Source organism: Salinicoccus carnicancri Crm, assembly GCF_000330705.1.
Taxonomy (GTDB): Bacteria; Bacillota; Bacilli; order Staphylococcales; family Salinicoccaceae; genus Salinicoccus; species Salinicoccus carnicancri.
Genome location: NZ_ANAM01000008.1, coordinates 288048 through 345718 on the forward strand (window position 1 = coordinate 288048; position 57671 = coordinate 345718).

At 47.4% G+C, this 57671-nt stretch carries 56 protein-coding genes, 8 tRNA genes and 1 riboswitch (2 of these 65 cut by a window edge); of the genes, 17 read left to right on the plus strand and 47 right to left on the minus strand.

What is annotated here, in order from left to right:
• Positions 1-278: the final stretch of an acetoin utilization protein AcuC gene (locus tag C792_RS0109075; RefSeq protein WP_026090306.1), read on the plus strand. It extends 871 nt beyond the left edge of the window; 278 of the gene's 1149 nt are visible here — the last part of the coding sequence; its start codon lies off the left edge, out of view; its stop codon occupies positions 276-278.
• 37 nt (positions 279-315) lie between these two features.
• Here C792_RS0109075 and ccpA read toward each other — a convergent pair whose 3' ends face one another.
• The 10 genes from ccpA to C792_RS0109125 all read right to left on the minus strand — a co-directional run bounded on the left by ccpA (position 316) and on the right by C792_RS0109125 (position 10296).
• Positions 316-1305: a catabolite control protein A gene (ccpA, locus tag C792_RS0109080; protein WP_017549160.1), complete on the minus strand. Its 990-nt coding sequence runs from the start codon at positions 1303-1305 to the stop codon at positions 316-318.
• Positions 1306-1380: 75 nt separating this feature from the next.
• Positions 1381-2391: a bifunctional 3-deoxy-7-phosphoheptulonate synthase/chorismate mutase gene (locus tag C792_RS0109085; RefSeq protein WP_017549161.1), complete on the minus strand. Its 1011-nt coding sequence runs from the start codon at positions 2389-2391 to the stop codon at positions 1381-1383.
• A 68-nt stretch (positions 2392-2459) separates the two neighbouring features.
• The gene (locus C792_RS0109090; protein ID WP_017549162.1) at positions 2460-2921 is read right to left on the minus strand and encodes a YtxH domain-containing protein; all 462 of its coding nucleotides are present in this window, start codon (positions 2919-2921) and stop codon (positions 2460-2462) included.
• A 14-nt stretch (positions 2922-2935) separates the two neighbouring features.
• A complete protein-coding gene (locus C792_RS0109095) occupies positions 2936-3496 on the minus strand; it encodes a DUF948 domain-containing protein (protein WP_017549163.1) in 561 nt (186 codons plus the stop codon).
• A gap of 87 nt (positions 3497-3583) precedes the next feature.
• On the minus strand, positions 3584-4882 hold the full coding sequence (gene murC / locus C792_RS0109100; protein WP_017549164.1) for a UDP-N-acetylmuramate--L-alanine ligase: 1299 nt from the start codon (positions 4880-4882) through the stop codon (positions 3584-3586).
• A gap of 28 nt (positions 4883-4910) precedes the next feature.
• Positions 4911-6785 (minus strand): DNA translocase FtsK, encoded by a 1875-nt coding sequence (locus C792_RS0109105; RefSeq protein ID WP_017549165.1) that lies wholly within the window; start codon positions 6783-6785, stop codon positions 4911-4913.
• Between the two features lie 11 nt (positions 6786-6796).
• Positions 6797-7387, minus strand: coding sequence for a YtpR family tRNA-binding protein (ytpR, locus tag C792_RS0109110; protein ID WP_017549166.1), 591 nt, complete (start codon positions 7385-7387; stop codon positions 6797-6799).
• Positions 7368-8198: a DUF1444 family protein gene (locus tag C792_RS0109115; protein ID WP_017549167.1), complete on the minus strand. Its 831-nt coding sequence runs from the start codon at positions 8196-8198 to the stop codon at positions 7368-7370. Before C792_RS0109115 ends, ytpR begins: the two co-directional genes overlap by 20 nt.
• A 16-nt stretch (positions 8199-8214) precedes the next feature.
• Positions 8215-9210 (minus strand): PTS sugar transporter subunit IIC, encoded by a 996-nt coding sequence (locus tag C792_RS0109120; RefSeq protein WP_026090307.1) that lies wholly within the window; start codon positions 9208-9210, stop codon positions 8215-8217.
• A 6-nt stretch (positions 9211-9216) separates the two neighbouring features.
• Positions 9217-10296, minus strand: coding sequence for a M42 family metallopeptidase (locus C792_RS0109125; protein ID WP_017549169.1), 1080 nt, complete (start codon positions 10294-10296; stop codon positions 9217-9219).
• Positions 10297-10368: 72 nt separating this feature from the next.
• Between C792_RS0109125 and C792_RS0109130 the strand changes: the two genes are divergently transcribed.
• A complete protein-coding gene (locus C792_RS0109130; protein ID WP_017549170.1) occupies positions 10369-10665 on the plus strand; it encodes a hypothetical protein in 297 nt (98 codons plus the stop codon).
• Here C792_RS0109130 and C792_RS0109135 read toward each other — a convergent pair.
• The 8 genes from C792_RS0109135 to C792_RS0109170 all read right to left on the minus strand — a co-directional run bounded on the left by C792_RS0109135 (position 10652) and on the right by C792_RS0109170 (position 19117).
• On the minus strand, positions 10652-11854 hold the full coding sequence (locus tag C792_RS0109135; RefSeq protein ID WP_017549171.1) for a MalY/PatB family protein: 1203 nt from the start codon (positions 11852-11854) through the stop codon (positions 10652-10654). The genes C792_RS0109130 and C792_RS0109135 overlap by 14 nt on opposite strands.
• A gap of 94 nt (positions 11855-11948) precedes the next feature.
• A complete protein-coding gene (gene trmB / locus C792_RS0109140; protein WP_017549172.1) occupies positions 11949-12581 on the minus strand; it encodes a tRNA (guanosine(46)-N7)-methyltransferase TrmB in 633 nt (210 codons plus the stop codon).
• 37 nt (positions 12582-12618) lie between these two features.
• Positions 12619-13410 carry a phosphotransferase family protein gene (locus tag C792_RS0109145; RefSeq protein ID WP_017549173.1) on the minus strand — a complete coding sequence of 264 codons (792 nt, stop codon included), beginning with the start codon at positions 13408-13410 and terminating at the stop codon, positions 12619-12621.
• 224 nt (positions 13411-13634) lie between these two features.
• Positions 13635-14483 (minus strand): D-amino-acid transaminase, encoded by an 849-nt coding sequence (gene dat / locus C792_RS0109150; RefSeq protein ID WP_017549174.1) that lies wholly within the window; start codon positions 14481-14483, stop codon positions 13635-13637.
• Entirely contained in the window at positions 14473-15894 is a 1422-nt protein-coding gene (pepV, locus tag C792_RS0109155) for a dipeptidase PepV (RefSeq protein ID WP_017549175.1), read from the minus strand. Before pepV ends, dat begins: the two co-directional genes overlap by 11 nt.
• Positions 15895-16009: 115 nt before the next feature.
• Complete coding sequence (locus tag C792_RS14670) at positions 16010-16711, minus strand: hypothetical protein (protein WP_017549176.1); 702 nt, start codon at positions 16709-16711, stop codon at positions 16010-16012.
• 80 nt (positions 16712-16791) lie between these two features.
• Entirely contained in the window at positions 16792-17481 is a 690-nt protein-coding gene (locus C792_RS0109165; protein WP_017549177.1) for a pseudouridine synthase, read from the minus strand.
• A gap of 1 nt (position 17482) precedes the next feature.
• Entirely contained in the window at positions 17483-19117 is a 1635-nt protein-coding gene (locus C792_RS0109170) for a putative polysaccharide biosynthesis protein (protein ID WP_017549178.1), read from the minus strand.
• A 79-nt stretch (positions 19118-19196) separates the two neighbouring features.
• Between C792_RS0109170 and C792_RS0109175 the strand changes: the two genes are divergently transcribed.
• Positions 19197-20456, plus strand: coding sequence for a BaiN/RdsA family NAD(P)/FAD-dependent oxidoreductase (locus tag C792_RS0109175; RefSeq protein ID WP_017549179.1), 1260 nt, complete (start codon positions 19197-19199; stop codon positions 20454-20456).
• A 31-nt stretch (positions 20457-20487) separates the two neighbouring features.
• Here the strand turns inward: C792_RS0109175 and leuS are convergent, their stop codons facing one another.
• The 4 genes from leuS to C792_RS0109195 all read right to left on the minus strand — a co-directional run bounded on the left by leuS (position 20488) and on the right by C792_RS0109195 (position 25935).
• Entirely contained in the window at positions 20488-22899 is a 2412-nt protein-coding gene (leuS, locus tag C792_RS0109180; protein ID WP_017549180.1) for a leucine--tRNA ligase, read from the minus strand.
• A 287-nt stretch (positions 22900-23186) separates the two neighbouring features.
• Positions 23187-23645: a methylated-DNA--[protein]-cysteine S-methyltransferase gene (locus C792_RS0109185; protein ID WP_017549181.1), complete on the minus strand. Its 459-nt coding sequence runs from the start codon at positions 23643-23645 to the stop codon at positions 23187-23189.
• Between the two features lie 5 nt (positions 23646-23650).
• Positions 23651-25204 carry a hypothetical protein gene (locus tag C792_RS0109190; RefSeq protein ID WP_017549182.1) on the minus strand — a complete coding sequence of 518 codons (1554 nt, stop codon included), beginning with the start codon at positions 25202-25204 and terminating at the stop codon, positions 23651-23653.
• Between the two features lie 5 nt (positions 25205-25209).
• Positions 25210-25935, minus strand: a complete 726-nt coding sequence (locus tag C792_RS0109195) for an ABC transporter ATP-binding protein (protein WP_017549183.1) — start codon at positions 25933-25935, stop codon at positions 25210-25212.
• A 114-nt stretch (positions 25936-26049) separates the two neighbouring features.
• On the opposite strand from C792_RS0109195, the gene mnmL reads away from it, so the two are divergent.
• Complete coding sequence (mnmL, locus tag C792_RS0109200; protein ID WP_017549184.1) at positions 26050-27024, plus strand: tRNA modification radical SAM protein MnmL/YtqA; 975 nt, start codon at positions 26050-26052, stop codon at positions 27022-27024.
• Positions 26996-27556, plus strand: a complete 561-nt coding sequence (mnmM, locus tag C792_RS0109205) for a tRNA 5-(aminomethyl)-2-thiouridylate-methyltransferase MnmM (protein WP_017549185.1) — start codon at positions 26996-26998, stop codon at positions 27554-27556. The genes mnmL and mnmM overlap by 29 nt, the downstream gene beginning before the upstream one ends.
• Positions 27557-27587: 31 nt before the next feature.
• On the opposite strand, the gene C792_RS0109210 is transcribed toward mnmM, so the two are convergent.
• Complete coding sequence (locus C792_RS0109210) at positions 27588-28391, minus strand: alpha/beta hydrolase (protein ID WP_017549186.1); 804 nt, start codon at positions 28389-28391, stop codon at positions 27588-27590.
• A gap of 80 nt (positions 28392-28471) precedes the next feature.
• Here C792_RS0109210 and C792_RS0109215 point away from each other — a divergent pair, with 80 nt between their 5' ends.
• Complete coding sequence (locus C792_RS0109215; protein WP_017549187.1) at positions 28472-28984, plus strand: gamma carbonic anhydrase; 513 nt, start codon at positions 28472-28474, stop codon at positions 28982-28984.
• Positions 28985-29063: 79 nt separating this feature from the next.
• Positions 29064-30053 (plus strand): proline dehydrogenase family protein, encoded by a 990-nt coding sequence (locus C792_RS0109220; RefSeq protein ID WP_017549188.1) that lies wholly within the window; start codon positions 29064-29066, stop codon positions 30051-30053.
• A 31-nt stretch (positions 30054-30084) separates the two neighbouring features.
• Here the strand turns inward: C792_RS0109220 and C792_RS0109225 are convergent, their stop codons facing one another.
• Positions 30085-31506: an FAD/NAD(P)-binding protein gene (locus C792_RS0109225; protein ID WP_017549189.1), complete on the minus strand. Its 1422-nt coding sequence runs from the start codon at positions 31504-31506 to the stop codon at positions 30085-30087.
• Between the two features lie 98 nt (positions 31507-31604).
• Here C792_RS0109225 and C792_RS0109230 point away from each other — a divergent pair, with 98 nt between their 5' ends.
• Together C792_RS0109230 and C792_RS0109235 are read left to right on the plus strand one after the other, a co-directional pair.
• Positions 31605-31970: a fluoride efflux transporter FluC gene (locus C792_RS0109230; RefSeq protein WP_017549190.1), complete on the plus strand. Its 366-nt coding sequence runs from the start codon at positions 31605-31607 to the stop codon at positions 31968-31970.
• Entirely contained in the window at positions 31971-32330 is a 360-nt protein-coding gene (locus C792_RS0109235) for a fluoride efflux transporter FluC (RefSeq protein WP_017549191.1), read from the plus strand.
• Between the two features lie 39 nt (positions 32331-32369).
• On the opposite strand, the gene C792_RS0109240 is transcribed toward C792_RS0109235, so the two are convergent.
• Both C792_RS0109240 and C792_RS0109245 read right to left on the minus strand, forming a co-directional pair.
• On the minus strand, positions 32370-33749 hold the full coding sequence (locus tag C792_RS0109240) for an NAD-dependent succinate-semialdehyde dehydrogenase (protein ID WP_017549192.1): 1380 nt from the start codon (positions 33747-33749) through the stop codon (positions 32370-32372).
• A 91-nt stretch (positions 33750-33840) separates the two neighbouring features.
• A complete protein-coding gene (locus C792_RS0109245; RefSeq protein ID WP_017549193.1) occupies positions 33841-34749 on the minus strand; it encodes a nuclease-related domain-containing protein in 909 nt (302 codons plus the stop codon).
• Between the two features lie 95 nt (positions 34750-34844).
• On the opposite strand from C792_RS0109245, the gene C792_RS0109250 reads away from it, so the two are divergent.
• Positions 34845-35162, plus strand: coding sequence for a hypothetical protein (locus tag C792_RS0109250; protein ID WP_017549194.1), 318 nt, complete (start codon positions 34845-34847; stop codon positions 35160-35162).
• Between the two features lie 173 nt (positions 35163-35335).
• Entirely contained in the window at positions 35336-35488 is a 153-nt protein-coding gene (locus tag C792_RS14965; RefSeq protein ID WP_017549195.1) for a hypothetical protein, read from the plus strand.
• 51 nt (positions 35489-35539) lie between these two features.
• Here the strand turns inward: C792_RS14965 and metK are convergent, their stop codons facing one another.
• On the minus strand, positions 35540-36733 hold the full coding sequence (metK, locus tag C792_RS0109260) for a methionine adenosyltransferase (protein ID WP_017549196.1): 1194 nt from the start codon (positions 36731-36733) through the stop codon (positions 35540-35542).
• 88 nt (positions 36734-36821) lie between these two features.
• A riboswitch (SAM riboswitch) is annotated at positions 36822-36927 on the minus strand.
• 151 nt (positions 36928-37078) lie between these two features.
• The gene (locus C792_RS15160) at positions 37079-37273 is read right to left on the minus strand and encodes an Ltp family lipoprotein (protein WP_425413719.1); all 195 of its coding nucleotides are present in this window, start codon (positions 37271-37273) and stop codon (positions 37079-37081) included.
• Between the two features lie 527 nt (positions 37274-37800).
• On the opposite strand from C792_RS15160, the gene pckA reads away from it, so the two are divergent.
• Positions 37801-39390, plus strand: coding sequence for a phosphoenolpyruvate carboxykinase (ATP) (pckA, locus tag C792_RS0109265; RefSeq protein WP_017549197.1), 1590 nt, complete (start codon positions 37801-37803; stop codon positions 39388-39390).
• Positions 39391-39427: 37 nt separating this feature from the next.
• On the opposite strand, the gene C792_RS0109270 is transcribed toward pckA, so the two are convergent.
• Complete coding sequence (locus C792_RS0109270; protein ID WP_017549198.1) at positions 39428-39889, minus strand: NUDIX domain-containing protein; 462 nt, start codon at positions 39887-39889, stop codon at positions 39428-39430.
• 77 nt (positions 39890-39966) lie between these two features.
• Between C792_RS0109270 and yidD the strand changes: the two genes are divergently transcribed.
• Positions 39967-40209 (plus strand): membrane protein insertion efficiency factor YidD, encoded by a 243-nt coding sequence (yidD, locus tag C792_RS0109275; RefSeq protein ID WP_017549199.1) that lies wholly within the window; start codon positions 39967-39969, stop codon positions 40207-40209.
• Position 40210: 1 nt separating this feature from the next.
• Here yidD and menE read toward each other — a convergent pair whose 3' ends face one another.
• From menE to C792_RS0109300, 5 genes are read right to left on the minus strand one after another with little or no spacing between them, the layout of a single operon-like run.
• Positions 40211-41614: an o-succinylbenzoate--CoA ligase gene (gene menE, locus C792_RS0109280; protein ID WP_017549200.1), complete on the minus strand. Its 1404-nt coding sequence runs from the start codon at positions 41612-41614 to the stop codon at positions 40211-40213.
• 48 nt (positions 41615-41662) lie between these two features.
• Complete coding sequence (menB, locus tag C792_RS14900; RefSeq protein ID WP_017549201.1) at positions 41663-42481, minus strand: 1,4-dihydroxy-2-naphthoyl-CoA synthase; 819 nt, start codon at positions 42479-42481, stop codon at positions 41663-41665.
• Positions 42482-42484: 3 nt separating this feature from the next.
• Entirely contained in the window at positions 42485-43264 is a 780-nt protein-coding gene (gene menH / locus C792_RS14905; RefSeq protein WP_017549202.1) for a 2-succinyl-6-hydroxy-2,4-cyclohexadiene-1-carboxylate synthase, read from the minus strand.
• The gene (gene menD, locus C792_RS0109295) at positions 43254-44921 is read right to left on the minus strand and encodes a 2-succinyl-5-enolpyruvyl-6-hydroxy-3-cyclohexene-1-carboxylic-acid synthase (RefSeq protein WP_017549203.1); all 1668 of its coding nucleotides are present in this window, start codon (positions 44919-44921) and stop codon (positions 43254-43256) included. Before menD ends, menH begins: the two co-directional genes overlap by 11 nt.
• On the minus strand, positions 44918-46282 hold the full coding sequence (locus C792_RS0109300) for an isochorismate synthase (protein ID WP_017549204.1): 1365 nt from the start codon (positions 46280-46282) through the stop codon (positions 44918-44920). The genes menD and C792_RS0109300 overlap by 4 nt, the downstream gene beginning before the upstream one ends.
• Before the next feature lie 120 nt (positions 46283-46402).
• On the opposite strand from C792_RS0109300, the gene C792_RS0109305 reads away from it, so the two are divergent.
• Positions 46403-47320 carry a 1,4-dihydroxy-2-naphthoate polyprenyltransferase gene (locus C792_RS0109305; RefSeq protein ID WP_017549205.1) on the plus strand — a complete coding sequence of 306 codons (918 nt, stop codon included), beginning with the start codon at positions 46403-46405 and terminating at the stop codon, positions 47318-47320.
• A gap of 34 nt (positions 47321-47354) precedes the next feature.
• Here the strand turns inward: C792_RS0109305 and C792_RS0109310 are convergent, their stop codons facing one another.
• Positions 47355-47864 carry a hypothetical protein gene (locus tag C792_RS0109310; RefSeq protein ID WP_017549206.1) on the minus strand — a complete coding sequence of 170 codons (510 nt, stop codon included), beginning with the start codon at positions 47862-47864 and terminating at the stop codon, positions 47355-47357.
• Positions 47865-48017: 153 nt separating this feature from the next.
• Between C792_RS0109310 and C792_RS0109315 the strand changes: the two genes are divergently transcribed.
• Both C792_RS0109315 and C792_RS0109320 read left to right on the plus strand, forming a co-directional pair.
• On the plus strand, positions 48018-48614 hold the full coding sequence (locus C792_RS0109315) for a DUF5067 domain-containing protein (protein WP_017549207.1): 597 nt from the start codon (positions 48018-48020) through the stop codon (positions 48612-48614).
• A gap of 59 nt (positions 48615-48673) precedes the next feature.
• On the plus strand, positions 48674-49447 hold the full coding sequence (locus tag C792_RS0109320) for a class I SAM-dependent methyltransferase (RefSeq protein WP_017549208.1): 774 nt from the start codon (positions 48674-48676) through the stop codon (positions 49445-49447).
• A gap of 236 nt (positions 49448-49683) precedes the next feature.
• On the opposite strand, the gene C792_RS0109325 is transcribed toward C792_RS0109320, so the two are convergent.
• The 12 genes from C792_RS0109325 to C792_RS0109380 form a co-directional block, all read right to left on the minus strand.
• A complete protein-coding gene (locus C792_RS0109325) occupies positions 49684-50871 on the minus strand; it encodes a thiolase family protein (RefSeq protein ID WP_017549209.1) in 1188 nt (395 codons plus the stop codon).
• 31 nt (positions 50872-50902) lie between these two features.
• Positions 50903-53161, minus strand: coding sequence for a 3-hydroxyacyl-CoA dehydrogenase/crotonase FadB (gene fadB, locus C792_RS0109330; protein WP_017549210.1), 2259 nt, complete (start codon positions 53159-53161; stop codon positions 50903-50905).
• 54 nt (positions 53162-53215) lie between these two features.
• On the minus strand, positions 53216-54421 hold the full coding sequence (gene fadE / locus C792_RS0109335; RefSeq protein WP_017549211.1) for an acyl-CoA dehydrogenase FadE: 1206 nt from the start codon (positions 54419-54421) through the stop codon (positions 53216-53218).
• A gap of 55 nt (positions 54422-54476) precedes the next feature.
• Positions 54477-55982, minus strand: coding sequence for a long-chain-fatty-acid--CoA ligase FadD (gene fadD, locus C792_RS0109340; RefSeq protein WP_017549212.1), 1506 nt, complete (start codon positions 55980-55982; stop codon positions 54477-54479).
• Between the two features lie 385 nt (positions 55983-56367).
• A tRNA-Ser gene (locus tag C792_RS0109345) sits at positions 56368-56455 on the minus strand.
• Positions 56456-56498: 43 nt separating this feature from the next.
• Positions 56499-56570, minus strand: a tRNA-Glu gene (locus C792_RS0109350).
• Positions 56571-56573: 3 nt separating this feature from the next.
• Positions 56574-56648, minus strand: a tRNA-Asn gene (locus C792_RS0109355).
• Positions 56649-56654: 6 nt separating this feature from the next.
• Positions 56655-56728 (minus strand) — tRNA-Gly (locus tag C792_RS0109360).
• An 18-nt stretch (positions 56729-56746) separates the two neighbouring features.
• Positions 56747-56819 (minus strand) — tRNA-His (locus C792_RS0109365).
• Positions 56820-56826: 7 nt separating this feature from the next.
• Positions 56827-56899, minus strand: a tRNA-Phe gene (locus tag C792_RS0109370).
• Positions 56900-56920: 21 nt separating this feature from the next.
• A tRNA-Asp gene (locus tag C792_RS0109375) sits at positions 56921-56996 on the minus strand.
• Between the two features lie 17 nt (positions 56997-57013).
• Positions 57014-57087: transfer RNA gene (locus C792_RS0109380), tRNA-Met, on the minus strand.
• A 247-nt stretch (positions 57088-57334) separates the two neighbouring features.
• Between C792_RS0109380 and C792_RS14440 the strand changes: the two genes are divergently transcribed.
• Positions 57335-57671: the 5' portion of a thermonuclease family protein gene (locus tag C792_RS14440; RefSeq protein WP_017549213.1), read on the plus strand. Its footprint extends 227 nt past the window's final position; the window shows 337 of its 564 coding nt (coding positions 1-337); the start codon lies at positions 57335-57337; its stop codon lies off the right edge, out of view.

The following is a 57671-nucleotide window of genomic DNA, read 5'->3' on the forward strand; positions in this document are numbered from 1 at the left end:
AAGGCAAATGGATAGCTGTCGGAGGTGGCGGTTATAATATATGGCAGGTCGTGCCACGTATGTGGGCGCAGGTATGGCTGGCAATGACAGGAAAGGAACCGCCGCGCGGAAGGCTGCCACAAAAATACATGGATAAATACACCCCCAAATGTCCGGTTGATTTTCCATCAGAGTGGGCAGATGATACACATGACTACCAGGAGATTCCCAGACGCCGGGATATCACTGAAAAAAATGAAAGTTCACTAAACCGCGTGATACTTCACATAGAAAGTTAAAAGCAGCCGAATCCATCTGATCTGGCTGCTTTCGATACTATTTTGTTGTGGCACGGTATTCTATCTTGTAAGGCAGGATGACGTTCGCCTCATCCACCGTCTCTTCATTCATGTATTTGGTCAATAGTCTCATGCCAACGGCACCGATATCGTAGAGTGGAAGCGCTATGCTTGAAAGCGGTGGTCTCACCATATTTACGAGCCTTGTATTACTGCAGCTCAGCACCTGTATATCCTCCGGAATTCCAAGATCATGGTCCATGGCGCTGTGAAGTACGCCTATGGCTGTTTCATCACTCATGGTGATGACCACATCCGCCTTATGGGCGTTTATTTCTTCGAAAATATCCTTGCCGGACTGGTAATCGGAACCGGCATTAAGCATCAGACTGTCTTCCGCTGACTTGCCCGCATCCCGGTAGGCTGATTTGATCCCTTCCTCGATATGGTTTTCGAGCTGATCTGAATAGGATGCTTTCAGGAAGGCTATCCGCTCAGCACCTGTGTCCAGGAATTTTGTTGCTGCTTCTTTGATCGCTTCGAAGTAATCAATATTTACAGATGGGAGGTTCTTATCTTTTTCACTTGTACCGCAAATGACAACCGGCACATGGGAGTCTTTGATATCCGACAGAGTTTCTTCATTAAGCGCACCGCCAAGGAAGACCACTCCATCCACCTGTTTGCTGACCAGGCTCAGGAATGAATCCCTTTCCTTCTCCGGGTCGTTCTCCGTATTTGTGATGATCGTCTGATAATTATACATCTCGGCAATATCATCCAGACCTCTTGCAAGTGCCGCATAATAAAGGTTGGAGATGTCAGGGATGATTACACCCACCGTCGTGGTCTTCTTACTCGCCAGTCCGCGCGCAACCGCGTTGGGCCTGTAATTCAGACGTTCAATAACATCCTTCACTTTTTTACGGGTTTCTGGCTTGACATTCGGATTGCCGTTTAGAACCCTCGATACTGTCGCCATCGAGACTTTTGCTTCCCTGGCAACATCATAAATTGTAACAGTCATATTGCACCTCCGTGCTTTCACTCTTGAAAACGCTTTTTGTATAATGATAACATGAACGGTCGGATTTCGACACAATTATGGTAAATTTGTATAAAAATCATCAAACTCGGCAAAGGACATCTGCTGTTTACTGTCACTCAGGGCCACGTCGGGGTCAGGATGCACTTCAGCCATGATACCATCCGCTCCTGATGCAAGCGCGGCTTTTGCACATTCCGCCATAATTTCCTTACGCCCGGTGGAATGTGTGACATCCACCATGACGGGAAGATGGGTTGCCTGTTTCAAAAGAGGGACTGCAGAGATATCCAGAGTATTCCTGGTACTTTTTTCATACGTCCGAATCCCTCGTTCGCAAAGGATTACCCGGGGATTCCCTTCAGCAAGTATATATTCGGCAGCGTATAGAAATTCTTCCACTGTTGCACTCAACCCCCGTTTCAGAAGAACCGGTGTCTGAGATCTGCCGACAGCTTTCAGCAATTCGAAGTTGTGCATGTTCCTCGCACCTATCTGGAATATATCCAGATGCGGGCGGGCCAGTTCCACATGCACGGGGGCTGTAATCTCACTGATTACCGCAAGCCCGTATTCTTTCCTGATACGGGAGAGTATCCCAAGGCCTTCCTCACCGAGCCCCTGAAAATCATAGGGGGAAGTTCTGGGTTTGTATGCGCCTCCCCTGATGATGCCGAATCCCTTTTCCTTCAGCATGGCCGCAACTTCTGCAGTCAGTCTGTACGATTCCACCGCACATGGACCAAATATGTTTACCGTTTCCGCTCCCCCTATTTCACGACCGTTTACTTCTACAATAGTGTCTGACCTTTTAGACTCCCGTGAATAGAGCATCCGCCGTTCAGTATCATGTTCCCTCTCCTTCCCCGCTTCATTGAACAGCAACTGGGCCAGTTTTGCAACAAACTCTTCGGTTATCGCACCATCGTAATATGATGTGAGTTTTTTTATATAAGCCGCTTCGTCCACATCATCACGGGCAACTGCACCTTTTTGGATGCGGTCATCCAGAAGTTTCAACAACTCCAGGTCAATCTCAAACAGTTCATCTTCCCTGTTACCAGCCATACAAACACCTCATAAAAAATCTAACCACATGCGGACACATGTGGTTAGTAATATTCCTACCATCCTGTTTACTCATTTTTCTCTTCATACTTAGACATGTCGACTGTTCTCGCATCTTTAGTATAATTCTCGCTGACTTCTTCCTGGATGGCTTCTTTCTGGGCTCTCATATCGGATTCATCAATCGATTTCACACGGTTTTTCTCGTCCATTTCGCTCTTTTTGACGACAGCCTCATCCTTTTTGTCTTTGAGTTTGTCACGGAGTTCATTGGTCTTCTGCTCCGCCTTCTCTTTAAGTGAACTGTCAGACTCATCAGTGCCGAAATTCTTGGAGAGTTTGTTCGCCTGGTCTGTGATATCGTCCCTTAAGGCATCACCGGATTTTGGAGCAAGCAGAAGTCCTCCGATCGTTCCGACCACGAGCCCCAGGATCAGGCCGATTGAAAAGTCCCGCCCTGTGGACTGGTGCACCTGCTGCTCATATTCCTCTACTCCGTGAAGATGCCGATCTCTGTTATAAGTTTCCATTTTAAGACCTCCCATTACTTACGGTCATCAAGTCCTGCGTTCACACGATCCTCATCAAGGTTGTCACTGTCCGTAGAAGTTTCATTCACTGCCACAGGCAGTTTATCCGGATCCGTTTCTGAAGTCGTCGAGTACCTGGTGGAATAGGCACTGTTGCGCTTCTGCCTCATCTGCCACTTGTCCGCCACTTCCATTGCAACGTTGGACCATTGTACAACCTGTGAAATTTTATCTTCATTTTGTGAAATGTTGTGAGTGATGGAATTCGTCACCCTGTCCACAGAGGAATTCAGATTCGTCATTGAATTTCCGATTCCCTGTACTGCATCAACGACAGAATTCAGTTTTGCAGATTTTCCCTGTACATCTTCTGCAAGACGGTTCGTCTTATGCAGCAGGTCTGTTGATTCTCTTGTAATGCCCTGGATCTGTCCTTCCACACCATCGAGTGTTTTGGCTACATGATCCAGATTCTTTTTCACCGAAAACAATACTACTGCCAGCGCAATACATAAAATCAGAAATGCCACTGCAGCAATACCGGCGGCAATATATAAAACTATTTGCCAATCCATTGTAACGCCTCCATCTTCTTTCTTTATTTGTTATTCATTTTATAAAATAACCCGAAACACTGCTTTGTAAACATGTTTACAGTCAAATCATGAAAGCAGCTCGGTGAAACGTTTTTCATACTTTTGGATGTCACCGGCCCCCATGAATATGATGACAGCTTCCGCATGGATGTTCAGTCGCTCCAGGTCCATGTCGTCCAGAAGTTCTGCATCGGGTATCAGATTCACAAGGTCTCTGCTCGACAGTCTGCCTGACTCTTCTCTCGCAGAACCGAATATATCCACTATATATGATTTGTCAGATTCCGAGAGTGCCTCGGCGAAATCTGCAAGAAACGTTTCAGTTCTGGAAAAAGTGTGTGGCTGGAACACCGTCACTATTTCCCTGCCGCCGTATTTTTTACGGGCTGTCTCAAGTGTTGCACTAATTTCCCTCGGATGATGGGCGTAATCATCAACTATCACCATACCGTTCAGAAATGTCTCACTGAATCTGCGCTTGACCCCGCCGAAAGTCATGAATGCATCTTTGATATTCTCCATGTCAAGCCCCTCCAGATGACATACCGTAATGACGGCGAGCGAATTCAGTATGTGATGGTCACCGTGCATCGGTATGCTGAATCTGTCCAGTTTTTCCTGCCCGATGTAAACATCAAAATGTGTACCTTTGGAATTAGTTTCGATGTTCTCCGCTCTGACATCATTGTTCCCGCTGATGCCATAGAACCAGACCGGCACATCCAAATCCATATCCCGGACGTATTCGTCCCCGCCGTATGCTATGACACCTTTATTCGCCTGCTTGGCCATATCTGTGAAGGCATCCACGACGTCATCTATACTCCTGAAATAATCAGGATGATCAAAGTCTATATTAGTAATTATTGCGTAATCGGGATGGTAGCTTAGAAAATGACGCTTGTATTCACAGGATTCGAAAGCAAAGTAATCGCTGTTTTCAAGGCCGAATCCCGTACCATCACCGATCAGGAAAGTCGTCTCCACATCACCGTTCATGACATGGCTGAGAAGACCCGTTGTAGAAGTTTTTCCATGGGAGCCTGTTACGGCAATGGATGTATACCTGCTCATGAAATCGGCCAGGAAAATATGATATCTGATGACAGGATAGCCCGACTCAAATGCCTTTTTTATCTCCGGATGGTCGTCCTTGAAGGCATTGCCTGCGATATAGGTAAAACCGTCCACTACATTATTCTCGTCAAAATCCATTATTTCTATGCCTTTGTCCCTCAGCTGGTGTTCAGTAAAGACTTCACTCCCAATATCAGAACCCCTGACTTCATGTCCGAGATCATGAAGCACCTGGGCAAGTGCACTCATCCCTGCACCCTTTATCCCTATAAAATGATATTTTTCCACGAGTTCACCAATCTTTCTTAAAATGAGCTCATCCTCCGATATGCTTCAGATGGGAGAAGACTCTTTGTTTTGAATCATGAGGCAGCACGGCACCATTCACACGGAGTGCTTTGTTCGATGTAGGAATCTGGATCAGCATATCATTGCCGTCCGTCAGCGTCTCACTGCCCTCAATGATATTGGACTTTTCATCTCTGAATGAAATCCGGGTCTGCATCATCTGCAGCCATTCAAAACGGATATTGACGTCCGTTCTGGTGTGTTTCATGATCAGATGAATACCCAGCGGTTTACCTTTTTTCAGAACCTGTACAATTGTCTTGACAGCATCCGGATTGTTGCTTTCAAAGAGTTCTGAAAGATCATCGATGACAACTGCAATCACACTTTTACGCGCTTCATAGCTGACCCTTTGATTAAAGCTGTTCAGATTCCTGACATGAGCCCTTCTGAACTGATTATGCCTGTCATTAAGTTCCTTGAGCAGGCCGCTCAGTACATCCGGGTCCATTACCGATTTTTGAGGCTGGAACAGATGTGGCACATTTTTATAATCTTCATAATGCGGTTTGTCTGATGCAATCAGAATTCTGAATTCATTCGGGTTATGGTTCATCATCAGTGAAATGAGTATATTATCGATCGCATTCGAAGAATCAATTTCGTTATTTCCATAAACCAGTGTATGGCCCGCTTTTTGAAGTTCATAGCTGAAAATCTTATCATCAACAGTCTTTCCGACTACAAATTTGAAATCATTCTTGCGCAGTTTGAGGCTGCTCGAGGAAAACACTTTGCTGAAAGGGATATGAATCGGGTCCTTCAGCGGGAATTCAATTCCTATATTACTCGTGCCTATGATTGGAGCAATGACTCTGAAGCTGTCAAATGGCAGATTCGGCCCTAGATGTTCCCTGAGCCGGGCGATATTGCTCAGTCTGAATGTACGGTCCAGCTTGATTCCGAAACGGCCAATTATGCCATTTGTCTTATAGTCAAATATTTCCGCCGGAATGCCGATGGCTTCGAATGCTCCGACCACCTGCCCGGCAAGCGCTCCATCCGCTTCACCGTAATCATCCGTCTGATCACTGCCGAGCATATGTATCGAAGGCATCGTGTACTTCGGCCCCTGCCGCTTAGTTTCAATCTTACGGTTATTCAGCCGTTTTTTCTTATCATATGGTGTCATTATGACATTGTAAGGAGAAGCCGTTCCCAGGTTTGCTTTCTTCTCAGAAGTTTCTTGTACAGGCAGAGCCTCTTCATTTTCAGCCGATTCCTGCTCATGCCCGATCGGCGCAGGCTGTTTCCCCTTCAGATTATATGGGTCATCATAGCGTGCCTTTTCGCGCGCTTCACGCTGTCTGCGTTCCTCAAGGCGTTTCTTTTCCTTCTTGGCTCTCAGCAGCCTTTCACGCTTCAGCCCCTCTATGATTGGAGATGTATACCCCTGTTGCCTGACACCTCCGTCCTCTTTATCGGCTTCAATATAGGAAAGTTCCTTTTTGGAAAGCTCCTCCTTTTTTGTGCCGTGGATTGCCGAAATCAGAGGTGAGGCGCCGGGCAGCGGTTTCTGTCTGATGGGACCACTGGCGCCGTTTTCATCAGGTTCTTCATGTTTCTTTGTACCATGGACTGCTGAGGGAATGTCCCTTGCTTTTGTAATTCTGAAACTGGAATCCTTCTTCTCCTGCTTTTTCGTCTCCTCAAAGAGAGTCCTTCTCTGTTCCTTTCTGATGAATGAATCTGAACCATTGCCATCATTCATAGTTTCACTCTGATGTGATTCCCCATCTTTCTTTTCATCATCAAGTTCCAAAGGGAACCGGAAACGCTCTCTGTAGCTTTTTTCATCTTCGGCTTCTCTGTTGAACTGCCTTCTCCTTCTCGATCTATCCATATGAACCACCTTTACTTAACTTCAAACGGCTGAGCCACTTCATAACTGTCGTCCAGGATATAGATTCCCTTTACGCCGTCATCTTCAAGATTCAATTCTTTTCTTGAACAAATCATGCCTGTTGATTCCACACCGCGCAGTGTGGAAGGTTTTATATACAGACCGTCCGGCATTACTGCACCCACCTTGGCCACTACGACACGCTGTCCTGCATCAACATTCGGGGCACCGCATACAATCTGGAGCACTTCATCCCCGACGTCCACTTTTGTCACGTTCAGCTTGTCGGCATCCGGATGCTCAGTCTTCTCCAGCACTTTCCCCACTACAAATTTCGGTGATGTATCAAAGTCCATCCTATCCAAGCCGTATTCTTCAAGAACTTTGTTGATCTCTCCGGCAATATGCTCTGTGGGTTCAATATTAACCCCTTCATGCATGCTGATTTTCTTAGAAGCTTTGAAGATATTCAGGCCGATGGTCTCCATACCCTCCTTTATGACAGTCAGGTCTTCATGAAATTCATAGGAAGGTGATTCCGCTTTTCTGATTGTCACAAGCAGTACATCCCCCACATGTTCATTATTGTATGTCAGTTTCATCATCATTACCTCTTTTATTATAATTCCTCTGTTTTCCCAGTATGAACACTGGTTCGAGCTTTTTCTCCCGATAGGAGAAAGACAGGGAGGTGATCGGTGTAAGCCCTTCGGCAAAGTACTGCATCATCATCTGTGCCATGATATCGTAACCGACATTATTTTTGACGTCTGCAATGATCAGTACATCCTGGTGGGGTAATCCCACCATCATTTCGCCCTCACATTTTTCATGCATTTCATCAAGGAACTCTCCGTTCAGGATACGGGATGCATCGTAACCGTCGTTATGGTTGACGAAATAAAAATCATTCTCCTGCAGCGTATCCCTGCTCATTTCGATTTTCAGCTTCCTCAGGTTGTTATCTGCAAGTGTACGTATATCCTCCTGCCTCATGCCGAGGGATGAGGCAAGCTCTTCATCGATCAGCCGATAGCTTTTCCTGAAATCTATGGCGTAGTATATATCGGTTTCATTCGTGTGACTGTCTTTTATGAAATCCACACCGTTCTTCGTCTTATCGGGAAAACTCGTTGAACGGACCACAGGGTAGATCACTGCCTGTTCGGGATCGATTTTCTCTTCCTTCATACGTTCAAGCGTTTCATCTATATAGTATACAATTTCATCAGCAAAATTGCTGTCTTTCTTAAATTTATCCATCGCTTTGGATAACGAAACATCGATTCCCTTTTTATTATCTTTACGCTCGACTCTGAGCATCTCTTTTTCCCGGTCGAATGAGGTATTGAAATCACTGCGTTTCTCAGCCAGTTTTTCAATCACTTTATCTTTCAGCTGGAAAATATTCATTGAATTGCCTCCACTTCTAATCTTTGGCAGACAGCCTCAGTACCTGGTCGCCATCTTTGATAAGTCCCGTCCTTCTCAGCAGAATATAGAATACCAAAGTCAGCACTGCCGGTAAAACGATATGGAATACAAGTATGGATATCCATACTTCAGCTGTCGCCCCCATCGTTTCCACCGCCATGATCTGCCCAACGAATCCGCTCGTTCCCATGCCTGCACCTGCCGCATTGTTTTCCATAGGAAAAAATACTGTCATGATCGGCGCAATGATTGCACTCGACAGAACGGGAGGCAGTATGATGAAGGGGTTCAGCAGTATATTCGGAATCTGGAGCATTGAAGTTCCCACACCGATGGAAATGAGACCTGAGACTCCATTATCTTTATATCCTGTAACAGCCAGCCCGACCATATGGCAGCAGCAGCCGATCACAGCTGCTCCAGCTGCCAGACCGCTGATATCGAGCATTATGGCAAGAGCGGCACTTGATAATGGAGCTGTAAGCGCCACGCCGAATACCACTGCCACCAATATACCCATTATAAACGGTCTCTGCTCTGTGGCAAACCCTATGAATTCGCCGATTCCTATCATGAAGTCTCCGATTGCGGGTCCAACGAACCTGGCGATGAAATATCCCATGACAATTGTCAGAAACGGGGTTACTATAATGTCAATCTTTGTCCTCCCCGCATAAAGCCGGGCGATTTCTATGGCTGCGATGCTTGTAATATAACTTCCGGCCACACCGCCCATATCATACGCTGCGTAGCTTACAACCAGTGTGGAGAATATGACAAGCGGTCCTGCTTTCAGTCCATAGGCGATGGCAGCGCCGATCGCAGCACCGGTCAGAGCCATTGCCACCTCCCCAATCTCCCTGAGCCCCTCCAGATAAGGAATATATGTGCCGGCCGTGTCAATGATGAGGCCGATGATCAGCGAAGAAAACAATCCCAGGGCCATAAAAGCCATGCCATCTATGAACCATCTGCGAAGCAAGCGTCTCATGTGTACCTACCGCCCTCTCAATGCTTCCACTTTTTCAGAATCGATACCCCTGATCAATTCTGTCAGCATCTTTTTGGCATGCAGATAATCATTGTAATTGATGATGGAGTGGCTGGTGTGGATATAACGGGCACAGATGCCGACTACAGCGCTTATGACACCTTCTCCTGAAATGTGGATGCTGCCTGCATCCGTACCGCCCGGGGACTGGTAATATTGATGTTTGATATCATTCCTTTCTGCAGTTTCAAGCAGATAGTCGCGCATCGGTTTAGAGAGGATCATCGTTCTGTCCATGATCCGGATCAGCGTTCCTTCACCTATTTTACCAATGTCATCATCTTTTCCGGCCATGTCATTCGCAGGAGAGCAGTCAACAACAAACGCAACGTCGGGCTTCACCATATTCGCGCTTGCTTTCGCCCCTCTCAGGCCGACTTCCTCCTGGACATTTGCTCCTATATACAGGTCACAATCCAGCTCGGCGTCCTTAAGCGCCTCAAGTGCTTCAATCGCTATCAGGCAGCCGTAGCGGTTGTCCCATGCTTTGGCAAGCAGCTTATCAGTCCCTTCAAGCACCTGGAAATCCACGTCCGGTACAACAGAATCGCCAGGCCGTATCCCCATCGCCTCCAATTCTTCCATGGAGTCTGCACCGACATCAAGCAGCATATCCTTGATTTGTGTTTTGCCGTCTTTCTCCCCTTTCCTGAAGTGGACAGGCACACTGCCGATGACCCCCGTAATCTCCTTTTCATCTGACGTCCGGACCTTGAATTTATGGCTGAGCATGACATCAGTCGACCACCCGCCGAGCGGTGTGAATTTAATCATTCCATTTTTGGTGAGCTGGGTGACCATGAAACCGACCTCATCCATATGTGCCGCCACCATCACCTTCGGAGCATTTTCCCTGCCGGATCTCTTTACGGCGAAAATACCTCCCAATCCGTCAGTGATGATTTCATCGGCAAATTTACCGAGTTCAGACCGCATGTATGCCTGGACTTTGTCTTCAAATCCCGGAGCACCGTGAAGTTCGGTCAATGTTTTCATTCTTTTTAAAGTGTTGTCGCCAAATTTCATTGTAATTCCCCTTTAAAAATTCTATTTTTGCCACTCCCTGTGTTAAACTGACTCTGATGGGAGGATTCGTACATGCCAAAATACATTAAGATTCTAACTACGCTTTTCATCCTTACTGTACCGGTGCTCATATGGTTCAGAAAGCATCAGCCGATACATCCCCAGAAAATCATCAGACAGCTGCACATACAGTTTGAGGACATCTCATTCATCTCAATAGACTACACAACCAGCACGAGGAAGCTTCTCGGGATGAACTGTGAAGTCTATACAGGCGTGCTGCATGTCAGGAAGGATGATACTACAGAAAGGTACCAGTTCATCGCTGACGCTTTCACCGGAGAGATCATGGAGATTACTTCTTTGTAACCCCCATGATCTCTTCAAACGTTTCACGGATGCGGTCGAGACCCATGAGTACGCGCTCTCTGCTGGTAGCCACATTGAAACGGAAATGCCCGTTCTTTTTCACATCATATATTTTTCCCGGTGACACAGCAATTCCCCCGATTTCAACAAGTGCTTTGTGCACTGCATCATCATCCAATCCGGATTTTTCAAAACTGATCCAGGCAAGATATGTCGCATCCGGCTTTTTGAAAGTCAGCCATCCGGACATATGCTCCTCTATATAGTCCTCGATCACCCGGAAGTTCTCCTCCAGATGACTGTTCAGAGCATCCACCCATTCGCCGCATTCGTTATATGCGGCTTCAATTGCCGTCAGAGCAAGTGAGTTCGCAGCGCCCATACCATATTTGGATCCAATGGCCTGATTCAGCTTTTTGCGGAAAGCCGCATCTCTCGAAATAAAGTAGGAATGCGGGATACTTGCCAGGTTGAACGTTTTACCCAGACCTGTTGTCACGAGGATTCTGTCCCCTTCCTCCATCAGCTCGACCATCGACACAAATGTACCCTTGGGGCTGACGAAATCCATATGGATTTCGTCACTGATCAGGAAAACATTGTTGGACATGCATATTTCACGGATTTTACGCAGTTCATCCTCAGTCCATACTTTCCCGGTCGGATTATGCGGGTTGCAATGGATATAGACTTTTACATCATCCTTTTTGCACAATGTTTCAAAATGATCGAAGTCAAACGTATAGCCATTTTCATCCTCTATGAACGGGCAGTCCACAATTTTCCGCTCATTGCCCTCCAGTTGGCCAATGAAGGCATTGTAACTCGGTGTCGTAAGGATTACCCCATCCCCTTTTTCGGAATGCTGTCTGACGACTTCTCCGACCGTGAATAGCACGGATGGTGCATAAGAAATTTCCTCATCCCGAAGTTCGATATCAAAACGGGAATTCCACCAGTGTTTAACCGCCCCGTAAAAGCCGGGATTCTGCCATATGGTATAGCCGAAGATGCGGTTGTCTATCCTTCGTTTCATCGCATCGGCAATCGGCTCGGCAATTTCAATATCCATGTCTGCAATCCAGAAAGGTTCCAGCCCGCGTCTTCCAAACAGCGCATCCGTCCCCTCGTACTGAACGCTGTATGTACCCTCTCTTGAGATATTTTTATTAAAATTGAACTTATCCAAAAAATCTCCTCCAAACATACTGAATGCTGCATAACATTTCTCTATCATTTTATCATTCATTACTGAATAATACACGGCATTAAAAAAAGCACCTTCAGAAAGATGCCTTTATCCTGTATATTAAATTTCCTTTTGCCGAAAATTTCTCTTCATATTCCGTTCTGATGTTATCCTCCGGCTCCGCCGCATGGAGGTCCAGGATCACTTCATGGAAATCCATTCCGAACCGGTTCAGGCTGACAAGGCTGTACTCGAACAACGCGCGGTTATCAGTCTTGAAATGGAGTTCACCCCCGGGGGTCACAATCTGTCTGTACTGGTCCAGGAAGGAGCTGAAGGTCAGCCTCCGCTTCTCATGGCGTTTCTTTGGCCATGGATCAGAAAAGTTAAGGTATATACGGTCCACTTCACCTTCGCTGAAATACTCTTTGATCGCATTTGCATCCAGAAGCACAAGCCGCACATTGGCAAGCTCCAGCTTCCGCACCTTTTCGAGTACGCGGATCATCACATTCTTATCCAGCTCGATTCCTGCATAATTTATATGCGGATTACGCCTTGCAAGTTCGGTAATGAATGTCCCCATCCCTGTCCCGACTTCAATATGGAGCGGCTGCTTTGTTTCAAAGAATTCATCTATTCTTCCTGCGTATCTCGATTCAACATCAACGATATCATCATTCGACGACAGAAAATCCATCGCCCATGGTTTGTTGCGCATTCTCATCGGCTATTCCCCACCTGAAAATAATTATTCATATGATTTAAATAAAACGGTTCCTATTAATAATCCTGTTGAGGAATATGATCCAGTCGTTCATATCTTTAAAACGTTTGTGATCCTCATACCATTGGATCATCGTAATCGCCTGTACCAGGGTATACCACTTCATGCGTTTTAGCAGATCGCGGTCGAGCGGCTTTCCGTAGTCCGCGAGCCACTCTTCCCACTTCTCGCTGTCCACATAAGTATAAAGCAGCATGCCGAGGTCTATGGCAGGATCTGCAATCATTGCACCTTCCCAGTCCACCAGAAAAAGCTCATCCTGATCGGACAAGAGCCAGTTATTGTGGTTTACATCTCCATGACATACTGTGCAGAATTGTTCATCAATTTTCGGCATCTCATTTTCCAGATACTGGATGGCTGCACGGACAGTATGATGGGCATTCACTTTCGGTGACAGCGATGATTGGATCTTGTTCAGTAGCAAGTCCGGCAGCATGGGCTTCATACCCAGTTTTTTGAGCATTGTCAGAAGAGGGCTTGATGTGTGGATTTTTTTCATCAATGATGCCACTCTCTCCGAACACATCTCATCACGGTTCAGCTCCCGGCCATTTTTCCAATGTTGTGCTGTCACTACCTCACCGGTCTCTATTCTTTTCGTCCAGACCAGCTTAGGTACGATACCTTCAGCCGACAACGCCGCAAGGAAAGGGCTGGCATTACGTTTCAGGAACAGCTTCCTGCCATCCTGCTCCGCCTTGTAGGCTTCGCCGGATGCTCCACCAACGGGGTCGAGTGTCCAGCCGAGCTGATAGAAATGCTCCAAGTTCTACACCTCTTTTCATCGTCAAAGAAAAAAGCGCTAAATACTTAACGAATAAGATAGCGCCAGTTTCTGTTCGTGTTATAAATTTTATAGGGTTTCATGGTTTATTTCAAGGACTATTATCAAGTCCGGTTTTGACAACACGATGTCACGGGCCGGCAAAACCATATGCTGTAAGCCTTTGACCCTCCTGAAAATTAAAAGGGTAATATTTCAGGTTAACATTATTTAACCAGGTTTAATTTATGAATGTTTGCATCAAACACTCTCTGGATCCGTCTTGTCACCATTCCTCTCTGTCCGTTTCCGATAATCGTGTCATCCACCTTGACGACCGGTGTCACTTCCTGGGTGGTGCTCGTGATGATCACTTCCTCCGCATCCATCATTTCTTCCACACTAAAACCAGCTTCCTCGACAGGGACATCCAGCTCTCCGGCAATCCTCAGCACTTCCTGCCGTGTAATCCCGTTCAGGATGAGGTTATCTGCCGGATGTGTTTTCAATATGCCATTTCTCACGATAAAGACATTTGTCGATGAACCTTCCGTCACCACACCATCCCTGTGCATCACTGTTTCATGGGCTCCGGCTTTTACAGCCCTCTCCTTCTCCATGACATTTGCCAGCAGGTTCAGACTCTTCACATGACACTTGAGCCATCTGTAGTCTTCATTTGTGATGACGTGCACACCGTGCTCAGATTGGCTGTGCGGGCGCCTGGCCTCATTGATGTAGGCCAGTACCACCGGCTTCACATCAACGGGATAGGCATGATTCCTGTTCTGGATACCTCTTGAAACCTGGATGTACAATGCACCGTTCTCAATGGTGTTCCTTTCTTTCAATTCCGTTACGATATCGAGCAGCTCAGTGCGCTCCACACCGTCGATTTCAATTTCGGACATACTGTTCATAAGACGGTCCAGATGACCCTTGAGCGTAAAGAACTCACCGTCATAATATCTGATGACTTCATAAACCCCGTCCCCGAAATAAAATGCACGATCCTGGTACATGACCCTCAGTTCTTCATCTTCCTTGAATTCACCATTATAAAAACTAATTTTCATCCATCTCACCCTTTATACAGATTCTGTGCAGCGCCTCAAGGTATATTTCGGTGGCAAGCAGCAGTTCATCCAATTTCATACGTTCATTCTTCTGATGCATCGTATCCGCAGTATTCTTGAACATTGCGCCGAAGGCAACACCTTTCTCCAGTGTTCTGGCGTATGTCCCGCCGCCGATCGTAAACGGTTCAGAATCATCATTAACATGGCTGCGATAGGAATCAAGCAGCACTTTTACCAAAGGATCCTGCTTATCTACATAATGAGGTTCCTGATGCGTTACATCTTCGATGATGAAACCATCTGGATAGATTGTTTTTTCAAGCGCTTCAACGCCCTTTCTGAAATCCAGTCCTTCAGGATATCTGAGGTTGATTCCGAAAATCCCGCCGTCGACCTCGGTGTAATTGATCATGCCGGTATTGACCGTTGTATCCCCCAGCTCATCATGGGAGTGGGCCATGCCGAATTTCGCCCCGTCAGCATTATCCAGGATTCTTGATTCCGCAAAGTCCACAAAAGCAGTCGCATTACTGTCCAGATCAAGCCCACCCAGGAACCTGAGCAGGATGAAACCGGCATTCACACCCGCCTCCGGGGTGGAACCGTGGGCACTCTGCCCTGATATCGAAAGTTTCAGAAAGCCATTGTCTATCTCATATTCCCCATCAATATCGTCGCGCCTCAAAAAGTCTTCGAAAGACTGTATCACTTCACTCATGTTCTGAAGCACTTTAAGTTTCGCCTCCGCAGCTTCAGGCACCATGTTGTATCTTTCACCCGAGATCAGTACTTTGAGCTCTATGTTGGGTTCTTCATCATCCAGGGACGTCTGCTTCTGTATGATATTGAATGTGGTGATCCCTTTCTCACCATGGATGAGAGGGAATGCCGCATCCGGTGCAAATCCCGCACCCGGCATTTCTTCTTTTTTGAAATAGGCATCAGTGCACTGCCAGTCCGACTCTTCGTCCGTGCCGACGATCAGGCGGGTGCGACATTTGAAATCCATTCCCTCGTCGGCCAGAATCTTCATTGCATAATAGGCGGCCATCGTAGGCCCCTTGTCATCCTGCACACCCCTCGCTCTGATGATGCCATCTTCGAGAACGGGCTTGAACGGATCAGTATCCCAGCCGCTGCCCGGAGGCACAACATCGACGTGTCCGAGGATACCAAAAAGCTCATCGCCCCGCCCGAGTTCCAGATGCCCTGCCAGATCATCCACTTTCCTTACGGTCATGCCGTCACGCTCTCCAAGGGAAATCATATAATCCAGTGCCGCTTTCGGACCGTCGCCGACAGGGGCATTCCTGCCGGCTTCCCCCCGCACACTCTCAATTTCAAGCAGGCCGAATAAATCTTTGATCAGATCATCCTTATACCTGCTGACCAAACCTTTATAATCCATGATTTCTCCCCCAGTGCTTATGTAGCGTAATCTTATTTTTCAATGATATATAAAATCATGGACAAAAACAAGGAAACAGCGAAATAAATCGCTGTTTCCCCGTCTTTTACAAAAGTTATTTTTTCTTGTTCTGATCGCTGTCTTCATCTGTGACTACATGGATATTATGGTTGGGATCCTTCTCCCCCTCATCCTGTATAACTTCAGCATTACCCGGATCCTCCTTGTTGAGGCCGCCATGAGATACTGCGTCCTGAAGCTCTTCATCGGGATGGATGCCGCCTTCTGAAACCCACTCCTCATTCATCTGTTCAGTTGTCAGCTGACCTTCTGAATCCATTCTGTCCGGCTTCGTGAAGTGGCCTTCACTCTCATCCACACTGCTCGCGCCCTGGACAGCGGATATTTTACTGTTATCATTGCCCTCTTCGGCATAATCATTCGCAGCTGCCCTGGAATCCCCCTTTTCAGCATTCAGCTTTGATTTTGCCTTCTGCTGCGCTTCCTGGGCATAGGCTTTCGGATCCTGTTTGGCCTTTTCAACTTCACTTTTCGCTTTTTCCTGCACATTCTGTGCATAGCCTTTAGGGTCGTCCTTCACTTTCTCAAATTCCTGCTTTGCCTTTTCCTGGTACGGTGCAGTCTGTTCGTTGAATTTATCCTGTACATTCTGCGCGTAGCCTTTAGGATCTTCTTTCACCTTGTTATATTCATTGACTACTGCGTCCCTGTTTTCTTTCTTTGATAATTGTTTTGCTGCAACCGCAAGACCAAGCATAGCTGCAACTTTCAATAAAGTTCCTGATTTTCTGGCCATGTTCAAAACACCTCTTAATATATTATTTATACTGTGACTAATCTATGATAGATATTTACCCGTTCGATTATGCCTTAAACTTATTTTTTCAGATCATCAATCTCTTTGTCCGTAAGCCTGCGCCATTTTCCTTCCCCGAGCTTCTCATCCAATGTGAGCGCTGCAAATCCGACACGCCTGAGACCGGTCACTCTGTTGTCCAGATAGCCGAACATCCTTTTGACCTGATGGAATTTGCCCTCGGTGATCATGAGCTTCACCCGCCTGTCGGATAATTTTTCCGCCTCAGCAGGCGCAGTCGTAAAATCCTTCAGCGGAACCCCTTTCCGGAGGATCATGAGATCCCGTTCCGATACTTCCTTTTCAAGGTCTGCAATGTATGTCTTGCCAATCTTGTTTTTGGGGCTGAGCAGTTCGTGGGCAAGCTTCCCGTCATTTGTGATGAACAGAAGGCCGGTGGTATCTTTGTCCAGCCTCCCCACCGGGAACAGATCCCTCTTCTGGGGATGCTCTATGATATCCATCACCGTTGCTGTCTGCCCGGCTTCAGTAGATGAAATGACGCCGCCGGGTTTGTTGAGCATGATATAGATTCCGCGCTCCAGCATTACCGGTACACCGTCCATAAGAATCTCCTCTTCCCCGGTGACTTCGGCTTTCGCATCCTTTATTATCTGTCCGCCGACCGTCACTCCCCCCTTTTTCAGTACTGACTTCACTTCCTTGCGGCTTCCGGCTCCGGCATTGGAAAGATATTTGTCCAGTCTCATATCAAAGCACCTTCAATTTCTTTCTGATCTTGTCGGCTCTCGCCCCGAGTATTTCATCCGCCAGCCCAGACCTGAATGAAATGAGCATATAGACGAGTGCACCGGCCGGTACCGCCACTGCGAGGACAATGACTGAATTCAGCTTCTGCCCGATATCAAGATTCAATATGAAGACATAATAGATGATTTCGACAACAAGCAGCATCACCAGACTGTAGAGTCCGATTTCTGCAAGCGGCCTGAGCAAAGGTCTGAAATGGAATTTACCGTACTTCTTGATGGTGGCGAAGTTGATCAGCACTCCGATTGACAGCGCAATACCAGTTCCCATCACTGCACCGACTGTCTGAAATTGCATAATCAGCGGAATGTTGACGGCCGCTTTTATTGCCAGCATGGCCAGTACGACATAAAGGGTGAGATTCTGCCTGTCGATACCCTGCACAATGGAGCATGTGACAGAGAAGAGTGAAATGACTACGCTGACCGGTGCATAGAACAGCAGTATCTTTATCCCCATCTCATTATAGCTGTAGAATGATGTATAAAGTGGTGCCGACAGGATCATCATTCCGACTGCTGCCGGTACCGCGAAGAACAGCAGCATGAGGATCATCAGTCTGATCTGATGGTGCACATCATCCATCTTTCCTTTATGGAAGTTTTTCGTGATGAAAGGCAGAATCGTGATTGCAAATGCGGATGCAAATGCCGTCGGAATCATGACGAGTTTATGCGTAGTCAGGTTCAGCATGCCGAACCATGCATCATGATATTCTTCCGGCACACCGCCCATCGCAAGGCCGTTGTTATGCGTCAGCTGATCGATGAACATCGTAAGCGGAATGCTGATGCCCACGATGATGAACGGCACACCGTAACGGACGATTTCAGAATACATCTCCCTGTATGAAAAATCATAGTCCGTTGTATCCGCATCGACCATCTTTTGGATATGCGGCTTCCTCTTTCTCCAGAAATACCACAGTGTCGCAAGGGAGCCGATTCCCCCGATGAAGGCTGCAAAGACAGCGATTTCGTTCGCCGTCTGTACGGTTCCGTCAACCATGTAGATGACGACAAACGAACCGCCGAGCAGGAAGAGTATGCGCAGTATCTGTTCGATTACAGAAGATGCACTCGTCGGGCCGAATGACTCGAAGCCCTGGAATATACCGCGCCATGTGGCCATGAACGGCACGATGATCACAGCTATGGCCACAACACGTATGATTCCGGTAATATCTCCTGTGCTCCATCTGTGTTCGCCTCCCCCTGAAGCGACCATCTGCATCTCAGCGATGAACGGCGCTGCAAAGTAAAGGGCGATGAAAGCGATGAAACCTGAGGATATCATCACTATGAGGCTTGATCGGTACAGTTTCTGACTCGTGGCATATGCCCCGAGGGCATTGTATTTGGCCACATATTTTGAAACCGCCCCGGGCACACCAGCCGCCGCAACCGACAGCATGATGGTGTAGGGCGTGTACGCATACCCGTACAGAGCGAGGTTTTCCTCGCCGCCCATGATACTGTAGAATGGTATGAGATAGAGCATACCAAGCACTTTAGTGATTACGGTGGCAATCGTCAGCAGGAACGTGCCCCTCACTAATTTATTTGAATCAGACATTTAACATCCCTCTTACATTCAGAATAATATTCATTATAATCGAAAGCATATAAGTTTCAAACCAAAAGGAGAGCTCCCAATGTACCATACCATAGTAGTCGGCGCCGGTGTCAGCGGCCTGATGGCAGCAAACGCCGCTTCGCAGAATAATCGTAAAGTGCTGCTTATAGAGAAGAATAAAAACCCGGGGCGCAAACTGCTGATATCCGGCGGCGGAAGGTGCAATGTCACCAACAGACTTCCGTATGAGGAGATCATCAGACACATTCCCGGCAACGGCAAATTCCTATACGGACCCTTCTCCACCTTCGACAACGAAAGTATCATCAGCTTCATCGAATCAGCCGGCGTACTGCTCAAGGAGGAAGATCACGGCAGGATGTTCCCGGTATCAGACAGAGCAAAAGATGTCCTCGATGTGTTCACGGACGCCCTCCACCATAACAATGTGGAAGTACGTTTCAATACTGAAGTCCGTGAACTGCTTGCCGAAGATGGCAGGGTCTCCGGTGTCAGACTTGCTGACGGGACAGAACCTTCTGCGGAAAACGTGATCATCACAACCGGGGGCAGAAGCGTCCCCCACACCGGTTCCACCGGGGACGGCCACAGATTCGCAAGCTCCCTTGGACACACGGTCACGGAGCTTTTCCCGACCGAAGTACCGATCCTGTCCGATGAACCGTTCATAAAGAATGGCAGTTTAAAAGGGCTCAGCGTGCATGATGTTGCACTGTCAGTACTCAAAAAGAATGGAAAACCGAAGATCACCCATCGGATGGATATGATATTCACACATTTCGGAATCAGCGGTCCGGCAGCCCTCAGATGCAGCCAGTTCATCTATAAGGAACAGAAATCACAGAAGAAAAGGGAAATAGGGATGTCGATAGATTTCTATCCTGACATGACTCCCGGGGAACTGAAGGACAGGACTGCCCGGGAAATTGCCTGGAACAGAGACAAATCCCTCAAAAACATATTGAAAGGCCAGCTCCAGGAACGGCTTGTGGTGCTTATTCTCGAGAAACTGAACATTGACGGCGGCGTCAGCGGACACCATATAAGTACCCGTGACCTCGAAACGATCATCAACTTCCTCAAAAACTTCACTTTCACCGTAAACGGCACACAATCCATAGAAAAGGCCTTCGTCACAGGCGGCGGCGTCAGCCTGAAGGAGATTACACCCCGGACGATGGAAAGCCGGCTGATCGGAGGGCTCTATTTCGCGGGGGAAGTTCTCGATATCCATGGCTACACCGGAGGATACAACATTACAAGCGCCCTGGTTACCGGCTATGTCGCCGGCAACAGCGCAAACGGCCGGATAACCTAGTTATCCGGCCGTTTCTTCATGTGCGCTATAATTAATTCGCAACTATGTTTACGAGTTTGCCAGGTACCACGATGACCTTCCTGATCGTCTTGTCATGAATGACTTCCTGTACTTTGTCGGATTCGATTGCGATGCGCTCAAGATCCTCTTTCCCGGCATCAGTCGGCACATTCATCTTCTCCTTCACTTTGCCGTTGACCTGTATGACGATTTCAACTTCCGCCTCCACGACTTTGGACTCGTCGAATACCGGCCATGCTTCATACGTAATCGTTTCGGAATTACCCAGCCTGTGCCAGAGCTCCTCTGCCAGATGGGGTGTTATCGGAGAGAGCATCTTTATGAAACCTTCTATATATCCCCGGCCCAGCCTGTCCTGCCTGTAGCATTCGTTGATGAATACCATAAGCTGTGAAATTGCCGTGTTGAAACCAAGTGCCTCATAGTCGCCCGTGACCTTCCTGATCGTTTCATGGTATACCTTATCAAGTGCAGGCGTCTCCCCGTCCACGACAACCTCTCTCACGGAACCATCTTCATCGATGAGAAGGCGCCATACGCGATCCAGGAAACGGCGTGCACCGTCGAGACCGTTCTCACTCCAGGCAACAGAAGCATCAAGCGGCCCCATGAACATTTCATAGAGTCTCAGAGTATCCGCGCCATGTGAATAGACGATATCGTCCGGGTTGATGACATTCCCTTTCGATTTACTCATCTTTTCATTCCCTTCGCCGAGGATCATGCCCTGATTGTAGAGTTTCTGAAACGGCTCTTTCGTATGGACGGCACCAATATCGTAAAGCACCTTGTGCCAGAATCTTGCATAGAGGAGATGCAGCACCGCATGCTCCGCACCGCCAATGTAGAGATCCACAGGCAGCCAGTGTTCCAGCTTCTCCCTGGAAGCCAACTCCTCAGTATTATGCGGATCGATGTACCTCAGATAGTACCAGCAGCTTCCCGCCCATTGAGGCATCGTATTCGTTTCCCTCCGGCCTTTCACACCATCCTCCCGCGTCACATTGACCCACTCTTCATTGTTCGCAAGCGGTGATTCACCGGTGCCGGAAGGTTTGATATGATCCATGACAGGCAGAGTCAGCGGCAGCTCACTCTCATCCACCGTGCTCATCGTACCGTCTTCCCAGTGGATGACAGGAATCGGCTCACCCCAGTAGCGCTGGCGTGAGAAGAGCCAGTCGCGGAGCTTATAGGTCGTCTCTTTCTTGCCTAATCCTTTTTCTTCCAGCAATTTGATTGCCCTGCTGATCGCCTCATCCTTTTCCAGCCCATTGAGTACACCGGAGTTGACATGCCTGCCCTCACCCGTATACGCCTCTTTCTCGATATCCCCGCCTTCGACAACTTCCACGATTGGCAGATCGAACGTTTTGGCGAATTCATAGTCCCGCTCATCATGTGCCGGAACCGCCATTATGGCTCCGGAGCCATATGATTGGAGCACATAGTCGGCAATCCATACAGGGATATTTTCACCGGTGAACGGATTGGTTGCGTAAGCACCTGTAAAAGTGCCTGTTTTGACCTTCGCAAGATCCGTACGCTCGAGGTCGCTCTTACGGGCAGCCCGTTCCTGATAGTCCTTCACACTGTCCCTGTGCTCATCGGTCGTAATCCTGTCGATCAGTTCGTGTTCAGGCGACAGCACGACATATGTCGCACCGTACACCGTATCCGGCCGTGTTGTGAACACATTGAATGATTCATCAGACCCATCAATCTCAAACTTGATATTGGCCCCTTCGGATTTGCCAATCCAGTTGCGCTGCATATCCTTGAGTGATTCCGGCCAGTCCAGGTCCTCAAGGTCTTCGAGCAGGCGGTCGGCATATTCAGTGATCCTGAGCATCCACTGGCGCATCGGTTTTCTCACTACCGGATGACCGCCACGCTCAGACAGCCCGTCGATCACCTCTTCGTTCGCGAGCACAGTGCCAAGCGCCTCACACCAGTTGACAGGAACTTCATCAACATAGGCAAGTCCTTTGTTGTACAACTGTATGAAAATCCACTGCGTCCATTTGTAGTACTGCGGATCCGTCGTATTTATCTCTCGACCCCAATCATAGCTGAAACCGAGTTCCTTGATCTGGCGGCGGAAGTTATTGATGTTCATCTGGTTGAATTCCGTAATGTCGTTGCCTGTATCAATCGCATACTGTTCTGCAGGCAGACCGAATGCATCCCACCCCATCGGATGGAGTACATTATACCCCTGCATGCGTTTCATGCGAGAGATGATATCTGTTGCCGTATACCCTTCCGGATGGCCTACATGGAGGCCGGCGCCCGACGGGTATGGGAACATGTCCAGCGCATAGAATTTCTTTTTGCCCAGTTCATCCTCCGTCCTGAAAGTCTTTTCTGTTTCCCAATGATGCTGCCATTTTTCCTCGATTTCCTTATGGTCAAACGTCATAAAAATTCCTCCCCGTAAATAAAAAATCCCATGCCTGTATAAGGCATGGGACGATCGTATAATCTATACAACCGCGGTACCACCCGCATTCACTTTAAAGTGCAGCTTAATTTTTTATGAGATTAGGTTGACATCGGACGAGTTCACATACATCCACTGCCGGCTTCCACCATACGCGGCTCTCTTGTAATGGAATGTATACTACTACTTCCGACACTTATAAATATAGGATATATTCATAAAATTAGCAAGATATATATTTCGGGACATGAAATGATCCCGCCATGCTACCTTCTCTCCAGATCCAGCAGCGTCTCTTTCTTATCGAGCCCGCCTGTATAGCCGCCGAGTGATCCATCATGGGCAATCACCCGGTGGCAGGGCACAATGATCGAAACCGGGTTTTTCCCGTTGGCATTCGCCACCGCCCGGGAATAGTTCGGCCCGCCGCAGTCCTCAGCCAGCGTCTTGTAGCTTATTGTTTCACCATATGGAATTTCATGAAGCCGTTTCCACACTTTCTGCTGAAACGGCGTCCCTCTGCGGGAAAGGTCGAGCGGGACATCAAAGCGCTGTCTGTCACCGGCGAAATACTCCCTGAGCTCCCTGACGCACTGGTCGAGGGTTTCATTGGAGGCATATCCTGCACGGTCTTTATCCGTATAATCCACACCGACTATCGAGCCTTTTTCTTCAGCAATCTTCAAACATCCAACGGGGGTATCCATAAAACATTCATTGATCATCTAAATCAGTCCTTGTATATGATATTGAATCCCTTTTCATACCGCTTCCTCACAGCACGGAGAAACAGCATGGAAACTCCGGTTGAAACAGCGAGTACTGATAGCACGACAGCTATCAGTAAGTGGTTGAGTCCGCCGTCGCGTGCAAATAACACCGAAATCAAACCGGCAGCAATCAGCAGCACACCCATGATTATCGACAGTATGACATTGGTCGCCGTATCCAGCCTTTTGGCAGGGTTCTTCCTGCTCACCACCGGCTGCATGCTTCCGGCAAACATGCCGGCCGGGATGACAGCAAGTGACACCAGGATGATGAACAGTGAGGAATAGAGGAGCGCAGCCATACTGACAGGCAGAATCATCCAGGCGACAATGCCTGCCAGTAAATATACAGGGGGGATCGTCATTATGTTGAACAGATATTTCGCCTTCACAAGATCAGCCGCTTTCAGCGGCATTATTTTCAGAAACTCAAAATGCGCTGCGTCCCGCGCCGTATTATAGGCACCTGCAAAAAGTGATATCACTACCGTTCCGGAAACAGATACCGCGATCATCCGTGAATCATGAATATTGCCGCTTGCTTCAATGGCGGTGGCCGGATTTGTGTACAAGATGAAGATCATGATGCCCGGCAGAAGATACTGAGGCAGCAGCACCGTCCATTCCCTGAAGTCACGCAGAGTCATCCGCATATCCTTCTGCACGAGGGTCCTTACAGGCGACAAGGCATCAGATGAAGCATCCATATGACGGCGTTTCACCGACTGCTCCCCCACCCACCCGGATTTGAAGGCGTGCACCACAAACGAACGGAGCAGAAGCACAAGCACAGCAGCAAGTGCGGCTGAAACCACGGTACCTGCGAGTCCGCCGGCGGGACTGAAGTTGTAGAGGAAACCGCTGTAAAGAAATGATGCATCCGGCAGGATCCCTGAAATGTCCTGTACAGAAGAACCGCCGATAAGGAGCACACCATACACCAGCACGAATGAAATGCCGCCCAGAAACGACAGGACTTCACTGACTTTATTCGCAGGGAGCACTTTCGTCACCGCAAAAACCAGACCATAGGCAAGCGACATGGAGACGATGCTGAGAAAGAGGAAATAGGCTATATGGGTTACTGTCAAAAGCCACTGGCCTTCCCTCATTGAGAACAGCACGCCTGTAATGATGCCGAGCGCCCCCATGATAAACGCCGTATTGATCAGCCACTGCCGGATGAACTTTGCTGCAAAAAGAGCGGCCGGTGAAACCGGGAATGTCAGATAGAGCTGTATATTCCGGTCCATGAACATCTCTTTGATGATTGAATTCACCGCAAGCAATGTCAGGATCAGGACAGCCGCAAGCGACAGCAGGAGCATGAAGCCGCCAAGGCTCTCCTCCCCCGCCCCCAGTATTATTATGGAAAGCACCGACAAGGCGCTCGGCAGGATGAACAGTGCGATGACCGCAGCAAGCAGTCCGTATATAACTTTTTTGGAATCACTGAGCACTTTCATGTAGTTGATCATGGAGCGTATCTCCACTCTCAGGATGGATCTGATCATGGGTTTCAGCCTCCCTCTGTCAGTTCAAGGAAGACATCTTCCAGGCTCGCATCCGGCTTGCCCGCAACAGCCCTGAGCTCTTCAAGTGTGCCGGAATTTCTGGCAACACCTTTATAGATGATCAGTATCCTGTCCGCAATCTCTTCAGCCAGGCTGAGGGTATGGGTCGTCAAAAATACGGTATGCCCCGCTGCCGTATACTCCCGGAGATATTTTTTCAGGTTCCTGTTGCTTTTCGGGTCCAGCCCGACGGTCGGTTCATCCAGGAACACGATATCCGGATGATGCATCAGCGCCCCGATGATCACCAGTTTCTGCCTCATACCGTGGGAATAGTTTTCAACAAGTGTGTCCAGCCTGCCTTCAAGATCGAAAAGACCCAAAAAGTATTCGAGCTCCCTCTCGTATTCCCCCTGCTCCATACCATAGACGCTTGCCACGAAATTAAGGTATTCGCGTCCGGACAGCTTGCCGATGATATCCGGAGTGTCAGGTACAAAACTGATCCTGCTTTTGAGTTCTGTCTTATCCAGCCTCATCACTTCGCCCAGAATTTCAACAGAACCCCCTGTCGGTTCCAATAGCCCCATCAGCATTCTTATCGTCGTTGATTTACCGGAGCCGTTCGGGCCCAGGAAAGCGAACAGCTCCCCTTTCGGCACTTCGAAATCCAGGCTGTCAACGGCTGTAGTTGAACCGAAAATTTTTGTTAATCCTTCTGCTTTTATCATTGGCTCCGTTCCTTTCATCAAGCATGACTGTCTTACGAAAAATGTTATACCTTTTGTACACTATGCACAAGCTTTATGATACAATCCCACATAGGAAATGGTCGGTGAAATGCTATGGAAAAATTCAAATACAGTTTTGGTGATAAGAGATACCACACATGGAATTATCATCTGAAAAACAAATTCAATGAAAAAATCTTCAAAGTCGCACTCGATGCCGGTTTCGACTGCCCCAACAGGGATGGCACCGTGGCCTATGGCGGCTGCACTTTCTGTTCCGTTGCAGGAAGCGGGGACTTTGCAGGAGACAGCGTCGATCCAATCCCCGTCCAATTCGAGAAGATCAGAGCGGATATGCAGAGCAGAAAATGGAAACATGGAAAATATATTGCCTATTTCCAGTCATTCACCAATACGCATGCCCCGCTTGCAGTCCTCAAGGAAAAGTTTGAATCCGCACTTGAGATAGAGGGTGTCGTCGGACTGTCCATCGGTACGCGTCCTGACTGTCTGCCGGATGATGTTGTGGAATATTTGGCGCAACTGAACAATCGTACATACCTATGGGTGGAACTCGGCCTGCAGACCGCGCACGAGGAAACTTCCAGACTTATAAACAGGGCACATGATCTTACGTGCTATATAGAAGGTGTCAGAAAACTGAGGAAACATGATATCAATGTATGCAGTCACATCATCGACGGCCTGCCCGGTGAAGATTATGAAATGATGATGGACACATGCCGCACGGTCGCAGGCATGGATGTGCAGGGCATAAAGATTCACCTTCTCCACCTGCTGAAAGGGACACCGATGATTAAACAGTATGAAAAAGGGATGGTGTCCTTCCTTTCCCAGGAGGAATACACGGATCTCGTCGTCGACCAGCTTGAGATCCTGCCGCCGGAAATGGTCGTCCACCGCATCACAGGCGACGGCCCGATTGATCAGCTTATCGGCCCGATGTGGAGCACTGACAAATGGAGTGTGCTGAACGGTATTGATGATGCACTGAAACGAAGGGATACATGCCAGGGTGCAAAATATGAGGAGGATGCCTATGCTCGCACGCATACTGCCCTACGCTAAAGAGCTCGCACAAGAAATTATCGTGCCCGGGGATACCGTTGTCGATGCGACTTGCGGGAATGGGCATGACACCAGATTCCTTTCGGAGCTGACAGGCCCCGGCGGCCATGTGCTGAGTTTTGATATACAGCCCGGGGCAATCGAAAATGCCCGGGAGCTCTGCAGTCCCGCACGCAATATAGAATTCATCCTTGACTCCCACGCCAATGTCGACCGATACCTCGGCGGCAGACCTGTCAAGGCGGGCATGTTCAATCTCGGCTATCTTCCAAAAGGCGATAAAACCATCACTACCGAATACAAATCAACAATCCTCGCGATTGAAAAGATATTCCACGAAATGGTCCCCGGCGGCCGCATCATCATTGTCGTCTATCACGGCCATCCTGAAGGAAAACTGGAAAAAGAGGCATTGACGGCAGCCCTCGCAGAATGGCCGCAAAAAGAATCCCAGATCCTGGAATATCGCTTCATCAACCAGAAGAATTCAGCCCCTTATATACTGTGCGTAGAAAAAAACAGGAAAAAATAGGATGGATCAGAGACTTCTCTGATCCATCCTTCTATACAAACAGGCCTATTTTGAACAATTGCATATTGAGGAAAGTTTCCAGCTGGTAATACGGTGTCTCTATATCCTCCCTCTGGAATATGCTGTGTTCACCCTCATCCAGTATATGGATGGCCAGATCCCCCGAATTGATCCGTTTTACATATTTCGCCGACAGATAGGGGTCCACTATTTCATTGTTCCTACTGAGTATGGACAGCACCGGCACATCCGGGAAATCATCAAGATGTTCAGTCGTCGTCTTCATCTGGTTGATCACTGTCCGATACCAGTGGTAGCTGACTTTCCTCATGATCAGTTCGTCATTTTCATACCGTTCCAGATACTTTCCGTCTTCTGTAAAATACTTCATTTTGATGCCCGGATTGAAGCGGGTCGCATCACTCGAGGTCCTCACACTTGTCTTCAGGGTGTTCTTCCTGTTCATGAATGACTGCTTGAATGACAGGAGGGGGTTCAGCAATACGATGCCGTCGACCTGCAGGTTATTCAGCTTCACAGATTCAAGCGCAACCAGCCCCCCGAGCCCCTGTCCTATTATGAATGTGGGCAGACCGTACTCCTGGGCAGCTTTATACCACTCATCGATTCTGTCGGTATATTGCGCAAAGTCAGTGATATGCCCTTTATTGACCCGCGTCGTCTGGCCGTGACCGGGAAGATCGCCTGTAATGCAGTGGTAGCCTGAACGTCTCAGACGCGAAATCAGATCCGTATAGTATTCATGGTGCTCCATCATGTCATGGATGACGACCATGACCCCTTTCGGCTGCTGGTCAGTTTCCCATTTCCACATCGTAATGCTCCTTACATAATTTTTTTCTAACGTTATGATAGACTTATTATAACAATCTGATTAAAGAAAGGACATTGGAAATGTTGATCGATTATAAGGGAAAGACACCGAAAATACATGAAAGCGCTTTTATCGCACCGAATGCAACAGTGATCGGGGATGTGGAGATGGATGAGAATGCCTCTGTCTGGTTCGGTACCGTCCTGCGGGGGGACATCGCTCCGGTCCGCATCGGAAAAAACACCAATATCCAGGACCTCTCCATCCTGCATGAGACACCGGGAATACCTCTCACAATAGGGGATGATGTTACTGTCGGCCACAAAGTGACCCTCCACAGCTGTACGATAAGAAGCAAAGCCTTGATCGGCATGGACTCCACCATACTTGACGGTGCCGTGATTGGTGAGAATGCTTTCATAGGCGCCGGCAGCCTCGTGACACCGGGCACTGAAATCCCGCCGGGTACACTTGCCTTCGGCCGTCCAGCCAAAGTGGTCCGGGATTTGACCGATGATGATTTCAAGGAAATGGAACGCATCAAAGAAACATATGTAAACCATATTCCTCACTATAAATCTGAAAATGATTAATATTAGAAAATTTTAGTTGTTTTAAAATTATGTTTAAGAGTACAATATAATATGGTACTTAGATAAGAGGAGGGTGACTATGCCAGTATTAAGAGATCTTTTCATTGCTCTATCAGAGAATGAAGTGCTGAATGATGCAAGTAAAAAAGTAGGGCTGAAATTTGGAACCAACAAAGTTGTCGGAGGCATCACGATTGAGGAGACGATTGAAAGATTCAAAGATATCAACGGCCAGGGAATGAGTGTGACATTTGATAATTTAGGGGAATTCATAACCGAAAAATCGGATGCCATAAAGGAAAAGAACAATATACTTAACATGATCCAGGCAATTGACGATCATGGAGTTGACGCATCCGCTTCCATAAAACTCACTCAGATCGGCCTGCATATCGATTATGATTTCTGCGTTGAAAACGTAAGGGAAATACTCGACACAGCAAGGGATGTCAACATGTTTGTGAACATCGACATGGAAAATTATTCCTCACACGATACAACAGTCCAGATTGTGGATATGATGATGGAGGAGTATGATAACGTCGGCACAGTGCTGCAGTCCTACCTTTATAACTCTGCAGAAAATGTGTACAAGTACAAAGACTGCAGGACACGTCTCGTAAAGGGCGCATACAAAGAGAACCCGCGGGTGGCCCTGCAGAAAAAGGATGACATCGATGCTGCTTACGAACAGCTCATCCGTATACATCTTACAGAAGGTGACGGCTTCACTTCCATTGCCACGCATGACCATAACATCATCAACGATACGATCGACTTCATCAATGAGCATAACATCCCGAACGACAAATTCGAGTTCCAGATGCTCTATGGTTTCAGAAAGGAACTACAGACCGAACTGGCCGAACGCGGTTATAATGTGTGTGTCTATATACCATTCGGCAGCCAGTGGTATGCTTATTTCATGAGAAGGCTCGCAGAAAGGCCGCAGAATCTCAATCTGGTCCTTAAATCAATCACGAAAGATCCCGCATTCAAAACTGCAGGGATAGGTGCCGGTGTAATACTCGCTGGACTGGCTGCCTATAAATCATTCAGCCGAAAATGAATGATGCACCGGAGAAACATCGCGGTGTATCCTATGTCAGCCGGTCATAGAACTGACCGGCTAGTTTTTTTGTGTTCTGGATCAGAATCCATACGGAAGTCGACATGTAATCCGCCCCCACAGTCAGACCCCCGAGTGCAAACATGCCTTCAAGCGTGCCGATATTCGGGCTGATGACATTGCGGCTTCTGTCCACCATTATTCCACCGAATTCATTTCTTCCGATCAGCTGGTGATCATGGAGCGCACCGATCAGGCCGTTCATATCCTTCCAGATGTCCTTGACGGGCCCGGTAGCATTTATGAGGGTATCAATCCGGTAGTTTTCACCTTCATCCGTCCGGATGGAAAACCTGTCTCCGGCAGCCACATTTTCCATACCGTCCACAATGACGAGTCTGCCCTCGTCGGCCCATTCGACCAGCTTTACCGCCGCCTCCTTTGGCATTGGAGAGTGGTTTTCATCAATCAGAGGATGGTATTCTTCCATGAACTTCCTTTTGTCCGTTCTTGACAGGTATTGGAACACATCACTGAAAACCGGGTTCAATGCCATGATCAGATAATGAAGACGCCCGACAGCTTCAGGGTGTTCCATATCATATTTCAAATCCTGTATGGTGTCGCCTGTCCGTCTCGTAAGCAGGGAATGATCGACACCGTTCGCCTCCATCTCGCGCATAAACAGATGTTTCAACGATGACAGCGGAATCTCGTCATCTTTCACAAGAGAACGGAGTGTTTTCGGTGTGAAATACTGCAGCCTGATATCAGCATGTGCACCTCTTACCGATGGCATTTCCCCGCTTCTGGAAAAAATGAATACTCTCTCTTTTTTATTCTCGAGCAGAAGATAACGCGCACAATCGATTGCAGACAGACCGGAACCGATGATTCCGATCTCCCCTTCCAGGTTATCCAGTACTTCTTCCACCGGATAAGGGTCCTGTATATACCCCTCTTCTCCCTCAAGGCTGTATGGATCACTGTACCTGAGACTCCCCATGGTCAAAAAAACAAAATCATAGACTTTGTCCATGCCGTCTGCCGTCAGTTTGAACTGTCCTGTTTCTGAATCAAACCGGACATCTTCCACCATACCGGGAATGAAATGGACATTTTCATGTTCCCTCACAAGAGACTCCATCTTATCCCTCGTATACTCGCCGAACTGCTCCCGGCTGGTGTACCTGGCCGCCGGGTAATCATTTGATTCCAGCCATTGCATATAGTCGCTGCCGTCGTCTTCCAGGTACATTTCCCCGGATGGGATATTGATGAGCAGATGGCTGCTGTCCCTCTGGTATGCCGGACCTTTTCCCGCAAGAACTTCATTGTCATACATATCCAGTTGTATGTTTGGTGTGTATCTGTCATCGTTCACGATATGATTGACGGTTGATATCCCGGTTACTCCGCAGCCGATGACTGCCGCCTTTACTGATCTGACCATTTTTCAATTCTCTCCTCCGGTAGTCTGTTATGTTACCATTATATATAGGATTTTATAAATTTGCATAAATGAATCTTGAATCGGACGGAGGCGGACCATTGAAACGATATTCATACATAGCATCGGGAGCAATGATCGGTGCAGTACTCAGACTCACCATTTCCCTTGTGTCAGCATATGCCGGCCTGCCGTTCTTCACCGGCACGTTCATAGTCAATATGCTCGGTGCCTTTGCCGCCGGCTACATCATGTACAGGATCATTGAAACAGGCGACCGCGGAAAAGACTTTTTCATCACCGGTCTGCTGGGAAGCTTCACCACTTTCTCGATGCTCTCATATGAGCAGTATATGCTGCTCAGCATCGGGGATTATGTCATGTTTACAGTCTATATCGCAATCAACCTCATGAGCGGCCTCATCCTTGCCGCATTGGGCTTTCAGATTGCAGGAAGGAGGAGCTAGATGACCCTCTTTGTACTGGCTCTGGGAGCAGCGCTTGGTGCTGTGCTGCGTGCTGCCATCCTTGACCTGAAAATATTCAGACGGTTCGCCATCCCTTATGGAACCATCACGGTGAATATAGCCGGTTCGTTCCTGATGGGACTCTGTGTACCTGTTCTTCAATCATCCGGCGTGCTCTATACCGGAATAATATTCGGTTTCCTGGGCGGTTTCACGACATATTCCACATTCAGTCTGGACCAGCTTTCGCTGCTTGGAGAAAAAAGGTACAGGGAACTGCTCAGATACAGTTTCATTACAATATTTTTCAGCATGGTTGCTCTGGCGGCAGGTCTCATCACCGGAGTCTCCCTGTCATAAAAAATGCGGATTCCCGAAAAGGGAACCCGCATTTTTCCATTATATTTTCATGGAAGTGATCTTCGTCTCAAGATACGGTTCTATGCCTTCCAGGCCGCCTTCACGTCCGATGCCACTTTCTTTCAGACCGCCGAATGGAATGTGTGCAGCACTGGGCTTGCCGTTGTTCCATCCCAGAACCCCGAAATTCAATCCTTCCTGGAGCCTGATGCCGTCACGGTAGCTTTCAGTGAAGAAATACGCTGCCAGACCATATTCAGTGTCATTCGCCTTTTCAATCGCCTCATCAAGATTGCTGAAGGTCTGTATGGGAGCGACCGGACCGAACGTCTCTTCATTCATGATGATCATCTCATCTGTTGCGTCCGTGATTACAGTCGGTTCGATGAAATAACCTTCAGAATTGTTCCCGTTACCGCCGGCAGTGATGGTACCGCCTTTTTGCCTCGCATCATTGATATGTTCCATCACTTTATCATAACCGTCTTTGTTGATCATCGGCCCGACCTGGACACCCTCATCCATACCGTTGCCCATTTTGAGTTTTTTTACCTTCTCACTGAATTTTTCACTGAATGCGTCAGCGATGTCCTCATGCACATAAAATCTGTTGGCACACACGCATGTCTGCCCGGAATTCCTGAATTTCGTCGCAATGGCATGATCCACAGCGGTTTCAAGGTCCGCATCCTTATGCACCACAAGAGGTGCGTGTCCTCCGAGTTCCATCGTGATGTTCTTGACGGTTGAAGCGGCGCCTTCCATCAGCTTCTTCCCCACTGCAGTAGAGCCTGTAAATGTCAGTTTCATCACTTTATCGGACTGTGAAAATACTTCCCCCGCATCTTTGCCAGAAGCATTCACATACTGGATGACGCCCGCCTCAAATCCTGCGTCCTTGGCAAGATCGAGGAATCTCATCGCAGACAGCGGAGTTTCCCGTGCCGGTTTCACCAGAAATGTGCATCCCGCTGCAACAGCAGGTGCCGCTTTTCTGGCCATCATGGCGACAGGGAAATTCCAGGGCGTGATTGCAGCCACGACACCGATCGGCTGTTTGGTCACAACCAGCCTCACGTCGTCTTCATGCGGCGGAATCGTACGCCCGTACACACGCTTGCCTTCTTCTGCATAATAGTCGATGTAGCTGCACGCATACTCCACTTCTCCAAGCGACTCGGCCAGCGGTTTGCCGTTCTCTTTTGTGATGAGTTGCGCAATTTCATCTTTATTTTCACGGATCAGTTTGGCCCATTCACTCAGGAGGGCGCTTCTGTCATGTGCATTTTTCTTTTTATACTTTTTAAAAGCCTGATGTGCCGTTTCAATTTTCGCTTCAATATCTTCTCTCGAATCTTTTTTAATGCTTCTGATTTCTTCCCCGGTTGCAGGGTTCATAACTGCTATCTCTTCAGACATCCCTGTTCCTCCTTAGAAATATATGATTTTGCAATAAAAAAAGTCCTATCTAGAGTATAGGACTTTTAAAGCATTAAAACAAAATATACGATTAAGGGTTCAGGCTGAATATTTCTTCAGCAATCTCATCCAGTTCTTTGACAGTATACTGGAACCTGCCGTGGAATACATATTTCAGGAAGAAGTTCTCGAGCTCTTCTTCGCCTACGAGGACCTTGGTTGAAGGGTCCGCCGAATAGTTCGTGATGGAATAATTGCCATTGTCAATCGGGTTGAAGTAGATCATCGGCACGACATCGTATTGAAGCTTCAAAATATTTTTAAGTTTCTCGGCAGAAAGCCTGGTTTCCTCTATAGTATGATTGTAATGGTTCACGGAAACATTACGGTCATCCGCTTTTTCGAATATCAGTGTCTGTTCTTTTGCCTTATCGAGATCCAGCAGATCAAAGAAAGATTCGACGTAAGGAAGACTGTTGAAGTTTTCCTCATTCACACCATGCAGGATGTGCCCACCCCAGTATTTTGAATCGATCATATAGATGCCCGTCCGTGTCAGGACAAGATGGTCGATCTTGCGTGTGTTCGTATAGTTCCTGGAAGGAAGATATACGTTTGAGAGGATATACATATCCGATTCCCTGATCTTTTCATCCCGTACAAGACGCTCCTTGAGCTGGATGAGGGAGAGGTCTGTGAGATACTCTCCCTTATCCACTGTAAACTGGCGCAGGCTCGAGAGTTTATTGTTCAGTAAAGTTGTATCATTATGATATTTTTCATTTAAAGTGGAAACCTCTTTTTTATGACTGAGGCGTTCCTCTTCCTGATCGGATTCATATTTCTCTATCAATCCCTGCTTCTCCTTGCTATACTCTTCAGTAAGTGCATTGACTTTGTTCCTGTTCTTGAAGAAATAAACAAGGAATGCCACTGCAACAATCAGTAGAACTGCAGCAACCGCGATAAATATCGGATTAGTGAAAATTTCAGTATTCATAGTCGAGTTTTCAATTCCTTCCAAATAATGATTTCATGCCCTCTTCAGGGCTTTGTCCATTATAACAAAATTATTAATATATAAGTGAGGTAAACATGCGATTTTTTATAAATTATAAGTATTTCCCGCCGATGATCAATGATGTGTTCGTCAATTTCGATCCAGTATCAATCATAGTCGCAGAAAACTACCAGAATGACGAGTATATATTCGAAGCACTCTCCCTGTATGATGAGTTCCCGTTCATAAACAGCAGGTCCCAGATGGAAACACATGTGAAGACCATCATGCTGGAGAGTTTCAGTGTCTTTCCGAACAAACCCAGCTATGAAGGTGAGCAGTATCCCATCGATGATGAAATGATCGGACAGCTCTGGAATATCAAACAGAAATGGATGAGGATGCAGCCTTAAATATGTCTTTTATGTAAAGATTTCCAGGTTATTTTATTTACTTCCTCAATTATGTTTCAGGCCCAATCAGCCGGGTACTGTCCAATTGGCCGGCCGGTTACATAGATAAACGGCAGGCATGATCCAGACCTGAGCCAACAGCGCATAAAACAAAAACCAGGAGGATTACTATTATGGAACTCAGAAAGTATCTCATGGCAGGCGGACTCGCGTCAGTACTCGTACTTGGTGCATGCGGTGGCGGATCCACTGAAGAAGAGTCGGACGAGGAAGAAACAACCGAAGATGACGGCGGAGGCATGGAAGAAGAATCTTCTGAGGAGTAATATGATTCTGCAGCAGTTTTAAGACCCCGGAGTAATTCCCGGGGTCTTTCTTTAATTCACTTCCACTTTTTTCAATTCTTTCTGCAGCTGCTCCACTTTATCCGTCGCTTCCCACGGGCACTCTTCTGCATTTCTTCCGAAATGACCGTAGCTTGCCGTATTTTTGTAAATCGGTCTTCTGAGATTGAGCATTTCGATGATGCCGTCCGGTGACAGATTGAAAAGTTTGCGGATGGCACCTGTAATTTCCTCTTCAGAGTGTTCGGATGTACCAAAAGTGTCGACCGAAATGGAAACAGGCTGGCTCACCCCGATTGCGTAGGCAAGCTGGATCTCACATTTTTCCGCCACTTTCGCAGCGACGATGTTCTTGGCGATGTACCTTGATGCGTATGCCGCCGAACGGTCCACTTTGGTCGGGTCCTTGCCGCTGAAAGCACCGCCCCCGTGCCTTGCATAGCCTCCGTAGGTGTCAACAATGATCTTCCTGCCAGTCAGTCCCGCATCTCCCTGGGGGCCGCCGATGACAAAACGGCCGGTCGGATTGATGATATACTTTGTTTCTTCATCCAGCAGTTCAGATGGAACGACTGCACCGATTACATGAGTGCGGATGTCATCATAGATGCGCTCCACAGGGATATCATCGTGGTGCTGGGTGGAAATAACAATCGTGTCCACCCTTTTCACCTGATCATTCTCATCATACTCCACAGTAACCTGCGTTTTTCCGTCAGGTCTCAGATAATCGAGAACATTCTCTTTCCTGACATCAGTCAGACGCTTCGACAGTTTGTGTGCGAGGGATATAGGCAGAGGCATAAGTTCATCTGTTTCACTGCACGCATATCCGAACATCAGGCCCTGATCCCCCGCACCCGTGGATATTACACCACTGTCACGCGTTTCAATCGCATTATCCACACCCTGTGCGATGTCCTGCGACTGCTCATCAATCCCGGTCAATACCGACATGGTCTTGTAGTCATAGCCGTACTTTGCACGGGTGTAGCCGATACCTTTAACAGTTTCCCGTACTATTTTGGGGATGTCGACGTATGTCTCAGTACTGATTTCCCCCACTATCATCGCCATACCCGTGTTCACAACCGTCTCACAGGCAACCCTGGCATTGGCATCCCCTTTTAATATTTCGTCCAGAATCGCGTCAGATATCTGATCCGCGATTTTATCAGGATGCCCTTCCGTCACAGATTCAGAAGTGAAAAGCCTGCGCTCTGCCATCTATAAAACTCCTTTGATTAGTTTATTAGCTATCTCTCAGTAAAATAATAAAGCCTTTTCCATAAGACAGGAAAAGGCTTCGCTCTTCCCCTTATCGATCAGAATAAATTCTGCATCCTTTAGCACCTTTCTTTATAGAAAAGAGGTTGCTGGGCTTCCCAGGGTATGTTCCCTCCACCGGCTCTTGATAAGAGATAACTTAATCTATAATATACTAGAGCTTGGATTGAAATTCAAGTAACACTATGTGAAATGACGGGTATAATGTTGCTTCAACCTGATTACAAAACTTTACATCAATCAGTAACCAAGATGTTTACTGTGTATATGATTGTATATTTAAAATTAAAATCCACATTTCACTTGTACTGCTTCCTTTTCCTGTTCTAAATTATCAACAGCATATGACGCTTCTTCAGAGATGAATTCGTCTCCATAATCTGATACCAGTTGACAGTAAATGACTGCGTTTGACGTATCCATCATTTTCCGATAAGCCTTTGCCGACTCCAGAGCATTATGTTCCCAGTCACACTCAATGAAATTTTCCTATTGTTACTCTACAAGGGTTAGTACAAATCCTTTTAAATCAACGTTTTTAAACTTTATTCCTCTAAAAAATCTTCTCGCTACCGAATTTTCTAACACTCCATTAATCGGTCTAAGTTTTGATTAAATGATTACATACACACATATCATATCTTTATAAAACCCCTTCTTTGGCATGATCTTATCAAACATCCTAATCACATACCTGGAAACCAGTGTAGTCAATACCTCTATAATGTCTATTTAGGGGCCACTCTAATCAATCAAAGTTTTAAGAGCGCCGATTGTGAAAATCCTACCAACTGATTCATGCAACATTTGAATGGATGCGATTCAATCGGAATATTCACTCTTACGTTTCTTGATAAAAAGTAACTTTACATTTAATATAATAGAACCTGGACTCGATTCGAACCAATATTATTTGATTTAATATGTCACATCATTTTATAATGTGTTATACTATTTCCTGAAAGGGTCATACACATCCAAATTCGCATAAAAATGGAGGCATACATATGATAAATCATTCCGAGTTAATCCAAAATCTTATTTCAAAAGAAACGGCTCAAATCCAGCTTTCGGCCTCACAGCTTGTTGAAAGTTCCCTCAGAAGAGGTGAAGGGAAACTGACCGAATCCGGCGCCCTGAGAGCAGAGACTGGAAAATATACGGGCAGGAGCCCCAAAGACCGTTTCATAGTTGAAGATGACGTTTCCAGGAACAGAGTGGACTGGGGGGAGGTCAACCAGCCGATTTCAGAAGAGGTGTTCAACACCCTGTACGGGAAAGTCCTTGATCATCTTGATAAGAAAGACGAAGTCTTCGTCTTCAATGGCTATGCCGGTGCGGATGAGAAAACAAGGCTGAACCTGAGGGTGGTCAACGAGTACAGCTGGCACAACATGTTCGCCCGTACGATGTTCATCCGCCCTGAAACTAAGGAAGAGGCTCTTGAGATCGATCCACAATTCACCATCGTCTCCGCCCCTACTTTCAAAGCGGACCCATCTGTCGACGGTACGAAATCGGAAGCTTTCGTCATTGTCTCCCTTGAAAAAGGTATAATCTTGATTGGCGGGACTGAATATGCCGGTGAAATGAAAAAATCCATCTTCTCAATCATGAACTACCTGCTGCCTGAAAAAGGCATCTTGAGCATGCACTGCTCTGCCAACGTGGGTGAAAACAAAGATGTCGCATTGTTCTTCGGCCTTTCAGGCACTGGAAAAACAACGCTTTCCGCAGATCCACAGAGGGAACTTATCGGTGATGATGAGCACGGATGGAATGAAGATGGCGTATTTAATATCGAAGGCGGATGCTATGCGAAGACAATCAATCTCTCTGCTGAAAAGGAGCCGGAAATCTTCCAGGCGATCCGTTTCGGTTCTGTTCTGGAAAATGTCGTCCTTGATGAGAGCGGCGAACCGGACTACGATGACGGGGAATTGACGGAAAACACCCGTGCTGCCTATCCGCTCCATCATATTGATAATGCACGTATCCCGTCTATTGCCGGACATCCGAACACGATCATCTTCCTTACTGCAGATGCGTTCGGTGTACTGCCACCAATTTCAAAACTGACGAAATCCCAGGCAATGTACCATTTCCTGAGTGGTTTCACTTCCAAGCTTGCAGGAACTGAAAGAGGCATCACTTCTCCTCAACCTGTTTTCTCTACATGCTTCGGCTCTCCATTCCTGCCGCTTCACGCCACCACTTATGCGAATATGCTCGGCGATCTGATCGATGAACACGAAGTGGATGTATACCTTGTGAACACGGGATGGTCCGGCGGTGAATACGGTGTAGGTAAACGTATGGATCTCAGCCATACACGCTCTATGGTAAGACGTGCCATCAGTGGAGAACTCGCACTTAATGCCTTCGAGGAAGATTCCGTTTTCGGCCTGAGTATTCCGGTCACTGTACCCGGGGTACCAAGTGAAATTCTGAACCCGAGAAACACATGGGAGTCCACTGCCGCCTATGATGAAAAGGCCAAGGATCTGAAGGAATCATTCATAGAGAACTTCAAGAAGTTCGGAGAAGGTTCTGACGAGATCGCCAGAAACGGCGGTTTCTCACTGCAGACCCAATAATATTGAAAGAGCGGCCAAATCAATTTTGGCCGCTCTTTCATTTTGCAAAGAAAGCATCATCAATGCTCATCTCATATAAATATCTGATGCAGTCATCTTCAAGCAGCATACTCCGTTTTTCATCCGGCACTTCATCTATACTTTCAAACATCAACGGCCCCATCGTTTCAAGGTAATCGCATTTGAAGAATATATCGTTGACATCCGCAAAATATACGGCTTTCGTAAAAGGCTTCGCGTCATGAACCGTATAGTAACCGACATATTTAAGCGTCCCGATGCTCGCGCCTGTCTCTTCGAACACTTCCCTGCGAACAGCCTCTTCCAAAGTTTCTTCCGGCTCTACCTTGCCTCCGGAAAATTCCACTCCCCTTACTTTATGATCCGTCAGAAGATACTTGCCATCCATCCTGCATATCGCGAGGACATGCCCCGCCGTTTCATTCTCTTTAAATTCCAGCGTGACTTTTCTTTCTTCAAAATCCATGAATTCAAGCATTTTATCATCTCCGATATTTGCCTTTATGACAGCCACCCTTTATCATTAAGATATTAAAAAGAATGTCTGGTGATGTTATGCGTACTGTACTACTTTCTCTGTTCCGGTTTTATCAGAAGTTCATCTCGCCGATGTTCCCGCCAAGCTGCCGCTTCAACCCGACCTGTTCGAATTACGGCATTGAGGCAATCCGGGAACATGGGGCCCTGAAAGGGACCTGGCTGACGGTAAAAAGGATACTGAAGTGTCATCCGTTCCATCCCGGAGGATATGACCCTGTACCTTTGAATCCCAAAAATTATACAGAAAAAAAGCAGTAGCCTACATGCTGCTGTTTTTTTCTGTTTCAAATGCTTCCAGATTCTTCATCCTGGAAACCTTCCCGGTGGAAGTCATGATCACTTCTTTTGTTTCATGGATTTCTTTTGGAAGTTTATACCTTGCCAGGCGTTGCTCAAGCACTGCCATGACCGCCGTCCTGTCAAAACCGGCTCCTTCTTCCAGTTCAATCAGCAGTACGGGCACTTCCCCCCACTCCGGATCTTTCTGTTTGATGACTACTGATTTCCTGACGGAGGCATGGGCTGCCGCAGCATCCTCAATCTCTTTTGGATAGATGTTTTCCCCGCCGCTGATAATCAGATCACTCCTTCTGTCCAGTATGTAAAGATAACCGTCATCATCAATGCGGCCAATGTCACCGGTCCTGAAATATCCCTCATCAAGTGACAGTTCCGCGTTTACATATCCTGTGGTGACCGCCGGCCCCTTTACAAGAAGTTCATCTTCATTTTCTCCATCGATCTTGATAGATATATTATCAAGCGGGCGCCCGACCGTCCCTTTAAGAATCTTGGGATCCTCCGGCGCAATGGAAACAATCTGTGAGCACGTCTCAGTCATCCCGAAAGAATTATATACCGGAAATCCTCTCTCCAGCGCACGGTCCAGAAGATCCATCGTCACGCCGGCGCCGCCGAGCAGTATACCTTCGAGATTATGCCTTCCTTCATGCTCCATCATCCGTCCAAGCATCACAGGCACCATGCTGACATGCGTAACTTCATGCTCCTCCAGCTCCCGCCACACATTCAGCGGTTCGAACTTTTCAATCAGAATCATCGTACAGCCGCGGATGACTGAACGCATCAGTATGGAAAACCCTGAAATGTGGTAGATTGGATTGACATTCATCCATACACTCCCCGGCCCATAACTGAATCGCTGTTCGCACCCAATGGCCGATTCATAGTGATTTTCATAACTCTGCCTTACCGCCTTGGCCCGGCCTGTCGTGCCTGAAGTGAACATGATCGACAAGGTTTCCGCTCCGGCCGTTGCCTCCTCATTGCCTGAAACGCCTTCAAGATCAATTAACCCTCCGTAATCGACAATTCTGTAACCGTCCATTGAGAGTTTTTTGGTAGCCACTATGGTATCAACTCCCACATCCGTCATCTGCCTGTCGATTTCAACCTCGGTGAGACGGCGGTTAATCATCACTATTTCAATTTTTGCAAGCATCGCTGCGTGGATCAGAATGACTGATTCAACAGTATTGTCTATAAAGAACCCGATTCTTCTCCTGTCCTGTGCATTCAATTTCTTCGAAACCGACAGCGCTTCCTCGTATAAATCTCTGAATGAAAGCTTTTTTCCATTGAATACGACAGCTGTCTTTTCAGGACGCACGTCCGCCTGCATCTCCAACCAATTATAATCCATTCCTACACCTCATTAAAAAAGCCCATCATCAGATGGGCAGGATAAAACTTATGGGAATCTCGGGAATTGACCGAAGTCCGGCTTCCTCTTCTCTTTGAATGCTTCTCTTCCCTCTTTCGCTTCATCAGTCGTGTAATAAAGCAGCGTCGCATCGCCGGCCATTTGCTGTAATCCTGCAAGACCATCTGTATCTGCATTCATACCCGCTTTCAGCAGACGGAGTGCCGTCGGTGAATGTGCCATCATTTCTTCACACCACTGGACGGTCTCATCCTCGAGCCGGTCAACCGGAACCACAGTGTTCACGAGCCCCATATCCAGTGCTTCCTGTGCATCATACTGTCTGCAGAGATACCAGATTTCACGGGCCTTCTTATGCCCTATGATCCGCGCAAGATAGCCTGCACCGTAACCGGCGTCAAATGAGCCCACTTTAGGGCCGGTCTGTCCGAAGCGTGCGTTGTCTGCAGCGATTGTGAGGTCACATACGACGTGCAGCACATGGCCGCCGCCGATTGCATATCCGGAAACCATCGCAACTACCGGTTTCGGGATGACCCGGATCAGACGCTGCAGATCCAGTACGTTCAAACGCGGCACATTGTCCTCTCCTACATAGCCACCGTGACCGCGGACCGATTGATCACCGCCGGAACAGAAAGCTCTTTCACCTTCGCCGGCAAGTACGATGACTGCTACGTTCTCATCATCCCTCGCCCTGTTGAATGCATCGATCATCTCATTTACCGTAAGAGGTGTAAAGGCATTGCGGACTTCCGGACGGTTGATCGTCACTTTCGCAATACCGTTATAGTATTCATACTTTATCTCTTTGTACTCTTTTAATGTCTGCCATTCTCTAGCCATTGTTCAGCCTCCTATTAAAAACTCTAATACTATTATACCAAACTTATCCGCCGCTTCCATATGAATGTTATGTCCGGCGCCGGGAATAATCTCAAGACGGCTTTCTGGAATCAGTTCCTCCATCCTCTGATTGATGGCTGCGAACTTCCCGTCCTTCTCACCGGCAAGGAGCAGCACCGGAACGGATACTCCCGGCAGATCCGCCCAGTATGACTTCTGGGTTCCCGTTCCATAATTGATCAGACTCTCCGCCGCACCGTACGGATTCTGAGCCAACCTGTTTTCTCTCTGGCGCATCCGCTGACCCGCATCAGCAAAGTCCTGTGATTGGAAAAGTCCCATCTTTTCCCAGGCGTCAATGAAAGAGACATAATCGGATAAAATGCTGTCTGCCCGCTTACGGTCAAGTTCCTGACGTTTTTTCCTTTCTGCCGGATCGCTGATTCCGGGCGATGCGCTCTCAAGCACTGCCGATTTTATCACTCCCGGATGATTGATGATAAGTGATACAGCAACCCTTCCTCCCATGGAGTAGCCGGCGACATGGACCGCCCCCCACCGTGACATGATCAGTGCGGCAAGCGCATCCGAGACATCATCCATGGAATAGTCTCCGCCGGCTTTCGTATCACCGAACCCCGGTAGATCGACAAACAGTATGTTGAAATGTTCCATCAGGTGTCCGGCAGCCGGTTCCATGCTCGACATATCCGACAGGAAGCCGTGCATAAGAAGCACTGTCTCCTCGAAGTCGTTATCTTTGAACCTGTAATTAAGTTCCAATGGCTGTCACCATTTTCCCGATTTCCTCTTTGAGCTTCTGATGTTCGAGCAGATTCCTATCTCTGTCAGTCTTTATCTCGATCATGTTTTTGCCGCTTCTGTTCAGAAGCCTCTCATCCAGTTCGTCCACATCCGTAATTGAGATATGATCGAATCCGTACAGTGCTGCTGCATGGCTGAAATCAAGGTCGAGCGGCGTTCCGAAGAGACGTTCGAAATGGTCTTTATCCGCGTGCTGCGGGAGGAAGCTGAATATGCCCCCTCCGTTGTTGTTAAACACAATTATATTTATATCTATATCTTCGAGCTTCGCCATCATGAGACCGTTCATATCATGATAGAGCGCAACATCGCCGATAATCAGTGTGACCGTCCGGCTCAGTGCCGTTCCGAGCGCTGTTGACACGACGCCGTCGATGCCGTTTGCTCCACGGTTTGAATAGACGGGATGTACGTTAAGTGTATCGTACCTTTCCACATCACGTATCGGCATACTGCTTGAGAGGAAGAAATTTGTCGCATGTCCGGTTTTCTGGATGATGTCATACGTAAAACGCCCCTCATCAGTGAAGTAACCGATATTTTCATCAATGAAATCTGTGATGGAGGCTTCGATATGGCTCATCCATTTTTTGAAGTCCGGTGTCCCTCCGGAAAACCCGATCTGCTCCAGTATATCCGGGACATTCCCGATATAGGATGCCGCCGGGGCCACAGGATAAGTTTTGACTTCCTGCACTTCACTCAACACATACTGCGGCACATTGGTCGAAGAGAGGAATTTATTGGCCGCCTTCGAAGTCAGCGGCTCCCCGATACGGAGGATGAAATCGAGGTTTTCCTCAATGAAGCTGTACTGTGCTTCACTGAGCACATTGAATATCAGATCATGATGTGTCACAGCATTTTTCAGGAATCTGCGCAGGTGCTGTCTCGGATCGAGAATGACAGTCAGATTTTCACGATCGATGATACCTCCGATATCCGAGAGATCCTCCCTGGTCTCCCCGATCAATAAAAGGCCCGTACCCTGCAACGGTTTTACGGTCTCATCCGTCATCCTATATTCCGGCAGTGCTTTTTGCTTTCTGTTGAACAGGCCGGTCATTGAGACATCCGGCATGGACGGCTCCCGTACAGGGATATTGATATGGACCGGACCAGTGTTTATGCCGGTGAAAAACCTGGAACACTGGAGTATCTTGGTTTCTATCAGATCTTCCAGGGACTCGTGCATGTCGGCAAGCGGCAGTTCTGTAAAGAACTTTACATAATTGCTGTACATATTGTTCTGTGTAATGGACTGCGGTGCCCCGATACCCCTGAGTTCATGCGGTCTGTCGGCTGTCAGCGCAATCAGCGGTAGATGGCTGAGTCCCGCTTCCGCCATAGCTGGCGTATAATTCGCGGCCGCAGTGCCTGATGTGCAGATGAGCCCCACAGGGCTCCGATCTGTCTTTGCAAGTCCCAGAGCAAAGAATGCCGCACTCCTTTCATCTGGATGTACATAGGTCCTTATCGAAGGATGCAGTTCGGCTGCAATCGCTATAGGTGTTGAACGTGAGCCGGGACTGATGACGACTTCCTCCATCCCGTAGGACCACAAAACATCAATGAGTGTAAAAACCTGCTTGGTCAGCATCTCCTGATGGTTCATCCGTCATTCGCCTCCAGCACATTCAGCATCGGTGTGAATTTGACCTGTGTCTCCTCGAATTCCTTTTCGCTTGAAGACCCTTTGACAATTCCACATCCTGCAAACAGAGTCGCGCTGTTCGCCTGGATGAGCATCGATCTGATCGACACGACAAATTCGGAATCATTGTCCTCATGGATGATACCCACAGGTGCTGCATACAGCCCCCGTGTTCCATATTCCTCCTTCATGATATATTCCCGCGCCTTGTTCTTCGGCAGACCGCCGACGGCCGGTGTCGGATGGATGGCATCGAGCAGATCAAAGACATCTGTATCCTCGTTCAATGTGGCTTTGATCGCCGTATGAAGATGGTAGATATACTTGTTCTCGAGAATCCCTGGTTTTGGATCATACTCCACCCAGTCACTGTACGGCTCCAAATCATGCACAATCGATTCGCGGACGACTTCATGTTCATAGCGGTTCTTTTCATCATTCAAAAGGAACGATTTCTGAAGCTCATCCTGTTCACAATCATGGGTTCTTTTGGCTGAACCCGCTATCGCATTCGTCCGTAATTTATCCCCTTTGATATCAAAAAGTTTTTCCGGTGATTTGGAGATGAATGCGGATTTGCCCTTTTCATAATAGATTGTGTAAGTACCTTTTTCATTATCCAGTCGTTCCAGCAAAAAAAGCGGATCTGCCGAAGACTTGAAGGTTATCAGTCTCTGTCTCGCAAGCACCACTTTCCTGAAACTCATTTCATCCAGTACATCAACCGTCCGGTCGACAAGCGCCTTCCATTCACCCGGAAACAGATCTTTCTCCATGTTGATGACAGGTTTGCCGTCAGCTTTCAATTCTGCATTTTCAATGGCTTCAAGCTCGCTTACTATATCACCGAGTACTGTCTGCAGATCCACTTCTGAAATGACTGCAGTGTAAAAGAGAACTCCATTTTTCAGGTCGAATTGCCATTTCGGCAGATGGAATTCCACCATGGCGAAGTCATTCCATTCATCAGTGGAATCTTTGGTGTCAAAACGGGTGCCTCCGAACAGGCTGAGACGCGAAGGGAGACCTTCCTCAAGCCTGACTTTTTGAATTTTATCATAAAGTGCATCTTTCTCTTTGGACAAAGAAAATGCAGAATATTTATCTCTTCTTATTGATTCCAGATAACCGATGCCTACAATATTATAAGCATCCTCTTTAGAACGGAACCAGTATCTGGACCCAAGTTCAGATTCAAAGTGGGAAAACAGTTTTCTCTCATCAATCGCCATACCATATATGGGGAGTTGGAGAGTCAGATAGTTTTTATCTGAATCCAGGCTTATATCATCCAGAATAGTTTGATACGCTTCCAAGTTCATTAATACACACTTCTTTCAGCATAGTTACTCCCATTTTATCATTTATTCATATATGTGTGTATCGTATATAATTAAATATGTTAAAATTGTAATCATATTTATTCATAAAGGAAGATGGTCATGCAAGGTACAGAAACACATACAGGGATCAAGAAATACCTCAGTCTGACGCGTCCCCATACTCTGACGGCCGGATTCGTCCCTGTTCTCGTCGGAACGGCGAGCGTCCTGCTTTTCGCACCGATCAGATGGGATATGTTCATCGCCATGATGATTGCCACACTCCTCATCCAGTCCGCGACGAATATGTTCAATGAATACTTTGACTTCAAAAGAGGTCTCGACAGCGCCGAATCGGTGGGGATTGCGGGGGCGATAGTACGAAACGGAATGTCGCCCCGGCTTGTTCTGAACATCGCCATCCTGTTCTACAGCATTGCCGGCATCATAGGCATTTACATTTCGATAAACACATCGCTCTGGATACTTGTCATCGGGGCTGTATCAATGGCTGTCGGATATCTCTATACAGGGGGCCCTTTCCCTATTTCATGGACCCCGTTCGGGGAGATATTCGCCGGGTTCTTCATGGGGACAGTCATTATCATGATTACATTTTTCATCCATACGGAAACGTTGCACTACTTTCCATTGCTGATTTCAATACCGGTTGCGATTACCATCGGTCTGTTGAACATGGCGAACAACATCAGGGACCGCAGGAAGGATAAGGAAAGCGGCAGGAAGACATTCGTCATCCTTGTGGGCAAGCCACTTGCAGTCATGACTACAGCAGCCCTGCTGGCATTCTGCTATGCCTTCATTTTCTGGATCGTGTTCTTCAAACCATATGGTTCAGTATTCCTGCTCCTTACATTCATCTCGATACCGCTGTTCTTGAAAACAGTGCGCCGGATGTGGAGAGGCGACACACCCGCCGAACTCATTCCGGCCATGGCTTCCATGGGAAAACTGAATACTGTCTTCGGACTCCTGCTGACAGTTGGTCTCATGATCAATGGAATAACAGGGATATAAAAAATGGCTGGGAAAATTCTTCTCAGCCATTTTTCTATATATATCTCTCCTGCTGCATCTTTTCATGAAATTCCCGTATGCATTCAAAATGGTTGGGGTTTATGTTGCGGATCGTCTTGCTTCGGACCGCACCTTTTTCATTTTTCAATTTGATGAACAGTACGCCCGATTCATAGTCCCCATAATTGTACTCATCGTCGTTGAACTCCAGGGAAATGATTTCTCTGTACGGGTAGTAGCTTACAAGCCACTTTGCGCTTTCCTCGCTGAATTTAAAGGCAGAAGCATGTACGAAAATGAGCTCGTCTTCCAACAGGATATAAAGGCCAATCCGCGTCAGGTTCAGCCGGCAGGTGCCGATGCAGTACACCGGTTTCGACTTATAGATTTCATAGTCAAGGTCCTCAAGCAGATGCTTTTTCACCTGCTGCAGAAAAAGTAGTTCATCCCCATTGAATTCATGTGGTCCCTTCTCTATTTCAGACATGGGTCTCGGGAGTTCGATGTCATCCAGATATAAATTGACTTCATGATAAGAAAACATAGACATTCTCCATATTCATTATAGAATTTGACTCCATTATACATCATTCCCATGATGCATAAAAAATATTATTTCCATTACCGAAATAATATTGATTATTCTTATAATTATATTATACTTAAAGTGTATCTATATACTAGGGGGTAAGATGAAATGAGTATGAAAAAGTATCTGCTGTCAGGCGTCCTCTCCACAGCGCTGCTCCTCGGTGCATGCGGAGGTGCCGATTCCGGTGAGGAAGACGCCAGCGGGGACAATACCGAAGAATCAGGCACTGGCGAAGAAAACCAGGATGTTTCCTACTCCGGCCAATACGGTGATTTCAATGTAGTTGAGTTCAGTCAGACAACAATGGAAGCTCCTGAAGAAGAAGCTGAAGGCGAAGAAGAAACGGGGCCGACAGAAGCAGTCGTCATCGAATTCGAATTCACAAACAACTCTGATGTCGCCACCTCACCACAGGAAGCTTTCGGTCTCGATCTCGCCGTCAGACAGATGGATGGTGACTCTGAAACGCCGCTGGAAAACCTGACAATGGATCTTCCCGAAGACTTTGAAAAAAGTGACGAAGCAGACGCTGCTGCTGAAATGATCGAGCCCGGAGAATCCTCGACTGCAGTCGTAGCATACGGGCCACTCGACCCGGAACTTGAAACCGTTCTGCAGAGTCGGGAAAACCCGATGGCCGAAGAAGACTCCGATCCACTCGATTACACGATTGAACTTGAGGAGTCGGGAGAAAAAGAATAATAAAAATCAATCCATGCCCCCTGCAGAAGCCAGGGGGCATGTTTTAAGGCAGGTAAAACATGATAATCACTACAGGCAGCAGGACAGACCAGGTTACGACGGCCCGTGCAAAAACGCTCGCCGAAGAATATCAACATCCTTTTATAAAAAGGAACAAAAGAAGCATCGATGCCCTATTTGAAAAATACAAAACCGACATTGCAACGGTCGGCAGGGAGAAACTCACAATCATGCCCTGTTCTTCGACGGAACCCATCCACTTCCATCCCAGCCTGTCTATGATCAGGGCAAAACGGCTGATAAACGGAGAAAATGATGCATTCACAGAAGCCTGTCGGCTGACGGCGGGGATGAGTGTGCTTGATTGCACAATGGGACTCGCAGCAGACAGCATCATAGCCAGCCTTGTTACAGGGGATAAAGGCTGCGTCACTGCAGTAGAGGCCAGCCCAGTCCTCCACATGCTCGCCACCGAAGGATTAAAGACATACCATAGTATGATCCCGGTAGTTGACGAAGCAATGCGAAGGATTAAAACAGTACATGCAGACCACCGTGATTACCTCAGAATGCTTCCCGATAACAGCTTTGACATCGTATACTTCGATCCAATGTTCCAGGAGACAATCAAAGCATCAAACGCCATCCGGAAAATCAGCGCACAGGCAGAAAAGAACAGACTGACACACGAAACTGTCACGGAAGCAAAAAGAGTCGCAAAACACAGAGTGGTGCTGAAAGACCATTGGAGAAGCAGGAGGTTCGAACAGTTTGGTTTCAATCAGCTTAAAAGAAAGACAAGCCAGGTGCACTACGGCAGGATTGAACTTTAATAAACACCATCACTTCCGTCAACTGATAAAAAGAAAGGCTCATCCTCGAACCTGTAACCTACTTTCATGAGTGTTCGGGGTATGTTAGAATCTGTATTTTTATAGAGGGTGATACTGCCTTTATTAGATTCGTCAATGTCTGAAATTATGATTCACATGCTTCACCCGTCTCGATCTGTAACCATGGTCCGATCATTTTTAAGGCAATTACCATGTTTCTGTAATCCGGGGTCACGCTAATCTCTGATGAATTCGAATACGCCGGCTGCTCCCATGCCGACTCCCACACACATTGTGACCATACCATATTTTGATGCCGGTCTTTTTTTCATTTCAGCAAGCAGTCGAGCCGTGAGCATTGCACCTGAAGCACCGAGTGGATGGCCCAGCGCTATCGCTCCGCCGTTTACATTTGTTTTTTCTGTATCCAGACCAGCTTCCCTGATTGTTGCAACGGTCTGGGAGGCGAACGCTTCATTCAATTCGATCAGGTCCATGTCCTCAACCCCAAGACCTGTCAGTTCCAGCACTTCCGGTATGGCATATGCAGGACCTATCCCCATCAGTTTCGGATCGACACCAACCGCCTTATAACCGACGAACCGCGCAATAGGCGTGACCCCGAGCTCCTTCACTTTATTACCCGACATCAATATGACAAAGCCTGTGCCATCTGTAAGCGGTGCTGATGAAGCAGCTGTCACTGTCCCGCCTGCTTTGAATATCGTCGGCAGTTCCTCAAGCGTCTCAAGGTTTGTATCCGGACGTATGAGTTCATCTGTCCTGAATGATTCCTTTGTGACAACAGGTCCGTTTTCATCATATGAAACGCTGTTGACATCGATTGGTATGATTTCATCATCGAATCTGCCTGAATCCCTGGCCTTTATAGCGCGCTGATGGCTTTGCACGGAATAGGAATCCTGGTCTTTTCGTGACACTGAATATTCTTCCGCCACCATTTCAGCCGTCAGCCCCATCGGATACGATACACCGGTATCTTCATCCTGGAGCACCGGACTGTTTGTGGGCTCGTTCCCTCCCATTGGAACAGCACTCATCAGTTCGACACCGCCTGCTGCCAATATATCCGCCTGCCGGGATCTGATCTGATTGGCTGCAATTGCGATGGTCTGAAGTCCGGATGAACAAAAGCGGTTCACTGTCTGCCCCGGCACACTCTCAGGCATGCCGGCAAGCATTGAAATGGTGCGTGCTATGTTCTGACCCTGCAGACTTTCAGGGAATGCATTGCCGACGATTACATCTTCCACCATTGCCGGCTGGAACCCGCCGTCAACCCGGTTCATGACCCCTTTTAAAACCTGTGCAGCCACTTCATCGGGTCTTTCGTGGGCCATGGCGCCACCCTTCGCTTTTCCCGCTGCAGAACGGCCGTAAGCCACAATATATGCATCTTCCATTCATTTTCATCCTTTCTTCATATACTCATCATTAATTACGCAAAGGCTTGCCTGTCTCAAGCATGTGCTTAATGCGATTGTATGTCTTGTCATTCTGCAGCAGCGTCAGAAACCTCTCTTTTTCGAGCTTCTGTATATATCCCTGGTTGATAATCGTGTTTCGCGGCAATTCGCCGCCGGATAGTACGTGCGCAACATCCAGGGTGACTTCATAATCATAATCGCTTATGAAATTGCCGGTACGTTGCGCATCCAGCTGACCCTTGGCAAGTGCCTTATAGTCACGCCCCAGTGCAGTATAATTTACTTTCGGTTTTGGAATGTAATTTGTTTCCGACTCATAACGCGCCCTTTCCAGTGCAATTTCCACTCTTTTTTCAGCGTTCAGTATGATAGTGTCAGTGTTTCTCAAATATTTGTATTTGAGTGCTTCATGGGCATTCGTAGATACTTTGGCAAAAGCGATATTTGTCATCACTTCAGTCATGGTCTTTTGCTTGTCATTTTGCATATGACCGGTACTGAGTATTCTGTCGGCCATTTCGGCAAGACCGCCCCCGCTCGGCACAAGACCGACACCGGCCTCTACGAGGCCCATGTATGTTTCACTCGCCGCCACGACAATCGGTGAGTGAAGGACAAGTTCACACCCCCCGCCAAGAGATTTGCCGTACACAGCGGTAACAACCGGTTTCAACGCGTACTTGAGCCGGTTGAAACTTTCATGCAACTTGTCAATTGCCGGACCGACTATTTCTTCCACCCTGTTGTCCTCGTGCATTTTTTTCATCAGGTATAGATCGGCGCCTACGCTGAAATGACGTCCTTCAGCATAGATTACCATACTGGAGTAATCTTCATTCTCCAGGAGATCTATCGATTCGATCAGATCCCCGGCGAAGTCATCTGAAATTATATTGTTTCTGCTTTGCAGTTTCAGCAGCAGCTGATCGCTGTGTGCAACAGACAGCAGAGAATCTTCCCTGTTCCATATTTCACTATCCGTGAACTCGGACACTGGTGTCACACGTTCAATGGAGTCACTCTCACTGTAAAATGGAGTATCACGTTTTTTGATCCACCCGGGCAATTCTCCAAGTTCATTTTCCATACGTTCTTTGACACGTTCGAACCCCATCATGTCCCAGAGCTGGAACGGTCCTTTCTTCCAGTTGAATCCCCATACCATGGCCCGGTCAATGTCCGCATAATCTGATGCGGCCTTGGGAACATTGAGGGCGGAATAATAGAAATTGTTCCTCAATGTCTCCCACAGAAATCTTCCCGCTTCATCTTCAGCATTGAAGACTGCATCCAGGTTCGCCCCGAGATCCCTCCCAAATTTCCCAAGGATATGAAACTCCGGCTGGTCCGGGGTGATATAATCATTACTTTCCGGGTCAAACACGAGATAGTCCTCTTTTCCCTTCTTATAAAAACCCTGCTTTTTCTTCTTACCAAACGCTCCTTTTTCCATGAGCGTCCCGGCTATTTTTGTGTCATGGAAAAATTGCTTCTCTTCGGGTATCTGCTGCAGCCCTCTTATCACCGTCACCGCAATATCCAGCCCCACAAGGTCCACCAGTCCGTATGTTCCTGTACCCGGGCGCCCAATGTTGCGGCCGGTCAGGGCATCCGTTTCCGCAATCGAAAATCCTTGTTGTTCCGCACGGAACATAATATCGTTCATCGTCTGTGTACCTATGCGGTTGGCCACAAATGCAGGGACATCGTTTGCAATGACAACACCTTTGCCCAGAACATCTTCCAGAAAAAGCTGTACCTCCTCTAATGCATCAGACGACGTATTTGCATAAGGTATCACCTCAACCAGCTTCATGATGCGGGGAGGATTGAAGAAATGCATGCCGAAGAATCTTTTTTTCTCACTGTCGTCGAACACTTTTGATATGGAAGCGATAGGAATTCCCGAGGTGTTTGTTGCAAATAAAGTTCTGTCTCCAGCTGTTCTCCTCACTTTATCCCATACCTCATGTTTGATACCCAGGTCCTCTTTCACAGCTTCGATATAAATGTCCGTACCATCATCCCCGGTGAGGTCCTCTTCAAAGTTGCCGTATGTCAGATTGGATGCAAACGACAAATCGAATAATTGAGGCCGCTTCTTATCAGTTATTGTATCGTAGGCTTTTTTCGAAATTTCATTGGGCTCGTCCCTATCGCCAGCAATGTCCAGAATTTTAACCCTGAGCCCTGCATTGACCAGCAGGGCGGCAATCTGACTGCCCATTACACCGGCACCCAGAACGGTTGCTTTTCTTATCGTCATGAAAAAACCTCCAGATTATTTTATCCTGAAAATGCAGCATCCATTTACTGATGGTTACATAAATGCAGAGTCACCGGTCAATGCCCTGCCGATGACCAGCGCATTGATTTCATGCGTCCCTTCATAAGTGTATACGGCTTCGGCATCGGAGAAGAACCTGGCAATATCGTAATCTGCAAGTATGCCGTTCCCTCCTGTAATGCCACGGCCCATCGCGACGGACTCTCTCAGCCTCAAGGCGTTCATCATTTTTGCAGTGGATGTTGCGACTTCGTCGTATTGCCCGTTCTCCTGCATACGTGAAAGCTGTGCAGATAATGACATCGCATGTGCGAGGTTTCCCTGCATCATGGAGAGTTTTTCCTGGATGAGCTGATATTTGCTGATTTCCTTACCGAACTGCTTACGTTTTGTGACATATTCACGGGTTGCCCGCAGTGCGCCGGCCAATGCCCCCGTGGCCATGTGTGCAACACCGGAACGGGTAGAGTACAGTATTTTAGCCACATCTTTGAAGCTGTTGATGTTCTGCAGCCTGTCCTCTTCCTTCACAGCAATATTATTCAGACGGATATTTGCGTTTGGCACGCCCCTGAGCGCAATCTTATTCTTTATGATGTCAATATCGACACCTTCCTGTTCGGGACGGATGATGAAGCCCTTTGGTTTGCCGGTTTCAGCATCCACTGCAAATACAGGTATCACATCCGCAAGATTTGCGCCGCCGATCCATCTCTTTTCACCGTTCAGTATCCAGTGTCCATTACGGAATTCTGCACTCGTTTCCAGCCCCCCGGCTACATCAGACCCATGTTCCGGCTCGGTCAGGGCAAAACACGTTCTGAGCTCATGCGACTGCAGTTTTGGCAGGTAATAGGCCTGTTGCTCTTTGCTGCCGCCGAACAGGAAGGAATTGTGTCCGAGTCCCTGGTGCACACCGAGCAGAGTGACCAAAGAGACATCAAACCTGGCAATTGTATAGGACATGAAGAACTGGAACAGCTGGCTGGTCATCTTCGCCTTCCCGCGGCTCTCAAAAAGCAGTGGGTTGTTGAAATAGTCGAGCTTCCCCATCTCTTCAAAAAAACCCTCCGGTGCCGTTGCATTGATCCAATGTTCATTGATTGATTCCCTGTACTTGTCCTCAAGCAGATCATCAAGTTCCTTTAGAAACTTCACCTCCCCCTCCGTCAATCCATGTGATATGTTCAACAGGTCTTCAGGATATAAATTTTTCAGCATTTCTTCTTTCGCGGCCATATCATATCCCCCCCCATCATCTTTTTGACAGCGCTTTCAAATCATTCAATGGTTATCAACCGGCTTTCTCCACTTTTTCGTTCATCAGACGCTGCAATTCCAACCTGTCCGGCTTGGCTGTTGAATTTAATGGGATTTCATCCAATTTCAAATACATTCTCGGCACTTTGTATCCTGCCAGACGTTCTCGAACAAATCCATCTATTTTACTTTCAAAATCAGGGTCGGGCTCAGCCAGCACTACGACCGCTGACACAGATTCTCCGAATTCCGGGCTGTCATATCCGATTACAACGGTCTGTCTGATGAGCGGATGCTCTGATAATACCATTTCCACTTCGGACGGCAGCACATTTTCCCCGCCTGTAATGATCAGGTCCTTCTTGCGGTCGACGATGAACAAGTCCCCGTCTTCGTCTTTTTTGGCCAGGTCTCCTGTCAGGAAGTATCCATCTTCAAAAGACTGTTCCGTTATGTCAGGTTTGTTCCAGTATCCGGGGGTGACGTTTTTACCTTTCACTGCCAATTCCCCGATCTCTCCCGATCCGACTTCGTTAAAGTCTTCATTCAGGAGTTTCATATCAACATACATTACCGGCTTCCCGATACTCATCGGTTTTTTTAATGAATTTTGTGGAGTGTTGACCATGGTGAGCGGCGCTTCGGTCAGACCGTATCCATTGATCAGCGTATGACCCATGCTTTCGAATCTCTTCTGCACAGCCGGCAGCGGTGAAGAGCCGCCCTGTATGAGAAAATCGATATTTTTGAAACTGTTGATATCAAAATTATCGGCGGCAAGCATTCCGTAATACATTGTCGGGATCAGTATCAGATAGTTCGGCTGGTATTTTGCCATCAGATCATTCAATCCCCGGCCGTCATAATAACGGTGGAGAACCAGCGTCCCTCCTGCCATGATCAGAGGCAGAGCCGTGTCATTGAATCCGAGCACATGGAACATCGGTGTGGATATGATTGTGGAATGGGTCGAATTGATTTTATATGTCAGTGCTGTATTGATTACATTGTTCACGAACGACTCGTAGGTGAAAATGACCCCTTTCGGCAGTCCCGTCGTCCCGCTGGTATACATAAGGGATGCCAGATCATCACTTTCTACATCGACTGTCTCAAATGGCCGGTGGTGCGTGGGATTGGTAATTTCATCATACTCTCCTGAATCGATATCCATATGAAGCAGCTCATCAGAAACCATTTCGAGGCTTCCCTTATGCCTCGCCGCATAAAAAATAAGTTTTACGCCTGAATCGGCAATGATACTCTCTATTTCATCCGGTTTCAGACGCCAGTTGATCGGTAGATATACAGCCCCCATTTTAAACGAGGCAAAAAGCAGATCCAGTACTGCCACATCATTCGGTGCAAATATACCGACGACATCCCCGCGTCGTATCCCCTGGTCCTGCAGATGGTTCGCCAGGTTCTCGGCCCGGATATTCAAATCCTGATATGACCATTCCGTATCCTTTTGCGGGTCAATGACAGCCGGCTTAACTTCGTCATAATCCGCCCTTGTCCTGATCCAATCATAATTCATAGTTCTCTCCCCTTTATAATGATTATCATTGCCAATTGATTAGTATAATCCCCTTGTTTGTTACGTATGAGACCTTCATCAATTACTTTCAAATCATGTTTACACTGCAGGCTGGAACTTCAGATGCTATGATACATCCTTCGTTGGAAAATAACGTCTTGAATCTGACTGTTGCCGGACCCTGTTCACTATATGATGTTTCTAAAGAAACCGGAAGTTAAAACGCCCTTAAATGTAAGCCTTTTCATTTTAAATATATCATTCACAAAAAGTTATGTAAATTAATCGGTTTAACTTTTTACACTTATAATCAACTCAATTAACTCCGCTCAGAATAAAAAAATGGCTACGTGCAGGCACGTAACCATTTTGATGAATATATGAACGGACAGTGAGGGATTCGAACCCTCGATACGGGGTTGCCGTATACACGCGTTCCAGGCGTGCGCCTTCAGCCGCTCGGCCAACTGTCCATATTGGAATTAAAACAGAAGTGAGCTGCTCACTTCTGTTTGATGACCCGTACGGGACTCGAACCCGTGTTACCGCCGTGAAAGGGCGGTGTCTTAACCGCTTGACCAACGGGCCATATGGCTCCACAGGTAGGATTCGAACCTACGACCGATCGGTTAACAGCCGATAGCTCTACCACTGAGCTACTGTGGAATAAAATGGAGCGGGTGATCGGAATCGAACCGACGACATCAGCTTGGAAGGCTGGGGTTATACCATTTAACTACACCCGCATACAATATTTAATCAAGGGCGGATGATGGGGATCGAACCCACGAATGCCGGAGCCACAATCCGGTGCGTTAACCACTTCGCCACAACCGCCATAATATGGTTCAGGACGGAATCGAACCGCCGACACTGTGAGCTTCAATCACATGCTCTACCGACTGAGCTACTGAACCTTGTTATGTATAATTTAAAAATGGCGGTCCCGACGGGAATCGAACCCGCGATCTCCTGCGTGACAGGCAGGCATGTTAACCGCTACACCACGGGACCTCCATAAAATAAAAAAATTGCGGGAGGTGGATTCGAACCACCGACCTCCGGGTTATGAGCCCGACGAGCTTCCAGACTGCTCCATCCCGCGCTAATATTATTTATGCCGTTTTTCAACGTCTGATATATATATTATACGTTTTGTTAAATCTTTTCAAGTGGTTTTCATAACTTTATTGAGTCAAATTTACACTTTCTTCACACCTGTCATCAAATCCAGGACTATTCCGGACCGCGTTTTTTCAGTATGATAGTTCTTTTACTGTTCCCGGATGGAACTTTAACTTAACTGCCCATATAATGTAACGTACAGATGCAAATATGAAAAGGATGTTTTTATGAAGAAGAAGACCCTTGGAAAGAAGAAGTTGACCATTCCGGCCATAATACTGCTGCTGATTGTGACTGTGACGGTCTCTCTTGTAATGGAAGAGGACCCGGATGCGTCACGCTCTGAACCCGAAATCTCCGGAAATGAAGAGCCCCACGGCAGAGTCCAGGTCACCGTCGATGAATTCATCGACGGTGATACGACACGATTCAATTATGAAGGTGCAAGCCAAATTTTCAGGTATCTGATGATTGACACACCGGAGACAAGACATTCCAGACACAAAGAAGAACCGTTCGCCAGAGAAGCGGCAGAACGGGCCCGTGAACTGCTTGAAAATGCAG

What these genes read in the sequence shown, in the direction of transcription:
- ccpA (WP_017549160.1), bottom strand. Translation starts at nt 1,305, where the DNA reads ATGACTGTTACAATTTATGATGTTGCCAGGGAAGCAAAAGTCTCGATG.
- C792_RS0109085 (WP_017549161.1), bottom strand. Translation starts at nt 2,391, where the DNA reads ATGGCTGGTAACAGGGAAGATGAACTGTTTGAGATTGACCTGGAGTTG.
- C792_RS0109090 (WP_017549162.1), bottom strand. Translation starts at nt 2,921, where the DNA reads ATGGAAACTTATAACAGAGATCGGCATCTTCACGGAGTAGAGGAATAT.
- C792_RS0109095 (WP_017549163.1), bottom strand. Translation starts at nt 3,496, where the DNA reads ATGGATTGGCAAATAGTTTTATATATTGCCGCCGGTATTGCTGCAGTG.
- C792_RS0109105 (WP_017549165.1), bottom strand. Translation starts at nt 6,785, where the DNA reads ATGGATAGATCGAGAAGGAGAAGGCAGTTCAACAGAGAAGCCGAAGAT.
- ytpR (WP_017549166.1), bottom strand. Translation starts at nt 7,387, where the DNA reads ATGAAACTGACATACAATAATGAACATGTGGGGGATGTACTGCTTGTG.
- C792_RS0109115 (WP_017549167.1), bottom strand. Translation starts at nt 8,198, where the DNA reads ATGAATATTTTCCAGCTGAAAGATAAAGTGATTGAAAAACTGGCTGAG.
- C792_RS0109120 (WP_026090307.1), bottom strand. Translation starts at nt 9,210, where the DNA reads ATGAGACGCTTGCTTCGCAGATGGTTCATAGATGGCATGGCTTTTATG.
- C792_RS0109125 (WP_017549169.1), bottom strand. Translation starts at nt 10,296, where the DNA reads ATGAAATTTGGCGACAACACTTTAAAAAGAATGAAAACATTGACCGAA.
- C792_RS0109130 (WP_017549170.1), top strand. Translation starts at nt 10,369, where the DNA reads ATGCCAAAATACATTAAGATTCTAACTACGCTTTTCATCCTTACTGTA.
- trmB (WP_017549172.1), bottom strand. Translation starts at nt 12,581, where the DNA reads ATGAGAATGCGCAACAAACCATGGGCGATGGATTTTCTGTCGTCGAAT.
- dat (WP_017549174.1), bottom strand. Translation starts at nt 14,483, where the DNA reads ATGAAAATTAGTTTTTATAATGGTGAATTCAAGGAAGATGAAGAACTG.
- pepV (WP_017549175.1), bottom strand. Translation starts at nt 15,894, where the DNA reads ATGGATTATAAAGGTTTGGTCAGCAGGTATAAGGATGATCTGATCAAA.
- C792_RS14670 (WP_017549176.1), bottom strand. Translation starts at nt 16,711, where the DNA reads ATGGCCAGAAAATCAGGAACTTTATTGAAAGTTGCAGCTATGCTTGGT.
- C792_RS0109165 (WP_017549177.1), bottom strand. Translation starts at nt 17,481, where the DNA reads ATGAGACTGGACAAATATCTTTCCAATGCCGGAGCCGGAAGCCGCAAG.
- C792_RS0109170 (WP_017549178.1), bottom strand. Translation starts at nt 19,117, where the DNA reads ATGTCTGATTCAAATAAATTAGTGAGGGGCACGTTCCTGCTGACGATT.
- C792_RS0109175 (WP_017549179.1), top strand. Translation starts at nt 19,197, where the DNA reads ATGTACCATACCATAGTAGTCGGCGCCGGTGTCAGCGGCCTGATGGCA.
- leuS (WP_017549180.1), bottom strand. Translation starts at nt 22,899, where the DNA reads ATGACGTTTGACCATAAGGAAATCGAGGAAAAATGGCAGCATCATTGG.
- C792_RS0109185 (WP_017549181.1), bottom strand. Translation starts at nt 23,645, where the DNA reads ATGATCAATGAATGTTTTATGGATACCCCCGTTGGATGTTTGAAGATT.
- C792_RS0109190 (WP_017549182.1), bottom strand. Translation starts at nt 25,204, where the DNA reads ATGATCAGATCCATCCTGAGAGTGGAGATACGCTCCATGATCAACTAC.
- C792_RS0109195 (WP_017549183.1), bottom strand. Translation starts at nt 25,935, where the DNA reads ATGATAAAAGCAGAAGGATTAACAAAAATTTTCGGTTCAACTACAGCC.
- mnmL (WP_017549184.1), top strand. Translation starts at nt 26,050, where the DNA reads ATGGAAAAATTCAAATACAGTTTTGGTGATAAGAGATACCACACATGG.
- mnmM (WP_017549185.1), top strand. Translation starts at nt 26,996, where the DNA reads ATGCTCGCACGCATACTGCCCTACGCTAAAGAGCTCGCACAAGAAATT.
- C792_RS0109210 (WP_017549186.1), bottom strand. Translation starts at nt 28,391, where the DNA reads ATGTGGAAATGGGAAACTGACCAGCAGCCGAAAGGGGTCATGGTCGTC.
- C792_RS0109215 (WP_017549187.1), top strand. Translation starts at nt 28,472, where the DNA reads ATGTTGATCGATTATAAGGGAAAGACACCGAAAATACATGAAAGCGCT.
- C792_RS0109220 (WP_017549188.1), top strand. Translation starts at nt 29,064, where the DNA reads ATGCCAGTATTAAGAGATCTTTTCATTGCTCTATCAGAGAATGAAGTG.
- C792_RS0109225 (WP_017549189.1), bottom strand. Translation starts at nt 31,506, where the DNA reads ATGGTCAGATCAGTAAAGGCGGCAGTCATCGGCTGCGGAGTAACCGGG.
- C792_RS0109235 (WP_017549191.1), top strand. Translation starts at nt 31,971, where the DNA reads ATGACCCTCTTTGTACTGGCTCTGGGAGCAGCGCTTGGTGCTGTGCTG.
- C792_RS0109240 (WP_017549192.1), bottom strand. Translation starts at nt 33,749, where the DNA reads ATGTCTGAAGAGATAGCAGTTATGAACCCTGCAACCGGGGAAGAAATC.
- C792_RS0109245 (WP_017549193.1), bottom strand. Translation starts at nt 34,749, where the DNA reads ATGAATACTGAAATTTTCACTAATCCGATATTTATCGCGGTTGCTGCA.
- C792_RS0109250 (WP_017549194.1), top strand. Translation starts at nt 34,845, where the DNA reads ATGCGATTTTTTATAAATTATAAGTATTTCCCGCCGATGATCAATGAT.
- C792_RS14965 (WP_017549195.1), top strand. Translation starts at nt 35,336, where the DNA reads ATGGAACTCAGAAAGTATCTCATGGCAGGCGGACTCGCGTCAGTACTC.
- metK (WP_017549196.1), bottom strand. Translation starts at nt 36,733, where the DNA reads ATGGCAGAGCGCAGGCTTTTCACTTCTGAATCTGTGACGGAAGGGCAT.
- pckA (WP_017549197.1), top strand. Translation starts at nt 37,801, where the DNA reads ATGATAAATCATTCCGAGTTAATCCAAAATCTTATTTCAAAAGAAACG.
- C792_RS0109270 (WP_017549198.1), bottom strand. Translation starts at nt 39,889, where the DNA reads ATGCTTGAATTCATGGATTTTGAAGAAAGAAAAGTCACGCTGGAATTT.
- yidD (WP_017549199.1), top strand. Translation starts at nt 39,967, where the DNA reads ATGCGTACTGTACTACTTTCTCTGTTCCGGTTTTATCAGAAGTTCATC.
- menE (WP_017549200.1), bottom strand. Translation starts at nt 41,614, where the DNA reads ATGGATTATAATTGGTTGGAGATGCAGGCGGACGTGCGTCCTGAAAAG.
- menB (WP_017549201.1), bottom strand. Translation starts at nt 42,481, where the DNA reads ATGGCTAGAGAATGGCAGACATTAAAAGAGTACAAAGAGATAAAGTAT.
- menD (WP_017549203.1), bottom strand. Translation starts at nt 44,921, where the DNA reads ATGAACCATCAGGAGATGCTGACCAAGCAGGTTTTTACACTCATTGAT.
- C792_RS0109300 (WP_017549204.1), bottom strand. Translation starts at nt 46,282, where the DNA reads ATGAACTTGGAAGCGTATCAAACTATTCTGGATGATATAAGCCTGGAT.
- C792_RS0109305 (WP_017549205.1), top strand. Translation starts at nt 46,403, where the DNA reads ATGCAAGGTACAGAAACACATACAGGGATCAAGAAATACCTCAGTCTG.
- C792_RS0109310 (WP_017549206.1), bottom strand. Translation starts at nt 47,864, where the DNA reads ATGTTTTCTTATCATGAAGTCAATTTATATCTGGATGACATCGAACTC.
- C792_RS0109315 (WP_017549207.1), top strand. Translation starts at nt 48,018, where the DNA reads ATGAGTATGAAAAAGTATCTGCTGTCAGGCGTCCTCTCCACAGCGCTG.
- C792_RS0109320 (WP_017549208.1), top strand. Translation starts at nt 48,674, where the DNA reads ATGATAATCACTACAGGCAGCAGGACAGACCAGGTTACGACGGCCCGT.
- C792_RS0109325 (WP_017549209.1), bottom strand. Translation starts at nt 50,871, where the DNA reads ATGGAAGATGCATATATTGTGGCTTACGGCCGTTCTGCAGCGGGAAAA.
- fadB (WP_017549210.1), bottom strand. Translation starts at nt 53,161, where the DNA reads ATGACGATAAGAAAAGCAACCGTTCTGGGTGCCGGTGTAATGGGCAGT.
- fadE (WP_017549211.1), bottom strand. Translation starts at nt 54,421, where the DNA reads ATGGCCGCGAAAGAAGAAATGCTGAAAAATTTATATCCTGAAGACCTG.
- fadD (WP_017549212.1), bottom strand. Translation starts at nt 55,982, where the DNA reads ATGAATTATGATTGGATCAGGACAAGGGCGGATTATGACGAAGTTAAG.